Origin of the sequence: Streptomyces sp. NPDC006207 (genome assembly GCF_040613835.1) — a bacterium.
Lineage (GTDB): Bacteria > Actinomycetota > Actinomycetes > Streptomycetales > Streptomycetaceae > Actinacidiphila.
On sequence record NZ_JBEXSX010000047.1, the window covers coordinates 1 to 55,684 of the forward strand.

Below are 55,684 nucleotides of genomic sequence, written 5' to 3' on the forward strand. Positions count from 1 at the left end.
CGTGCGCAGGTGGACGTGTACAAGCTGGCGGACCAGGTGACGGCGGGCCTGGAGGGCATGGAGGTCCCGCTGCGGGTCGCGGTGATGGGCTGCGTCGTCAACGGTCCCGGCGAGGCGCGCGAGGCCGACCTGGGGGTGGCCTCGGGCAACGGCAAGGGGCAGATCTTCGTCAAGGGCGAGGTCATCAAGACCGTGCCGGAGTCGAAGATCGTGGAGACCCTCATCGAGGAGGCCATGAAGCTCGCCGAGCGCATGCAGGCCGACGGAGTGCCGTCAGGAGAGCCCCAGATCAGTGTGAGCTAAAGCGAAACAATCCCCGGCAGGGGAGCGAGGTGGGAAAGTGTCGCTGCTCGAGAACATCCGTGGTCCACGCGACCTGAAGGCCCTTCCGCCGGAGCGGCTGGGCGAACTCGCCGTGGAGATCCGTGAATTCCTGGTGCAGGCGGTGGCCAGGACCGGGGGGCACCTGGGACCCAATCTGGGCGTGGTCGAGCTGACGGTCGCCCTGCACCGGGTCTTCGACTCGCCGGCCGACCGCATCCTGTGGGACACGGGTCACCAGTCCTACGTCCACAAGATCCTGACCGGCCGTCAGGACTTCTCCAAACTGCGCGGCAAGGGGGGCCTGTCCGGCTACCCCTCGCGCGCCGAGTCCGAGCACGACCTCATCGAGAACAGCCACGCCTCCACGGTGCTCGGCTGGGCCGACGGCCTGGCCAAGGCCAACCAGGTGCTCGGCCGACAGGACCATGTCGTGGCCGTCATCGGGGACGGCGCGCTCACCGGCGGCATGGCCTGGGAGGCGCTGAACAACATCGCCGCCGCCAAGGACCGTCCGCTGATCATCGTCGTCAACGACAACGAGCGCTCCTACGCCCCCACCATCGGCGGCCTCGCCAACCACCTGGCCACCCTGCGCACCACCGACGGCTACGAGCGCTTCCTGGCCTGGGGCAAGCAGGTGCTCCAGCAGACGCCCGTGGTCGGCAAGCCGCTGTACGAGTCCCTGCACGGCGCCAAGAAGGGCTTCAAGGACGCCTTCGCCCCGCAGGGCATGTTCGAGGACCTGGGGCTGAAGTACCTCGGCCCGATCGACGGCCACGACGTGACCGCGGTCGAGTCGGCGCTGCGCCGGGCCCGGCGCTTCCACGGCCCCGTCCTCGTCCACTGCCTCACCGAGAAGGGCCGCGGCTACGCCTTCGCCGAGCGCGACGAGGCGGACCGCTTCCACGCCGTGGGCGCCATGGACCCGCTCACCTGCGAACCGCTCACCCCGTCGAGCGGCCCGAAGTGGACCTCGGTCTTCGGCAACGAGATGGTCCGGATCGGCGCCGAGCGCCCGGACGTCGTGGCGATCACGGCGGCCATGCTGCAGCCGGTCGGGCTGGAGAAGTTCGCCAAGGCGTTCCCCGACCGCGTCTACGACGTCGGGATCGCCGAGCAGCACGCGGCGGTCTCGGCGGCGGGCCTGGCGACCGGCGGGCTGCACCCGGTGGTCGCCGTGTACGCGACCTTCCTCAACCGCGCCTTCGACCAGGTCCTGATGGACGTCGCGCTGCACAAGTGCGGTGTGACCTTCGTGCTGGACCGGGCGGGCGTCACCGGCGACGACGGCGCTTCGCACAACGGAATGTGGGACATGTCGATCCTCCAGGTCGTCCCGGGCCTGCGGATCGCCGCGCCGCGCGACGCCGACCAACTGCGCGCCCAGCTCCGCGAGGCGATCGACGTCGACGACGCGCCCACCGTCGTCCGCTTCCCCAAGGAGACCGTCGGCGAGACCCTGCCGGCCATCGACCGGGTCGGCGGCATGGACGTGCTGCACCGCGGCGACCGGCCGGACGTGCTGATGGTGTCCGTCGGCGCCCTGGGCTCGGTCTCCCTGGCCGCGGCCGCCCTGCTGCGCGAACGCGGCGTCGGCGTCACGGTCGTCGACCCCCGCTGGGTCAAGCCGCTCGACGCGGAGCTGCCCGCGCTCGCCGCCCGGCACCGCATGGTGGCCGTCATCGAGGACAACGGCCGGGCCGGGGGCGTGGGTTCTGCGGTGGCGCAGGCCCTGCGGGACGCGGAGACCGACGTGCCGGTCCGGGACTTCGGCATCCCGCAGCAGTTCCTGGCGCACGCCAAGCGCGGCGAGGTGCTGGCCGACATCGGGCTCACCCCGGCCGAGATCGCCGGCCGGATCGGGGCCACCCTGACCCGTCTCGCGGTGAACGAGCAGCACCCGAACGAGAGGCACGTGAGCGATGACATCGCCCGAACCTGAGCCCAAGGGGTTCGATCTGGCGACGCTGCTGGCCGAGCGCGGAGCCGAGCGCTACGACCTGCACGCCAGGTACCTCAATCACCAGTTGCCGCGGATGCTGCACACCATCGGCTTCGACAAGGTCTACGAGCGGGCCGAGGGCGCGTACTTCTGGGACGACGAGGGCCGGGACTACCTCGACATGCTCGCCGGCTTCGGGGTGATGGGCCTGGGCCGCCACCACCCCGTGGTCCGCAAGGCGTTGCACGACGTCCTGGACGCCGGGCTGGCCGACCTCACCCGCTTCGACTGCCAGCCGCTGCCGGGCCTGCTCGCGGAGAAGCTGCTGTCGTACGCGCCGGGGCTCGACCGGGTGTTCTTCGGCAACAGCGGCACCGAGGCCGTCGAGACGGCCCTGAAGTTCGCCCGTTACGCCACCGGCAGGCCCCGCGTGCTCTACTGCGACCACGCGTTCCACGGGCTGACCACCGGCTCGCTGTCCGTCAACGGCGAGGTCGGCTTCCGCGAGGGCTTCGACCCGCTGCTCCCCGACACCGCCGTGCCCCTGGGCGACCTGGCGGCCCTGGAGCGGGAGCTGGCCAAGGGCGACGTGGCCGCGCTGATCGTCGAGCCGATCCAGGGCAAGGGCGTGCACGCCGCGCCGCCCGGTTACCTGCGGGCGGCGCAGGAGCTGCTGCACCGGCACAAGGCGCTGCTCATCGCCGACGAGGTGCAGACCGGCATCGGCCGCACCGGCGACTTCTTCGCCTACCGGCACGAGGAGGGCGTCGAGCCGGACCTGGTGTGCGTGGCCAAGGCGCTGTCGGGCGGCTACGTGCCGGTGGGCGCCACCCTCGGCAAGGACTGGATCTTCAAGAAGGTCTACTCCTCCATGGACCGGGTGCTGGCGCACTCCGCCAGCTTCGGCTCCAACGCCCAGGCCATGGCCGCCGGGCTGGCCACCCTCACGGTGATGGAGGACGAGAAGGTCGTCGCCAACGCGCGGGCCACCGGGGACCTGCTCCGCGACCGCCTCGCCGCCCTCGTCGACCGCTACGAGCTGCTGCACGAGGTCCGCGGCCGGGGCCTGATGATCGGCATCGAGTTCGGCCGGCCGAAGTCGCTGGGGCTGCGCAGCCGCTGGACGATGCTGCAGGCGGCCCGCAAGGGCCTGTTCGCGCAGATGGTGGTGGTGCCGCTGCTGCAGCGGCACCGTATCCTCACCCAGGTCTCGGGGGACCACCTGGAGGTGATCAAGCTGATCCCGCCGCTGGTCATCGGGGAGCGCGAGGTGGACCGTTTCGTGGACGCCTTCACCGCCGTGATGGACGACGCACACGGCGGCGGTGGCCTGATGTGGGAGTTCGGCAGGACACTGGTGAAGCAGGCCGTCGCCAACCGCTGACCCGGGCCCGCGTCCGGCCCACGGTGCCTTGCCCCTGAGGCAAACTTTTTGCCTCAGGGGCGAACCACGTCTATACCTGAGGCATGACCTCACCATCTGCGGACGAGGCGCCCCTGCCGGACGTCGCCCCCCAGTTGCGCGCGCTGCGCCGCAGGGGCGGGCTGACGCTGGAGGCGGCCGCGGCCCGCGCCGGGCTGTCGCCCGCGCACCTGTCCCGGCTGGAGACCGGGCAGCGGCAGCCTTCGCTCCCCATGCTGCTGACCCTCGCCCGCACCTACGGCACCACGGTGTCCGACCTGCTCGGCGAGACCTCCCCCGAGCGCGATCCGGTCGTCCGTGGCGGTTCCGTGCCGCCCGCGGAGGCCGGCGGCTGGACGTACTGGCCGGCCGGGAACCCCGGGCGGGCCATGCAGGCGCTGCGGCTGCACGTGCCGCCCGGCCCCCAGGAGGGGCTGGTCCGCGTCCACGCCGGCGAGGAGTGGCTGCACGTCCTGGGGGGCGAGCTGCGGCTCACCCTCGGGGACGCCGTGCACCGGCTGGTGCCCGGCGACAGCGCCCACTTCGACTCGCTCACCCCGCACCGCATCGCGGCGGCCTCGCCGAACGGTGTCGATCTGCTGTTCGTCCACACGCTGCTGCGGAGTTCCGTCGTAGAGCTGTGCCTGGGCGACGGCCGTTCCCCGCGCCCCCACGGCGCATGACGAGAGGACTGACCGTGTCCGGCAACTCCGGGGGCAAGGCCCCCATGGGCTTCAAGGTGCGCACCTTCATCTACCTGGTGGGGGTCCACGTCATCGCCGCATTCTTCTTCCTGATCTTCCACCTGGCCGGGGCCAAGTAGGGCGGCCCCGCCGCCTCGTGTCAGGCCGGCTGCGCGCCGTCCAGGAAGAGCGCGCGCAGCCGCTCGCGACGCCCGGGGGTGAGGCCGAGCCCCTCCTCCAGGTAGCGGTCCACCGAGCCCCAGTGCTCCTCGATGGTGTCGAAGGCGGTCTCCAGGTACTCCTTGCGCGCGTCGAAGAGCGGGCCGAGCAGCTCCATGACCTCGGGGGTGGTCGCCGGTTCCGCGTCGTCGCCGCGCTTGATGCGGTAGCGGCGGTGGGCCTCGTTGCTCTTGAGGTAGTCCTCCACGATCGCGTCGCGCTCGACCCCGAGGGCGAGCAGGATGACGGCGACCGAGGTCCCGGCCCGGTCCTTGCCCGCGGCGCAGTGCAGCAGCGCCGGCACCGACTCGTCCTCGGCGAGCAGTTCCAGCATGCGGGCGTGCTCGGCGGTGCGGTCCAGCACGATGCGGCGGTAGGCCTGCACCATGCGCGCGGCGGCGCGGCCCTCCCCGAGGATCTGGCGCAGCGCCGCGATGTCGCCGTCGCGGACCGTCGTCCAGAACTCGGCGCCCGAGGCCGGGTCGCTCAGCGGCATGTTGACGTTGCGCACGCCGGGCAGCTCGACGTCCGGGCCCTCCAGCTTCATGTCGGAGGCGTTGCGGAAGTCGAAGACCGTGTGCAGCCCGAGGGTGGAGAGGAAGGCGGCGTCGGCGGCGGTGGCGTGCGCCAGGTGGCCGCTGCGGAAGAGCCGTCCGTACCGCACCCGGCGGCCGTCCGTCGTCGGGAGGCCGCCCACGTCGCGGAAGTTGCGCACCCCGGTCAGCTCGGGTTCCGACGGGGCGGTCTGCGGCGTCTGCTCGGTCACCGGGGCTCCTTCGCTCAGGGGCCGGACGGTGCGGATCACCGGCGGCCGGACCACTCCCGACCTTACGACACCCGTGGCGGCCCGTACCGCGCGGTATGTGATCGCGGGAGGGGGCTGTGCGCGGCGGGCGCGGCACCGCCGTATTCCGCTTCCGGCGGATCCGGCCGGGTGGGATACATCACCCCCCGTCAACCCTTGGTTACGGTGGCGTAGGTCACTTGAGGAGGTGAAGTATGTGCTGACGTGCCAGACGATTCGAAGAGAAACAACAGTGCCGCCATCGGGTCGTACACCGCCCTGGGGGACAGCTTCACCGAAGGTGTGGGCGATCCGGGTCCCGACGGGACGTTCATCGGCTGGGCCGACCGGCTGGCGGTCCTCCTGTCCGACCGCCGCCCGGAGCACGACTTCCGGTACGCGAACCTCGCGGTGCGCGGCCGCCTACTCGACCAGATCGTCGAGGAGCAGGTGCCGCGGGCCGTGGAGCTCGCGCCCGACCTCGTGACCTTCTGCGCGGGCGGCAACGACATCCTCCGCCCCGGCAGCGACCCGGACGACGTCGCGGAGCGCTACGAGGCGGCGGTCGCCCGCCTCACCGCGTCCGTCGGCACCGTCGTGCTGTGCACCGGTTTCGACACCCGCGGCATCCCCGTCCTGCGCCATCTGCGCGGCAAGATCGCCACCTACACGGCCCATGTGCGCGCCATCGCCGACCGGTACGACTCCCCGGTGCTGGACCTGTGGTCGCTCCGTTCCGTCCAGGACCGCCGGGCCTGGGACTCCGACCGCCTCCACCTGTCGCCCGAGGGACACACCAGGGTCGCGCTGCGCGCCGCGCAGGTGCTGGGCCTCGAGGTGCCCGCCGACCCCGACCAGGCGTGGCCGCCGGAGCCGTTCCGCGCGCCCGCCGAGATCCGGCGGGACAACATCCAGTGGGCGCGCGAGTACCTCGTGCCCTGGATCGGCCGGCGGCTGCGCGGGGAGTCCTCCGGCGACAACGTGGAGCCCAAGCGCCCGGACCTGCTGCCGCTGTAGCCGGCGGGCCCGGGGCGCACCGCGCGCGGCGTCAGAAGGGCGAGGCCCCGGAGGCGAGTTCGGCCCACACGACACGGCCGCCACCGTCGTCGGTGGGCCGGACGCCCCATGCCTGCGAGAGCGCGCCCACCAGCAGCAGCCCGCGGCCGCCCTCCTCGTCGACGCCCGCCGCCCGCGGCCGGGGCGCAGTCGGCGCGTGCCCCTGATCGCTGACTTCCAGACGCAGCCGGGTGCCGTCGTAGCGCAGCCCGCAGGTGATGAACTCACTGCCGGTGTGCATGACGGCGTTGGTGAAGAGCTCGGAGACGATCATCTCGGCGTCGTCGCGGAGTCCCTCGTCCGCGTCCCACTCCCGCAACCGTGCCCGCACGCGGTGGCGTGCGTCGGCGACCGAGGACCCGTGAGCGGGCAAACGGAAGAGGTCCTGGCAGCGAAGGGCGTCGAGGTCGCCACGGCGCTCTAACCGCAGAGCGTCTGGTGAGGAGGCCACGTCGCTAACTATGCGGTCCCGTTCTCACTGTTGGCAAGATGCGATCTGTAATTTACAGAACGGCCGATGCGCACTGTCGGTTTTCGTTGACGGCATGACACACTGCTTGTGGCAGAGGGGAGTTGGGGAAGTGGTCGTGACGGACGCGCGGTCAGCCGGTGCCCCCACCGTCCTCCGTGTGGTGCTCGGAAAACGGCTCCAGGACCTGCGTGAGAAGGCCGGACTCTCCTTCGAGGACGCGGGCCGGGCGCTCGACGTCACCCACGCCACCGTCCGCCGCATGGAGAAGGCCGAGGTCGGCCTGAAGATCCCCTACGTCGAGAAGCTCCTGCGCACCTACGGGGTCGGCGACCCGGAAGAGGTCGAGGGGTTCCTGGCGCTCGCCCGCGAGGCCAACCAGCCGGGCTGGTGGCACCGCTACCGCGACGTCCTGCCCGACTGGTTCAGCGCCTTCGTGAGCCTGGAGGGCGAGGCCGGCGTCATCCGCGCCTACGAGCCGCACTACGTCCCCGGACTGCTGCAGACCGAGGACTACGCGCGCGAGGTGCTGCGGGCGGGGAACCCGGGCGCCGGCGACGCGGAGATCGAACGCGGGGTCGCGCTGCGCATGGAGCGCCAGGCCCTGCTCACCCGTGAGGACGCGCCGCTGGTCTGGATCGTCATCGACGAGACGGTGCTGCGAAGACCCATCGGCCGTCCGGCGGTCATGCGCGCCCAGATCGCCAAGCTGATCGACTCCTGCGCGCTGCCCAACGTACGGCTCCAGATCATGCCGTTCACGGCCGGACCGCACCCCGCCATGTACGGCCCGTTCCACATCTTCCGGTTCCAGACGCACGAGCTCCCGGACGTCGTCTACTCGGAAAGCCTGGTCGGGGGCGTCTACTTCGACGACCGCGACGACGTCTCGGCGTTCCTGGAGGCACTGGACCGGATGTGCGCACAGGCCGCGCCCACCCAGAGCACCGAGCGGATCCTCGTCGGCATCCAGAGGGAGACGTGACCATGGAGCGGACCCACGACGGCGACGAGATGACCGCACCGACCTCGACCCGCAAGGGTCACCGGAATCCGAACGGAGCAGGGCGTTGACCGACAAGGGCTTCCCCGCGGAGGAGATCGACACCAGCCGGCCGCACCCGGCCCGGATGTACGACTACTACCTCGGCGGCAAGGACAACTACGAGGCCGACCGCGAGGCGGCCGAGATGGTGATCCGCATGACCCCCGACGCGCGCCCCAGCGCCCGCGCCAACCGGGACTTCATGCAGCGCGCGGTCCGCTACGCGGCGGGGCAGGGCGTCCGGCAGTTCGTCGACATCGGCACCGGCATCCCCACCTCGCCCAACACCCACGAGGTCGCCCGCTCCGTCGTCCCCGAGGCCCGGGTCGCCTACGTCGACAACGACCCCATCGTGGCCGCCCACGCCGGCGCGCGGCTCACCAACACCGGCAACGCCGGCTTCTTCCTCGGCGACGTCCGTGAGCCCGAGACCATCCTGGAGCACGCCACCATCCGGGAGCTGATCGACTTCGACGAGCCCGTCGCCCTGATGCTCGTCGCGCTGCTGCACTTCGTCCGCGACGACGAGGACCCGGCCGGGATCGTGCGCACCCTGACCAAGAACCTCCCGTCCGGCAGCTTCCTGATCCTCAGCCACGGCACGACCGACTTCCACCGCGACGTCGACGCCGACGCCGGTGAGGCGTACAAGAACGCCACCTCCACCCTCAACCTGCGCAGCAAGCCGCAGATCGAGCCCTTCTTCGAGGGGTTCTCCCTGGTCGAGCCGGGCCTGGTGCAGGTGCCGCGGTGGCGCCCGGACTCCCCGTCCGCGCAGGAGGGCGAGCACGCCCGTGCCGCCTTCTGGGGAGGGGTCGGCCGCAAGGGCTGACGCGGGGGCGTCGGCCGCCCGCTAAGGGAGCGGGAGCGGCAGGAGCGGGAGCGGTGTCCGCCCCGGCGGCGGCGCGGCGGGGATCCGCTCCAGGACCCCGCCCGCGAACACGTCGTACAACGGCAGCGTCTCCAGGTGGACGTAGCCGATGTGGCAGTCGCAGACGGCCAGCGGGCACGCGCGCGGGCGCAGCGCCGCGCGGTAGGAGCCGTCGTAGAGGTTGCCCAGTTCCTCGGGGACGAAGTGGCAGCGGCGCACCGTGCCCTCGCCGTCCACCGAGATGACCGACTCGCCCGTGCGGCACGGCAGGCCCGCGCTGCGGTGCGGATGCCGGCTGTACGGGAAGAGCGGGTCCAGCGCGGTCCACCGCGCCGCCTCGGCGTCGGTGTAGGTGTGGCCCTCCGCGGCGTTGACCCACAGGTAGACGTGGTCCGGGAGGTCGGCCCGCAGCCGGCCGGCCAGTCCCAGGTGCTCCGGCAGCCCGACGACGCCCACGCTGTGGCGGACGCCGCGGTCCGCCAGCTCGCGGCACCTGGCCAGGAAACGGTCGTAGGGCGTCTGGCCGGGGTGGAAGGTGCACCACAGGGCCAGCGTGTCCAGGTCGGCCTCGTCCAGCCACTGCGTGCGGCAGCTCAGATTGGTCTGGATCGCCACCCGGCGCACGTGCGGAAGCCGGCTCAGCTCCGCCAGCGTCCGCCGGTACCAGGAGCGCACCAGTCCCTCGCCCCACGGGGTGAACAGCAGGGAGAGCCGGTCGTCGGTCTGCCCGGCCGCCCAGCCCGCGAAGCGCTCCAGCGCGACGCGGTCGGCGGTCAGCTGGGCGCGGCTGTCACGGCGCTTGGCGAAGGGGCAGTACGGGCAGTCGTAGTCGCACGAGGCCAGCGGGCCGCGGTAGAGGATCGTCAGGTCCATGGCGGGGGCGCTCACTTGGGCTCGTAGGCGGCCATGCGCCGGTGGACGGCGGCGGAGAACAGCTCGGGTCCGGCCGCGTCGGAGTGGGCGAGCCCCTCGGGCGACAGCCGCAGCACCTCCGGCCCCGCGGCGGCGTCGAGCCAGCCCCGGTCGGCGAAGCGCTGCAGCTCCCCGGCGAAATCCTCCCCGGGAGCCGTGCCGAACCGGGTCCGGTACTCCGCGACGGGCAGGCCCTCGGCCTGCAGCAGGGACTGCAGCAGATGACGGCGGCGGGCCTCCTCGGCGTCCATCGCCCAGCCGAAGTCGGCGTGGGCGAACTCCTGCGTGGTGCGCGCCGTGTACTCGTCGATGATGCCGCGGATGTGGTGCATGTCGACGGCGTAGTCGAAGGAGTAGTGCAGCGAGGAGGTGTACGAGCGGGCGCCGCAGCCCAGGCCCACCATGCCGTCGGTCTGGCAGGCGTAGTCCCCGCCGCCCGTGGTGGGCGCGCCCGCACGGCGGAACATGCGCATCGACACCTGCTCGTAGCCGTGCGCCAGCAGATGGTCGCGGCCGTGCCGGTACAGCCGCAGCCGCTGCTCGTCCCACGCCGCTTCGCCCCGCGCGGCGTCGGCCGCGTGGCGGCCGAGGCCGGTGAGCGGGCGGACGTACAGGGGGTACAGGTACAGCTCCTCGGGCCGCCAGGCGAGCGCCGCGTCGAGGGACTGCGTCCAGGAACCCTCGGTCTGGCCGTCGATGCCATAGATCAGGTCGATGTTGAGGACGGGGATGCCCGCTTCCCGGATCCTGCCCAGCGCCGCCTCGACGTCGGCCCGGCGCTGGGGACGGACGGCGGCGCGCGCCTCGGCGTCGACGAAGCTCTGCACCCCCAGGCTCAGCCGGGTCGTGCCGCGCTCCGCCAGCACCGACAGCCGGTCGGCGGTCGCGGTGGCCGGCGAGGCCTCCACGGAGAGCGGTATCGCCCGCAGGTCGGCCCCCAGGCCACGTTCGGCGAGATCGCAGAGCCGCTCCAGCTCGGCAGCCTCCAGGTACGTGGGGGTGCCGCCGCCGAAGGCGGCGTTGGCGAACCGCGCGCCCTCGCCCAGCGCCTCCCGCACCGCCGTGGCCTGGCGCTCCAGCGCGTCCAGGTAGGCGGTCGCCAGGCCGTCGGGCGCCCCGATCCTGGTGAAGAGGTTGCAGAAGCCGCAGCGGACCTCGCAGAACGGGATGTGGAAGTAGAGGGACAGCGCGTCCTTCGGCTCGTCCGCCCACAGGTCGCGCAGCCGGGCGTGCTCGCGGGGCAGCGCGCGGTAGGCCGTCTTGTGCGGGTACGCGTACACGTAGTGCCGGTACGGGCGCACGGCGGCCGTGGCCGGGGGCGTGGCGGAGAGCGTCACGTCGGTGAGGGTCATCGGGCGGCCCCGTCGAGGAGGAAGTGGGCGTAGGGCACCGTCCACACGACCTCGTGGCCGATGCGGTGGCCGGTGTGGCCGTCCTCGCCGTACGCCGTGCCGTGGTCGGAGCATACGACGGCCAGGCACGGACGGCGGCTGGAGGCGGCGGCGAAGAGCCTGCCGATGTGGCGGTCGACGTACTCCAGGGCGGCGGCGTGGGTGGCGCGCGAGTCGCCCGCCTCCCGGGTGGCACCCGGCAGGTGGAACCAGTTGGGCTGGTGCAGCGCCGACACGTTCACGAACAGGAAGAGCCGCTGCTGCGGCGGCAGGGCGGCGACGACCTCCTCGGCGCGGGCCACCTGGGCCTCGAAGGAGGTCGGGGAGGGCACCCCGAACTCCGGCTCCCAGTGGCTCTCCTGGAAGAGCCCGGGCAGCACCGAGCCCAGCGGCGCCTGCTTGTTGAAGAAACCGACGCCGCCGATGCACACCGTGCGGTAGCCGGCCCCGGCCAGGCCCGACACCAGGTCGGGGGTGTCGTACACGAAGGTGCCGTCCGCGGTGCTCTCACTGCCGGCGAAGCGCGCCGCGAACAGCCGCGGGTGGGGACCGGGCGTGGTGGGTGTGGGCAGGAAGCCCGCGAAGATCGCCTGGTGGGAGGCGTAGGTGAAGCTGCCGGGCGCGTGCCGGCGCTCCCACCGGCCACCGGGCAGATGGCGGGCCAGGTGGGGGATGCGGCCGGCCGCGGCGAGCTCCTCGGCCACGTCGTGGCGGAGGGTGTCCAGGGTGACCAGCAGGATGTCGTGGCTGCCCACGATCTGGTTCATGTCAAGCGGTGGCGTCATGGTGGTGCTCCTCGCGTCGCGCGCCGTGCATCGCGGCCGGTACGGCGGCGACCTGGGCGGCGTAGGTGTCCAGGCCCTCGGCGCCGCTGCCGGGGAGGCCGGTGAGCCGGGGCAGCAGATCCCCGAAGGCGTTGACCTCGCCGACGGCGAAGCGGCGCCAGCCGGTCGCGGGCAGGACGTCCACGCCCACGCAGAGCGTGCCGGGGAAACACGCGGCCGCCCGTTCGGCGGTCGTCAGCACGTCCCCGAAGTCGCCGCCCGCGGCGCGGATCGCCGCGCGGGCCGTGTCCAGGTCGCCGCGGGCGCCGCCGAGGTGCAGGTTCGTCATGGGGTGCGGGCTGGTGCGGACGACGGCGTGCGTGGCGCGGCCCGCGACCACCACCACCCGCAGGTCGGCCGCCCGCCCGTGCTGGGACGCCTTGGGCAGCCAGCGCTCGACGTGCAGCCCGTCCGGGGCCAGCGCGTCCACGAGGGCGGCGACCTCCTGCTCCGTGCGGTACTCGCGGACCCGCAGCGAGTTGAACAGGCGTCCGTCGGCGGTGGTCTCCACCGAGGTCGTGGCCTTGACCCGGCCGGGGCCCGCCATCGCCAGCGCCACCACCCCGGAGGCGGAGGAGCCGTGCGCGGGCTTGAGGAACGCCCGGGAGATCCGGGCGGACCGCAGGCGCTCCCTGAGCTCGGCCCAGCCGCGCACCGGCGGCCCGTCGGGAGCGGGCGGCACCGGGACGCCCGCGGAGGTCAGCCGGGCGTGGCAGCGCCGCTTGTCGAACAGCACGGCGACCTCCCCGGCGTCCGCCGACGGCACCGCGCCGGCCCGGCGGGCCGCCTCCGTCACCTCGTGCACGGCGGCGGTGAAGCGGCGGTACCACAACGCGGTGCCCTCGACCCTGGCCGGGTCGTCGGCGCCCCGCAGCAGGCGGTCGACCTCCGCGTCCTCGCCGGGCGAGTCGACGCGCACGAACTCACCGGGCGCGAAGGCGTACCGGCCGCGCAGCACGTCGCGCCACGCCAGCACACGGGGCGCGGGATGGCCCGCGGCACGCACCGCGTCGGCGAAGAGGGTCGTCCTGCGGTTGCCGGGGTTGCCGACGACGGCGATGCGGAGCGCACCGCCGGTACCGCTACTCGGAGACGGCGACATAGCGCCACTCCTCGTTCCGCCAGTGATGCGGCTCGCGGTGCTCCGACAGGTCGACCTCGGTGCCCGCGGAGCCCACGACGGCGCGCAGCCGCTCGGCCACGGCTTCGCTCAGGTAGTGGTGGTGCAGGTCGAGCCGCTTGAGGTGGGTGAGCGGCTGGCCGCCCAGCAGTGCCTCGGCGCCGGTGTCGGTGAGGGTGCCCATGGACAGGCTCAGCGTCTCCAGCTGCGCGACGACGGGAGCGGAGGCCACGGCCGCCGCGATCTCGTCCTGCAACTCGCTGTCCTGCAGGCCGAGGTGGCGCAGCGCGGGGAAGCGGCCGCCGGCCAGGACCGGCGCGAGGTCGGCGACCGTGGAGTCCCCTCCGTACTGCTCCACGCCGAGCCACAGCTCCAGCCGCTCCAGCGCGGGCAGCTCGCAGGCGCCGACCGCCCGCACCACCGTGCCGGGGAGCCCGCCGGACTCCAGGCGCAGCACGCGCAGCGCCTCGTGACGGACGGGACGCAGCGACAGCGGCTCCTCGCCCAGCCCCTGCGAGTCGCCGCCACGGACACCGAACTCCTCCAGCAGCGGGAAGCGTTCGAGGACGGGCGTGACGTCGGTCAGCTGCAGCCAGGAGACCTCGCACTCCTCGCCGGTCACGTCGGCGAGGAACAGGGCGCGCAGCGCGGGGAAACGCTCCGCGTCCGCGAGCACCAGTTCCAGCGCGGGACGCAGTTCGGAGTACTCGTCGTCCCACCAGGGGCCGAGGACCAGCGCGCGCACCCGCGTGGTGTCGACCGCCGCGGTGAAGTGGCCCCACAGCTCGGGGAAGGGGATCTCGCCGGCCTCGAAGCAGTCCAGCCGCCAGGCCACGGCGTCGGGGCCGGGCAGCTCGGCCGTGCCGGCCTCGGGCAGCGTGTGCACGCGCAGCCCGTGGAAGGTCTCCAGGTGACGTGTGACGGTCATGACGGCCTCACTCCGCGACGGCGGTGTAGCGGTGGACCTCGCCGTCCCACTCGTCCTCGTCGCCGGGTTCGGAGAGGTCGACCTCGACGCCCGAGGGCTCGAGGGCGGCCCGCACGCGCTCGGCGACCGGCTCGGTGACGAAGTTGTGGTGCAGGTCCAGCCAGTTGAGGTGGGTCAGCGGCTGGCCGGCGAGCAGGGCGGTCACACCGTCGTCGGTGAGCACGCCCAGGGACAGGTCGAGCGAGGAGAGCTGGGCCACGACGGGGGCAGCGGCGACGGCGGCGGCGATCTCGTCCTGGATCTCGCTGTTGCGCAGGCCGAGATGGCGCAGCGCGGGGAAGCGGCCGCCGGCCAGGACCGGCGCGAGGTCGGCGACCGTGGCGTCGCCGCCGTACTCCTCCACGCCCAGCCACAGCTCCAGGTGCTCCAGCGCCGGGAGTTCGCTCGCGGCGACACCGCGGACCACCTCACCGGGCAGGCCGCCCGCCTCGAAACGGAGCGTGCGCAGCCGCTGGTGGTGGGTCGCAGGGAAGCGCAGTCCGGTGCCGCCGCGGACGCCGAACTCCTCCAGCCGCGGATAGGCCTCGAGCACCGGCGTCACGTCGGACTGCTCGATCCAGGAGATCTCGGCCTCCTCCATCTCCAGGTCGCCGAGGAACACGGCCTCCAGCGCGGTCAGCCGTTCGCGCGCGTCCACGAGCAGCCGCACGAGGACACCGGAGTCGTTGTCGTACGGCTCGCCCCACTGGCCCAGGACGAGGGCCCGCACGCCCGCGGGCTCGACCGTCTCCAGGAAGCGGTCCCACAACTGCGCGAAGGTCTCCTTCGCGTCGTCCTCCCAGGGGTTGACGGCCAGCCGCCACGCCACCGCGCCCGCCGCCGGGAGCTCCTGCCGCGCGCCGGGCGCGGGGAAGTCGAAGGCCGGCAGGCCGTTCAGTTCCTGCAGATGTTCGACGTGGGACATCGGTGGTCTCCCGAGGTGGACGGACGCGGTGCCTTGACGTGGTGGTGCCTTGACGTGGAGGTGCTTCGAGGCGGTGGTGCCTCGCTCGCGAAGAGTTCTACCAAGCCGCTCCGACAGTGCCTGCCGCGGGCTGTGCACAAGCCGTCGGGGGCGTTGTCACACCCCGCGCGTAGCGTCGTGGACATCGGGTCGGCGGGTGCCGACGGCGGAGGGAGACACGCATGTACCGGCAGGGGGACGTCCTGATCGTGCCCGTCGCGGAAGCGGCCGTGCCGCCGGGCACGGACCGGATGCCGCGGCAGGCGAGGGACGCGCGGGGCAGGCTCGTGCTGGCCCTCGGCGAGGTGACCGGGCACGCCCACGCGGTGGTCGGGCCGGGGACGCTGGTGCGCGAGACCGGGCCGTTCGGGGCGGCGTACCTCCATCTCCCGGACGGCGGGCGGGTGGTCCACGAGGAGCACGCCGCGATACCGCTGCCGAAGGGGTGGTACCGGGTGGTGCGGCAGCGCGAGTACGTGCCCGGCGCGGTCCGCGTCGTGGCGGACTGACCAGGACGGGGGAGCGGAGCGATGACGACGGTGGCGAGCGCGGTGACGAGCGCGGTGACGGGTTCGGGCACGGGTACGGCGACGGAGCCGGCGGTGGACACGACGGCGCTGTGGCGCGAGGTCGTCGCGGCGACCGGACCCGCGGACCGGGCGGCGGCGGAGGAGGGGGTGCGCCTGGCCTACCGGCTGGCCGGGCTGCCCGAGCCGGAACGGATCGTGTGGGCGGCCTCGCCCCTGGAGGCGGTGGTCCTGGCCGTGCGCCTGACGGCGGACGGCACGGCGGGCGGCAGCGTCCGCGACGCCGTGCGGACACGGCCGTGGGCGGCCGCGCGGGAGCGGGTCGCCGACCGGCTCGGACCGGCCGGGTGGGCGGACCACTGGGCCGTCACGGGCGCGCAGTTGTGGGACACGACGGTGCTGCTGACCGAGCGGATACGGACCGCCGTGGTGGACGCCGGACCGAGGGTGCCCGGCGGCGGGCAGGCCGTGCGGCTCGCGTTGCTCGACGCCGTGCTCGGGCAGCACGACGCGGCGTGGCTGGCCGCCTTCGACGGGCAGGAGGGCACGCGGGAGCTGGCCGGGATCGCTGCGGTCGCCCGGAACGCCGGCTGGTGGTGGCCGTACGAGCGGACGGCGGTCGTCGCCGAACGCCCCCTGGAGCTGCACCGGGACGAGGCGGGCCGGCTGGACCGCGGCGACGGCCCCGCGCTGGCCTACGCGGACGGCTTCGCGCTGCACGCCTGGCGGGGCATGCCGGTCCCCGCCGAGTTCCTCGACGGGCTCGCCGGGCTGACCCCGCGCCGCATACGCGAGGAGGAGAACGCCGAGCTGCGCCGGGTGATGCTGGAGCACTACGGCTACGAGCGCTACCTGGAGGAGTCCGGGGCCGAGCCCGTGCAGCGGGACGCCGCCGGCGTGCTGTGGCGGATCGAGCTGGAGGGGGACGAGCCGCTGGTGATGGTCGAGGTCGTCAACTCCACGCCGGAGCCGGACGGCACCCACCGCACCTACTGGCTGCGGGTGCCGCCGCGGACCCGGACCGCCCGCGAGGGCGTCGCCTGGACCTTCGGACTGGAGGAGGCCGACTACGTGCCGGAGAGGGAGACCTGAGCGGACTCCAGCGTCGCGGCGTCGATGAGGGCGAGGTTGCCGCCAGCGGTGCAGGTGTGGGCACCAGCCGTCGCGCCGAGGCGGGCGCAGGACTCGAAGTCCAGTCCGCGCATGCGCCCGTGGAGGAAGCCGCAGAGGAAGGCGTCGCCCGCCCCGTTGGAGTCCACCACCGGGCCGGGCGGGGTGACGGCCGGGATGTGCCGGGGCGTGCTGCCCCCGTCGCGCGCGAGCAGGTAGGCGCCGCCCGCGCCCGCGGTGGCGATCACGGCCTGGGCGCGGCCGTCGCGCAGGATCGCGCGCATGATGTCCGCGATGCGCTCGCCCGCTCCTGCCGCGCTGAGGAAGACCAGGTCGGAGCGGCGGGCGAACTCCCGCTGGTGCTCGGCCAGTCCGTCCCAGTCGTGCAGGTCGGTCGAGACGGGCAGGCCGAGTTCCTCGATGTCGTCGTAGAGGAAGCGCGTGAAGTGCGAGATCGACAGGTGCACGTGCCGGGCCCGGCGCAGGTGCGGCAGGTAGAACTCGCGCGGCATCCGCAGGTGCTCCGGGTCGCGTCCGTCGTAGAAGGACATCCGGCGGCCCGTGGCGTCCACGAGGTTGACGGCCCGCCGGGTCCCGGCGGGGGAGATCAGCGGCTCGAAGTCGACGTCGCCCTTGGCCAGGCGCTCCCTGAGCAGGGTGCCGATCCAGTCGTCGCCGACGAAGTCGAGGAACTTCACGGTCATGCCGAGCGCGCGGCAGCCCAGCGCCACGTTGCCGCCGGTCTGGCCGGGCCACTCCCGGACCGGCTCCACCCCGAGGGAGTCCACGAGCGGTACGGGCAGGCTGTCCACCCGCACGACGGTGTCCACCCCGGAACCGCCCACGACGAGCACGTCGTACGGCGACTCTTCCGTGGTCATGTGCACCTCCAGTCACCACCCCGGCGCCATGTTACGGCCGTCCGGTGTCCCCCGGTGTCCGGTCACTGATGTGCTCGGCCGCCCAGGCGCCCCATTCCTGCTGCATCCTGCTGAAGCGCAGCCCCCACTCCAGGGTCAGCCGCCCGTAGAAGGCGAGGTCGCCGCGGGCGTCACGGCGCTGAGCCGGTGACCAGTTCCGTCCACGCCGCGCGGACGGTGTCGAGCCCGAAGGACGCGCGTAGCCAGTCGCGGGCCTGCTCGCCCGCCTCCTGCCAGCCGTCGGCCGCGAGCGCCGCGATCGCGTCCGCCATGGCCGAGGGGGAGTCGTGGATCCAGCGGCGTTCGTAGATCGCGTCGGCGCCCGGCCAGGGCAGCAGGGCGGGCACCGCGCCGGAGGCCATGCCCTCGGCGGGCGCGAGGTGGAAGCTCTCGTCGTCGCTGGTGGAGAGCACGAAGCCGACGCGCCGCAGCCAGCTCGCCACGTCGGGGCCGAAGTCGTCGAAGACCACGGCGTCCTCCAGCGGACCGGACTGCACACGGCGCAGCACGGCGTCGTAGTGCGCCCGCTCCTCGGGCTTGTTCCAGATCCACCAGTAGTCCCAGGGCATCTTGGACTTCACCGACAGCCGCCACCGCGGGTCCCTGGCCCGCAGCGCCTCGAGCACGTCCAGGCCCAGGTCGAGCCGCTTGCGCGAGGGCGCGATGCCGATCATGCCGAGGCGGTAGCGGGCGTCGGGGACCTTGGGGCGGTCCAGCTGCCGGTCGTCGACCCAGTTGGGGACGGTGACGAGCTTCTCCTGCGGCCAGCCGGTGCGTTCCCGCGTGAGCCGGTTGTAGTGCGGGCTGACGCACACGACGCGGTCGACGGCGTCGATGTCGACCTGCGCGGGGTAACCGGCGTACAGCTCGAAGCGGTGGAGGCGTACCAGCAGGCGGGAGCCGCGGCGCTTGTGGCGGCTGTACCAGACGGCCGCCGGTCCGCACCACTCCACGACCACGACGTCGGCCCAGGCGGCGAGTTCGCGGCCGGCGGCCGCGTCGTGCCGGGCCAGTGCCTCCCAGGCGTCGACCCGCACCTCGACCCCGGGCAGGGCCTGGAGGTGGTCCAGCAGACGGGTGAAGAACTTCAGGTCGTGCCCGGCGACGACGACCCGCAGCGGTCGGCCGCGTCCGGCGAGCGCGACCGGCGCCGCCGGCAGCGCCCGTTCGACCAGGCCGCGCAGCCGTTCGGCGGCCCGGTCCAGTGAGAAGTGCGCGGCGGCCTCGCGGCAGCGCCGGGCGGCCGTGCGGTAGGCCTCGGGGGAACGGGCGGCGATGGCGACCGCCTCCGCCGCGTCGTCGAGGGTGCCGCGACCGGGGACGAACAGCGGGTAGTCGGCGCCGAGCAGCGCCTCGTGCGCGGGCGTGCGGTTGAGCACGACGGGCAGCCCGAGCGTCCCGAACTCCAGCACCTTCGTGGACAGTTCCAGGCTCGCGTCCAGTTCCGGATGACGCCAGCCCAGCCCCAGGTCGCATCCCGCGGCGATCCGCATGGCCTCCTGGCGGGGGGTGCCGCCGTGGTGCACCACGCCGGTGGCGCTCCGCAGCGCACGCTCCATGGCCGCGTGGAAGCCGGGGTGCCGCGGGTCGTCGTGGACCTTGTCGCCGACGGTGTGCAGCTCGGCCCGGATCCCGCGGGTGGCCAGCGCGGCCGGCAGTTCCGTCATCTCCAGGGTGTTCCAGCGCGGTGCGAACTTGCCCGTGTACACCAGGCGGACGGGGTCGCGCGCCGCGTCGTGCCCCGGCACCGCGAAGTCCGGGACGGGCACGCTCGGCGGGTACAGCACGCACTTGCCGCACGCGGCCGGCACCCAGGCCTCGATGAAGCAGCGCAACTCCTCGGTCTGGCACAGCAGGTAGCGGGAGGCGTCGGCGATCCGGGTCAGCTGGTCGACCGCCTCGTCCGACATCTGCGCCGCCGACTGCGGGATGTCGGTGAGGTAGGCCCAGATCCGGCCGTCGAAGGCGCCGTCGGCGACGACCTGCGCCACCAGCCGGCGACCGCGCAGCACCAGCAGGTCGCACGGCTCCCGTTCGTCCTGCTCGCGCAGCACCCGCGAGGCCTGGACGGGGGACAAGGCGTGCCCGGTCGGTACGACGGACACCCCCGGCAGCTGCGCCAGCGGATCGACCAGCCGTCCGGTGCGCACCGGAGCCTTCAGCACCAGCCGGGTCCCGCAGCCGGCCCGCGCCAGAGCCTGCACCGTCGACTGGGCCCACACCGCGGAACCGTCGATGAGGTTGAGGTCCACGTCCCCGTAGACCATCGCCCTGACCGTGCGCGTGCCCGTCATCGGACCTCCTCCGGGCGGATCGTGAACAGCCGTGCCGCCCCGGGGGACGGCCAGAGCGTCCTGCGCAGCAGGGCCGGGCGGAAGCCGTTGACGTGCGGAACGAAGCCCGGGGCGTCCGCGCTGAAGCCCACCGCGTCGGCCCCGGAGCACTCCTGGGCGCACATCAGGTCCAGCAGGTGGACCGCCGGCCGTTCCTCGGCGAGGTCCGACCAGTCCGCGACCCAGGGTGCGCCCGGCCCGTCCGCCGTGGCCCGTACGGTGACCCCGCCCGCGGTGAGTTCCGCGTAGGCCGCCCCGGGAACGGGCACCAGCACCTCGGCGGGGCGGAGCCGCTGCGCCAGCACCTGCGCGACCAGGCGTGACACCTCGGAGCCGTCACGCGGGTCGGCCACCACGGCCACCCGCCGGGCGTCCAGCGGGTCCGCCGCCCCGGCGATCCGGGCGAGCTCCGACAGCCGGACCCGGGTGGCCCGGGAGGTGAAGATCTCCCGCAGGTCGCCGCGGTCCACCGACGCCGGGTCCAGCCGGGCCGGCTGCACCCCGGTGTCCCCGTCGAGCACGGCGTCCCAGGGGAACGGGGCCAGCCCCGGCGCGGCGGAGGCGGGGGCGTCCCGCCACAGCACGGCGGTACGGCCGAGCGCGTGGACGGTGGCGAGGAGTTCGGCCAGCCGCCGGTCCAGGTCGGGGGCGGTGCCCGTGCCGGTGTGCGCCCACGGCCCGGCAAGGCAGGCGCTGAGCTGTACGACGAGCACGTCCGGGTCGGTGCGTTCGGCGACCTGCCGTGCGTCGTGCGGCAGCACGCGGTTGACGACGGCGTCGTGGGCGAAGTCGGCGGCGGTCGTGGCGTCCAGGACGCCGGCGATCACCAGCCGGTCGCGGGGGCCGGCCGTGAACGCCCGGTGGGCCAGGTGCAGGTGTCCGTCGGCCGCCGGACCGCCCCCGTCCGGTGCCGGGGAGGCCGCGGCCGGCGCGCCCGGCCGGGCTGCCGCGGGGCGACCGCCCTTGCCGCGGCCGCGCCACATCCCGTACAGCTCGCGCGGCAGCCGCGTCGAGCCGCGCAAGGGGGAGCGCGCGGCCGAGACCAGCGCCTGGCCGACCCGCAGCGAGGTCGAGCCCTGCAGCATGGCGACCCGGGTCTCCAGCACCCCGATCCGCTCCCTGGCGCGTCGCAGCTCGGCCGCGAGCCGGTCGCGTTCGTGCGTCACGGCCGCCGTCCGCTCGCCGTCCGTGCCGTCCTGCAGTGCCTCCAGCGCGCGACGGTCCTCCTCGTGCCGCCGCTCCAGCTCCAGCACCCGCGCCCGCCCGGCACGCGAGACGAACTCCGCCAGCACGTACTCGCCGGCCACCCGCAGCGCGGTGGTCTCCCGGCCGGGCACGGGCCGCCCGGCCGGGTCCAGGAGCGGGAGCAGCGCCTCGGTGCAGGTGAACACCGCGCCGCCGTGCAGGTGCAGGTAGTCAAGGCCGGCCGCCCGCAGCACCTGGCAGCGGTGCGCCACCAGGGCGTCGAGCAGCCGGTGGTACGGCAGTTCGGCACCGGCGTGGCCGAACACGATCAGGCCCTTGCCGCCCGGGCGCATGCGCCGCAGCGCCGCGAGGCACGCGTCCTCGTCGCCGTGCCGGGCGGGGTCGGGGCCGAAACTGAGCAGGGCCAGCCGTCCCTCGCCGACCGGGTCCTGGTCACCGGGCGGGGAGGGGCACAGCCGGACGCCGCCCGGCAGGTGCAGGTACGGTTCGAGCGGGATGCCGCCGCCGGTCGCGTCGACGACCTCGGTCACCCCGTCCAGGTGCGGGTGGAGCAGATCGAGAAGGCGCATCAGGAGGTCCTCGTGAAGACGTGGAAACCGACCCTGTTCTCCCGGAAACCGTACGGCGTGAAGCCGCCGTACCGCAGTCCGAGCGGTTCGACGGCGGCGCGGTACTCGGCGGCAGGGCGGTGCAGGATGTAGTCGCCGCGCGCCACGCGCCCGGGCGCGTCCTCGTCGGTGACGACCAGCCGGCCGGTCAGCCGGACGAGGGAGGCGAGGTTGACCAGCGCGGCCCGCCAGGCGGTGTCGTCGAGCACGTGGAAGAGCACGTCCACGGCGAGCACCACGTCGTACAGCCACGGGCTGCGCCAGGCCGACAGCTCCGCCACCGCGTAGCGGGGGCCGCCGCCGAGCGCGCGGCCGTGGTCCACCGCCGAGGGACTGGCGTCGACCGCGTCGACGAGGTGGCCGCAGCGGGCCAGGGCCCGGGCGAAGTGGCCCTTGCCGCAGCCCGCGTCGAGTACGAGCAGCGGGTCGTTGGCCCGTTCGAAGTCGCCGGTGATGCGCAGTACCTCCGCGAAGCGCAGCGCGTAGAAGATCTCGTTGCCCGGCCGGTCGAGGCCGATGTGGCCGCCGGAGGCGAGGTCGTCGTGCTCGCGGTGGCGGCTGTCCCAGTACGCGAGGGGGTCGTCCAGGCGCGGCTCAGACATGGTGGTCCAGCCACTCGGTGATGACGCGGGCGATGCGGGGCCCCGAACGCCCGTCCCACAACGGGGGGCCTTCGGGGGCTCGGGCTTCGCCGTCCAGCGCCTTGAGCAGGGCCGGGACCAGCCCGTCGGGGGCCACGAGGCGGTTGGTGCCGTGGGTGACCGTCACGGGCCGCTCGGTGTTGGGCCGCAGCGTCAGGCAGGGCACGCCCAGGACGGTGGTCTCCTCCTGCACCCCGCCCGAGTCGGTGACCACCGCGGCGGCGCCCCGCAGCAGCCCCATGAACTCCAGGTAGCCGAGCGGCTCCAGGATCCGGATGCCGGGCGTGTCGCCGAGCCCCGCCGCCTCCAGCGCGGCCCGCCCGCGCGGGTGCAGCGGGACCGCCAGCTCCAGGTGCTCCGCCGCCCCGCGCAACGCCGCCACGGCGGCGGCCGCGGCGGCCGGGTCGTCGACGTTGGCGGGACGGTGCAGCGTCACGACGCCGTAGCGGCCGCGCAGCCCGTGGGCGGCGCGGGCGGCCTCCGGGTCGAAGCGCGGCAGGTGGGCCATCAGGGTGTCGATCATCGGGTTGCCGACGAAGTGCACCCGGGCGGTGTCCACGCCCTCGTCCCCCAGATGGCCCACCGCCTCCGGGCTGGTGACGAAGAGCAGGTCGGCGAGCTGGTCGGTCAGCCGCCGGTTGACCTCCTCCGGCATCGTCATGTCGAAGCTGCGCAGGCCCGCCTCGACGTGCGCCACGGGCAGCCCCAGCTTGGCGGCGACCAGGGCGGCGGCGAGCGTGGAGTTGACGTCCCCGTAGACCGTGACCAGGGCGGGCGCCCGGGCCGACAGCTCGTCCTCCAGGGCGGTCAGCAGGGCGGCGGTCTGCCGGGCGTGGCTGCCGGAGCCGACGCCGAGGTCCACGTCCGGCTCGGGCAGGCCGAGCTCCCGGAAGAAGACGTGCGACAGGCGTTCGTCGTAGTGCTGTCCGGTGTGCACCACCGACTGCGGCTGCCCGGCCTCGCGCAGCGCGGCGACGACCGGGGCGGCCTTGACGAAGTTGGGCCGGGCACCGACCACGTGGACTACCGAGCCGAGCACGGTGCCTCCCGTTCACTTGCCGTGCTTAGGGTGGGATTGTGCGTCGTCGTACTCTTCGTGCCTTGATTCTCGCCGCCTCCGTGGCGGTCCGTCATCTGCGGGACGACCCGGTGCGTGCGGCGTCCCTGGCCCTGCGGGTCGCCCCGGGGCCGGCCCGGCGACCCGCCCGGTGGGCGCTGGCCCGGCTGCCCGAGCGCGATCCGCACCGCGTGCGCGGCGGCGCCACCGCCTACGGGCCGCGGGGTGTGCCCGCCCCGGCCGGTGCGCCGGGGACGGCGGTGCCGGGGCGGGTGCTGCACCTGGTCACCAACTCCCTGCCGTACCGCAACGCCGGCTACACCGTCAGGACGCACGCCATCGCGCGCGCCCAGCGGGAGGCGGGCCTGGACCCGCAGGTCGTCACACGGCTGGGCTTCCCCGTGGCGCAGGGCGTCTGGGACGGACGGCCGGCGCAGGTCGTGGACGGGGTGCCGTACCACCGCCTGCTGCCGGTGCGGATGCCGGGGACGCCCGCGGCCGCCCTCGCCCGCAACGCCGAGCTCGCCGCCCGGCTCGTCGAACGGCTCCGCCCCGCGGTCCTGCACGCGGCCACCGATCACCCGAACGGCCGAGTGGCGCTCGCACTGCGCGAATCGTTCGGCCTGCCGGTCGTCTACGAGGTGCGCGGCTTCCTGGAGGAGACCTGGCTGACGCAGGGACCCGGGCGTGACCGTGACAGCGCGTCGTACCGGGAGCGGCGCGCCCTGGAGACGCACTGCATGAAGGCCGCCGACCTGGTGCTCACCCTCGGCGAGGCGATGAAGGCGGAGATCGTCTCCCGGGGGGTCCCCGAGGAACGGGTGCGGGTCGTGCCCAACGCCGTGGACGACGTCTTCCTCCAGCCGCTGCCCGACCCCGGTGACCTGCGCACCCGTCTCGGCATCGGCCCGGACGAGCTGGTCGTCGGCACGGTCTCCACGCTCACCCCCCACGAGGGCATCGGCACCCTGCTGCGCGCCGGGGCCGTGCTGCGCCGCCGGGGTGTGCCGCTGCGCCTGCTGATCGTGGGAGACGGCCCGCAGCGGCCCGCGCTGGAGCGGCAGGCGGCGGGGCTCGGCCTCGGCGGGAGCGCCCTGTTCACGGGCCGTGTGCCGTACGCCGAGGTGCGGGCCCACCATGCCGTGCTGGACGTCTTCGCGGTGCCCCGGACGGGAGAGCGGGTGTGCCATCTCGTGACCCCTCTCAAGCCGGTGGAGGCGATGGCGAGCGGTCTTCCCCTTGCAGCAAGTGATGTCACGGCGATGGGGGAGCTGGTCGAAGACCAGGTGAACGGACGGCTAATTCCGTCAGGAGACGTAAATGCCTGGGCAGATACGCTCGAAATATTGCTCTATAGTCCAAATCAACGGCGGATGATGGGCGACGCCGCCCGCGCACGAGTGGCCCGCGACCGTACGTGGGCCCACATCGCGGGGCGGACGCGCGACGCCTACCGCGGTCTGGGGGCCGTATAGCGCTCTGGATGGTGCGGCATGACGGTGGATCTCGCAGTCGTAGGCCTCGGGTACGTCGGGCTGCCCCTCGCCAGGGAAGCCGCGGCGGTGGGACTGAGCGTCGTGGGACACGACCTGGACCCCGCGGTCGTGGACGCCCTCAACTCCGGCCGCTCGCACGTGGACGACGTCCGCGACGACGACCTGCGGCGCATGCTGGCCTCCGGGTTCACCGCGACCACCGGCCAGGAGTGCCTGGGGGAGGCCCAGGCCATCGTCATCTGCGTCCCCACCCCGCTGTCCGAGGACGGCGGACCAGACCTGACCGCGGTCACCGGGGCCGCCGAGGCGGTCGCCGCGCGGCTGCGCCCCGGCGTCCTGGTCGTGCTGGAGTCGACGACCTACCCCGGCACGACCGACGAGGTCGTCCGGCCCCTCCTCGAGGCGGGCTCGGGGCTGCGCGCCGGGGCGGACTTCGCCCTCGCCTTCTCGCCCGAGCGGATCGACCCGGGCAACCGGACCCACGGCTTCCGCGACACCCCGAAGATCGTCGGCGGGCACACCCCCGGGTGCGCGGCGCGCGCCGTCGCGTTCTACGGCAAGCTCGTCGACACCGTCGTGCGGGCCAAGGGCACCCGCGAGGCCGAGATGGCCAAGCTGCTGGAGAACACCTACCGCCACGTCAACATCGCGCTCGTCAACGAGCTGGCCATACTCTGCCGCGAACTGGGCGTCGACATCTGGAACGTCATCGACTGCGCCGCCACCAAGCCCTTCGGCTTCCAGGCCTTCCGGCCCGGCGCGGGCGTGGGCGGCCACTGCATCCCGATCGACCCCAACTACCTTTCGTACAAGGTCCGTACGCTCGGCTACGAGTTCCGCTTCGTCGAACTCGCCCGGGAGATCAACCACCGGATGCCGGAGTACGTGGTGCGCCGGGCGCAGGACCTGCTCAACACGGCCGGGAAGGCGCTGCACGGCTCACGGGTGCTGCTGCTCGGCGTCACCTACAAGCCCGACATCGCCGACCGGCGCGAGAGCCCCGCCGTCCCCGTGGCGCGGCTGCTGCGCCGGCTCGGCACGGGGATCTCCTTCCACGACCCGTTCGTGGAGGCCTGGGAGGTCGACGGCGAGCCCGTCCCCCGGGCCGGCGACCTGGCCGCCGCTCTGCGCGATCACGACCTGACGGTCCTCCTGCAGGACCACAGCGCCTACGACCTGCAGGTGGTGGCGGACCGGGCCCGCCTGCTGTTCGACACGCGCGGACGGATCTTCCGGCCGGACGTCGAGGTGCTGTGATGCACGTACTGGTCGTCACCGTCGTGCACCACCCCGAGGACGCGCGCATCCTGCACCGTCAGATAGCCGCCCTCATAACCCACGGTCACACCGTCACCTACGCCGCGCCCTTCACCGCGCGGGCGACCCCGCCCCGCCCCGGGGTCGAGGGCGTCGACCTGCCCCGGGCCACCGGACGGGACCGGCGTGCGGCCGTCCGTGCGGCCCGGCGCCTGCTGGTGCGGCGCGGGCCCACCGTCGACGCCGTCCTGCTCCACGACCCCGAACTGCTGCTCGCCCTGCCGCGGGCGCTGCGGCACTGGCACCGCACCGGCGCCCGGCGGCCGGCCGTGGTGTGGGACGTGCACGAGGACACCGCGGCCGCCCTCACCATGAAGGGCTGGGTTCCGCGGCCACTGCGCCCGCCGCTGCGCCTCGTGGTCCGCGCGGCCGAACTCGCCGCCGAGCGGCATCTGCACCTGCTGCTCGCCGAGGACGCCTACCAGCGGCGCTTCCGCCGCGCGCACCCCGTGGTGCCCAACCTGGTCACCGTCCCCACGGACCCCCCGCCGGCGCCGGGCGACGACCGCGTGGTCTACCTCGGGCAGCTGTCCCGGGCCCGCGGCGCCGAGGAACTGGTCGCCATGGCACGGCTGCTGGCCCCGGACGTCCATGTCGAGCTCATCGGCGCCGCCGACGGGGACGTCCGCGGACTGCTCGCGGCGGCCGACCGCGACGGCGCGCTGCGCTGGCACGGTTTCCTGCCCAACGACGCGGCCCTGGGCCGGCTGCGCGGCGCCCTCGCCGGGGTGTCGCTGCTGCGCGACGAGGCGAACTACCGCCACTCGCGGCCCACCAAGGTCGTCGAGTACATGGCCTACGGCATCCCCGTCGTGAGCACCCCCAACCCTCTCGCCGCCGAGCTGGTCCGCGGGCACGACTGCGGCCTCCTCGTCCCCTTCGAGGACCCCGCGGCCGCCGCGGACGCGGTCCGACGGCTGCGCGACGACCCGGAACTGCGCCGCGCGATGGGCGCCCGCGGCCACGCCGCCGCCCGCGGCGCGCTGCACTGGCCCGACTGCGCGGCGCAGTTCGTCACGAGCCTGGAGGGCTGGGCGGTGGCGGCGGCCACCGCCGCCACGGCGCGCGCCTCGGCGGCGCGTCCGTCGTAGCGGGAGCCCCGGCCGGCCCGGGGGCCCGGTCGCGGACCGGTGCCGCGGTTTCGGCGGCAGGGTCGGGGGCCGCGGTTGCGACTCACCGCAGGGCTGTCGGAGGCCAACGTCGTCCGGACCTTGCTGCGGCGCGGGTGCGTGCGCCCGGTCGCGGGAGTGGGCGCGTGGTGGCGCCCTTCTGCCCTAGCCCTTCAGGGACCGGCCGACCGCGGCGCGGGTCGGCCTTGGCGACCGCGTCCCGCGGCGGCGGATCCGTCGTAGCGGGAGCCTCGGCCGGCGCGCGCCTCGGCCGCGTCCGTCGTAGCCGCGGGGGATCAGCTGACGTGGGGTCCGTCCCGGCGTACTCCGTCCAGTTCCAGGACGAAGTCGGCGCCGAGGGCCGAGGAGGGGGTCTGGGTGCCGTGCGGGAGCCGCGGCAGCCGGGTCACGATCCGCAGCACCGAATCGACGGTCAGCGCGTAGCCGTTGGGGGCCGACAGCGCCGCCTGGGCCTCACCGCCGTGCGCGTCGCGGGCGCGGGCCCACACCTGGGAACGGGTGCGCGCCCGCGCGCGCTCGCCGGGGCCCGTCAGGAGACGGTCGACCCCCGCGCGGGCCAGTCGCCGTACCGGGCCGACCCCGAGCACGCGTACCACCAGCGGGGCGCCCGGCAGCCAGGTGTACGTCGAGATGTTGGGGATGCCGGTCGAGTGGTAGGCCGTGCTGACGTCGCCCCAGGCGATGCCGGCGACCTGGCGCCGGCCGCTGCGGAAGGACGCCGTCAGCCGGGGGTGCCCGAGCGGGACGTCGCGGATCACCCCGTCGACGCGGGCACGGCCGCCGGCGCCCTTGTCGAGCGCCTCGAGCGCGGAGCGTGCCGTGCCGGGGCTCGCGGCCCCGCCGGCCACGAAGGCGATGTCCAGATGGGTGGCGGTGGGCAGCGCGGCGGCGACGGTGGCGGCGAGGCAGTCGGTGGGGACGACGTCGAACCCCGCCCCGGGCAGCAGGACCACGTCCGCCGCGCGGGCCCGGGCGCTCATCGCGTGCAGCGCCTCGAGCACGTCGATCTCGCCGGTGATGTCGAGGTAGTGCGTGCCGGTGTCCAGGCACGCCTCGGCCATCGGCAGCGCCGTCGCGGAGAAGGGCCCCGCGCAGTGGGCCACGGCGTCCACGTCCGCGAGCGCCGCGCGCAACGCCGCCGCGTCGCCGAGGCCGACCACCCGGTGGTCCAGGCCCAGTTCGGCCGCGAGCGGGGCCAGCGCGGCGGCCGACCGGCCCGCGAGCACGGGGCGTTCCCCGCGGGCCACGGCCTCCCGTGCGACGAGGCGGCCGGTGTAGCCGGTGGCTCCGTACAGCAACCAGGTCATGCGTGAGTGCTCCCTCGTCGGTTCCGGCCCCCGCGGCGGGGCCCCCGGCACCGAACCTACCGGTCGGTCATCGCACTTCGCCCCCGGTGCGTCGCGGGCTTGCGGCGCGCCGAGGGGAACCGCGGCGGCCGTTGAACCACTCCCGGCCGCCGTCCGTTACCCCGGGTAAAGGGAGTGCGCCCGGTCCGTGCGCGCCCCGTCGCGCACCTGTCCTGTGAGGAGCCACCCCATGACCCCCAGCACCGCACGCGCGCCCGGAGGGACCGCCGCCGAGGTGCCCTCCGCGACCCGCGTCGACGCACGCACCTGGGACCTGACGGTCGCCTCGGCAGCGCTCGGCCGCCCGGCGGCGGTGCGGATCGTCCTGCCCACGGACTTCGCGCGTGCGCCCGGGCGCACCTGGCCGGTGCTGTACCTGTTGCACGGGCCGCACGAGGACCACACCGCCTGGAGCCGGCAGGCGGGCGTCGAGCGGCTCACCGAGGGCGGCGGCCTCATCCTCGCCATGCCGGACTGCGGCCCCGCGGGCCTGTCCAGCCACTGGCTCGACGGCTCCGACTACGAGACCTTCCAGCTGGGCGAAGTCGACGCGCTGCTGCGCCGCGACTACCGGGCCTCCGGCGTACGGGCCGTGGCGGGCGTCTCGACCGGCGGCCACGGCGCCATGGCCCACGCCGCCCGCCACCCGGGGGCGTTCCGCGCCGCCGCCTCCTTCAGCGGTGTCCTGGACACCACCTTCGCCGGGGTGCCCACCGCCCTCGACGCCCTCCTGCTCCGCGAGAGCCTCTGCCCCGGCTCCCTGTGGGGCGACCCCGTGGACCGGTGGGACACCTGGCGGTCCTTCAACCCCACGGCGCGCGCGGGAGGGCTGCGCGGCACCGCGCTGTACGTGTCCTGCGGAAGCGGTGCCGCCGCCCCGGCCGCGGGCGGTGGCACCGAGCTGCTGCCGGAGGTGCTGGAGAGCACCCTGTGGCCCGCCACGCACGTCTTCGCCACCGCGCTGGAACTCCGTGACATCCCGGTGACGACGCACTACTACGAGGGCGGCCGACACGAATGGGCATACTGGCGACAGGAGTTCGCGATGGCGTGGCCGCTGCTCGCCCACGCGCTCGGGCTGCCGGGACCTGCCGTCGCGTGACGATGAGACGATGAGCGGGTCAGAGCGTGAGTGGAAGGCCCCTAACGAGGGGGGCGCGCTCACTCGTTCCAGTGGCACTGCCCGCTCCGGACGTACCACCGGCGCACGAGCGGCGTTGCAAGGGGACATGGACAGCAGCACATCCTCGACCCGTGGATGCCTTCTCCAGGGCCACCCGGACCACCACCGGACCTTCGCCGAACTCACCGGCGCCTATTGGATGGACCCGCCCATCTACACAGAACTCCTCGCCGACTGGCGGGCCCACGGGCGCGCCGTCCCCGGCTATGCGGGGCCGGACGTACCGCGCGCGGCCTCCTTCAGCGGCGGCAGTCTGCCGCAACTGCTGCCTGGAACAGGGCCAGTTCCACCACGGTAGGGGTGTGGAGGGTGCCCGTTCCGTCGGGGGGTACCAGCCACCGCAGGGCCCCCGCGGCCCGGTACGGGGGCGGGACGGCGATCCAGGCGCCCCTGCCGGCGTAGCGGATTCCGGTGCCCACCCATCTGCTGACGGGGTCCGGCGGGAGGAAGAAGCCGACCCGGCGGGAGGCCGTGTCGGCGAGGGTGGGCCCGGGTTCCGTGCGGGGGAGGCGCAGCAGGGCGTCGAGGGCCAGCAGGCCGAGGTCCTCGGGCACGCTGAGCACGTCCCAGAAACGCCCGGCGGGCAGCAGGACGGTCCCGCTCTCGCCGTGCTCCCATTCCCGCTTGCACGCCCGCGGATCCGCCGCGGCGGCGGCCAGCCACTCCATTGCCTGTTTCGGTGCCGCATTTCTCATACGCTCAACCTTGGTAGATATTTCTAACCGGCGGAAGGGGTGGCGGGGGATGGCGTTTTGGAGCGCGAAACGCCTGTTTTCCGTACGCCTGTGCGGCGTTGTGGAGCGGGCCCGCCGTGCCCTGCACGGCGGGCCGCGGGACGGTGCCGCACTGGAACGGCTGGTGAGGACGGCGGAGCGGCTGGACTACGGCGGCGGGCCGCCCGCGGCGCCGGACCGGGAGGCCCGGCGCCGGGGCTGAGGGAATCCCGCGCGCCGGCGGAACACGGGTTCCGCCGGGAATTCCGGGACCGTTGCCGGGGAATGCGCTCGGCCGCACGGTCGAAAAGCGCAAAGGTGTTCGCGTGCGTACGGGGAATGCCCGGGCCGGAATCCGGTCAGCCCGTCGGCGGCGCCCCCTCGTACGCCGCCGTCAGCAGCGCGCGCAGCTCTTCCGCGTCCGCCGGGCGCGGGTTGGCGTACGAGGCCGCGCCCACCAGCTCCACGACGCGGCCGATGCCGTCGGCCGGCAGACCGACCTCGGCCAGCGAGCGCGGCGCGCCGAGCCGCCCGCCCAGCTCCCACAGTGCGCGCGCCGCGTCCCCGGTGCCCAGCGCCCGGCGCAGCGCGGCCGTCGCGGCCGGGGCGGCCGGGGCGTTGAAGGCGAGGACGTACGGCAGCAGCACCGTGTGCGTCGCGGAGTGCGGCAGGTCGAAGGCGCCGCCGAGCACATGGGCCAGCTTGTGGTGGAGGCCCATCGTGGTGGCCCCGAGGCACGCCCCGCACAGCCATGCCCCGTACAGGGCGTGTCCGCGCGCGTCGAGGCCGCCCGGGTCGGCGACGACACGGGGCAGCGCGTCCGCCAGGGCGCGCACCCCCTCCTCGGCCATCAGCGACACGATCGGGGTGGCGTCGGGGGCGTACAGCGCCTCGACGGCGTGGGCGAGGGCGTTGACGCCGCTGGTGCCGGACAGCGCCGGCGGCATCGACAGGGTGAGCTCCGGGTCGTAGACGACGCTGCGCGGCAGGACACGGCGGTCGCGGCCGGTGCGCTTGACGCCGTCCTCCGTCAGGCCCCAGACCGGGGTCATCTCGGAGCCCGAGTACGTCGTCGGAACGGCCAGCAGCGGCAGCCCGGTGCGCAGCGCCACCGCCTTGCCCAGGCCGACCGCGGAACCGCCGCCGACCGCGACCAGCCCGTCGGCGTCCAGTTCCTGCGCCACCGCGACGGCCTCGTCGGCCACCTTCACCGGCACGTGCATCACCGCGCCCGGGTGGACGCCCACGCAGACCGCCCCGAGCGACGCGGCGACGGAGCGCGCGGTGTCCTCACCGTGCCGGCCGGACAGCACCAGCACGCGGCGCAGGCCGAGCCGGCCGGTCTCCTCCGCCACGGCCGTGGTGGCGGCCCCGGCGCGGAAGACGACCCGCATCGGCAGCGCCTCGTGGACGAACTCCAGGCTCATGACCGCTGCAGCACGATGTCGAAGGTCGCCAGCCGGAAGGGGTTGGGAACCCCGTACCCGGCCGCCCGCTCCGGGTCGTCCACCTCGGCGAACTCCTGGACCAGGCTCTTCTTCACCGCGAAGACCGCGTCCGAGTCCAGGTACGGGCTGTCCTGGACGAACACGTGCGTGGTGACCGGCTGGTGGCCGGCGGCGGCCGCGATGAAGTGGATGTGCGCGGGCCGGTACGCATGGCGCTCCGTGGCGTCCAGCAGGTCGCCCACCGGGCCGTCGGTCGGGATCGGGTAGTGCGCGGGCACGACGGTGCGGAACCGGAAGCGGCCCTCCCCGTCGGCCTCGAACAGCCCGCGCCCGTTGCCCTGGGGCTGCTCGCCCGGCTGCTGGACGTCGTAGAAGCCGTGCTCGTCGGCCTGCCAGACGTCCACCGTGGCGCCCGGCAGCGGTGTGCCGTCCACGGAGACCACGCGCCCGGTGACCACGCAGGGCTCACCCGAGCCGATCATGTCGATCGCGTCGCCGAACTCCCGCGCGGGGGAGCCGACCATGTGGAACGGGCCCAGCACGGTGGAGTCGGTGGCCCCCTCCCCGGCCGACTTCCGCTGGTTGATCGTCTCGACCAGCATCGACACCCCGAGCACGTCGGACAGGAGGATGAACTCCTGCCGTGTGTCGGTGCACGCCTGGCCGGTGCGGGTGAGGAAGCCGATCGCCCCTTCCCACTCCTCCATCGTCGGCTCGACGTCCCGGACGAAGTCGTGGAGGTGCCGGGTCAGACTGCCCAGGATCTCCCGCAGCCGAGGGTCGGGCGTCCGCGCGAAGCTCTCCACGACGGCCGGCGTCGCGCTCTGTTCGGTGAAGTCCATGCTCTCTCCTCGTCAGTCCCGTCCCAGGATGCGCCGCAGCGCGGAGCCGAGCACGGCCCGCGCCTCGGCGTCGTCGGCGGCCCCGTCGGCGCGCCGGAAGGCCACGTACAGGTCCGGCCGGACGAGCAGCGCGCCCGTGTCGCCGATGCCGCGCACGCGCGCCCAGTCGCCGTACGGGTCCTCGTACTCCCGGCCGGGGCCGATCACCGCGGTCGCGATGTCCAGCCCCAGCTCGGCGCCCGCAGCGCGGGCCGCCGAGACCCAGGCCTCGCCGCCGATGCCGGTCAGCAGCGCGAACCGGCCCCCGCCGCCGAGGTCGAGGGTGGACAGCGTGCGGGTGCCCGCCGTCAGCCATGCGTGCGGCAGCTTGGCGCCGGGGCGGCTGCTCGGCTGGTGGTACAGCTCGGGATCGCGGTCGAAGCCCGGGTCGGCGGTGCCGTCCGGGACGACCGCGGCCGAGGCGTAGCGCTGGTTGAGCTCCACGCCGTGCGCGTTGAACTCGTACCGCTTGAAGTCGATCGCCTCGCGCAGCCGTGCGCGCCGCTTCTCGCCGGCCGGGGTCGCGTCCTTGCGGGACTCCATGTTGGCGATCAGTTGCCCGGGGCTCTGCGGGGTGAGCAGGTCCAGCGCGTCGAAGACCGGGGCGGTCTCGCCGATCGACTTGTTGGCGCGGGTGACGATCTGCTTGCCGACGGGCGCCCGCTCGGCGGTGTAGGTGTCCAGCAGCGAGGGCGCGGCGGTGCCGTCCAGGACCAGCTTCAGCTTCCAGGCCAGGTTGTACGCGTCCTGGATGGAGGTGTTGGAGCCGAGGCCGTTGGACGGCGGGTGCCGGTGGGTGGCGTCGCCGGCGCAGAAGACCCGGCCGTGGGAGTACGTCTCGGCGTACATCTCGTTGACCGTCCACGCCGAGGAGGAGCGGATGGTCACCGGGACGTCGTCGTCGCCGATCAGCTGCCGGACCACCGACAGGGCGTACTCCTCGGTGAGGTCCGGGGGCGCGCCCTCGACGTCGTAGCCCCACACGATCAGCCACTCGTTCCACGGCCGCACGCAGCGCACCAGACCCGCGCCGATGCCGCCCACGGTCGCGCCGGGGGTGAGCACCCAGTACAGGGTGCTGGGGCGGTGGGCGACGTACCGGGACAGGTCGGCCTCGAAGACGATGTTGACGCTACCCGCCACGCCCATCTTGCCGCCCATGGGCAGCCCCGCGTCCTCGGCGACCTTGCTGCGTCCGCCGTCGGCGCCGATGAGGTACTTGGCGCGGATGGCGTACTCGTCGCCGCGCAGCCGGTCCTCCACCACGGCCGTCACGCCGTCGGCGTACTGCTCGAAGGACTTGTAGACGGTGCCGTAGCGCAGCCGGGTGCCGCGCGCCACGGCCGCCTCGACCAGCACCGGCTCCATCCAGTTCTGCGGCATGTCGCACATGCGGCTCGGGCTGGCCAGGTCGTGCGCGGCCTGCACCAGCGGGTCGTTGCCCCAGGAGCGCAGCCGCCCCAGCTCCTCGCCCGCGAGGCTGGTGCAGAAGACGGTGTTCCCCATCAGGTGCTGGGGAGTGGCCTTGGCGACGACCTCCTGCTCGACGCCGAGGTCGCGCAGCACCTCCATGGTGCGCTGGTTGGTGATGTGGGCCCGAGGGGTGTCGGCCAGCCTGTCGTAGCGTGTGACGACGATGTTCGGCACCCCGTACGTGCTCAGCGCGAGCGCGGCGCTCGCGCCGGCCGGCCCACTGCCCACGATCAGCACGTCGGTCTCGACGGTCTCCATCAACGCGGCTCCTTGACGGATAATTGAAATGGCAACGAACCGATCGTGGATCAGAGGGAGACCGCCGGCGTGTCTCAATCCGATACATCCCCCGAAGAGCTGCTGCTCGGCGCCTACCTGCGCGAGCGGCCGAACGGCCGGGCGGTCGTCGCGGCCGACGGCAGGACGCGGATCGTGAGCGCCGAGGCCGCGCGGCGGCTGTCCGACGAGTCGCTGGCGCTGCTGGAGCGCCGGGCCGGCGGCATGGTCCGCGACGGCCGGACCGAGGGGTACGAGCTGCCCCTGCCGGACGGCGGCTGGCGGGCCCGGCTCAGCCCCGTCCTGGACTCCGGCGAGGTCATCGGTGCCGTCGCCGTCCTGTCCGCGGCGGCGGAGGGCTCCGGCGGGCCGCCGGCGGTCCCCGAGCCGAGGCTGCCCGGGCTCGTGGGCGCGTCGCTGTCCTGGCGCGCGGCGGTGGCCCGCGCGGTGCGGCTCGGGGGCGAGCAGGGGCCGCTGCTGGTGACGGGAGAGCCCGGCACCGGCAAGACGACGCTGGCCCGGGCCGTCCGGGCCGGCGACGTGGAGCTGGACGCGGCGCTGGTGAGCGGTGCGGCGGCCCGTGACTGGGTGCGGCGGCTGGCCGTGCGCCCCGTGCCGGGCCGGGTGCTCGTGCGCCACGTCGAGGCGCTGGACGGCGGTGCCGCGGCCGCGCTGGTGGCGCTCCTCGAACAGCGCCCCGTCCTGCGGCTGACCGCCACCCACACCCCCGGGGACCGTACGGACCCGTGCCTGGACCGCCTGCTGGGCCGGCTGGCGGCGCGCTCGCTGTCCGTACCGCCGCTGCGCGAGCGCCCCGAGGACCTCCCGGTGCTGCTCGCCGCCCTCAGCCCGCGACCGGCTCCCGGCCACCCGCCGCTGACCTGGACCGTCGAGGCCCGGCGCACCCTGGAGCGGCACACCTGGCCGGGCAACGTCGCCGAGCTGGCGACGGTCGTCAGGACCCTCGCGGACGAGCGCCGGCTGAGCGGTCCGGTGCGCCCGGAGGAGTTGCCGGACGCCGTGCGCGGCGGGGCCGGCGGCCGCCGTCTGGGCAGCCTGGAGCGGGCCGAACGGGACGCGATCCTGGAGGCGCTGCGCACCCACGGCGGCAACAAGGCGCGGGCGGCGAAGGCGCTGGGCATCGCGCGGGCCACGGTCTACCGCAAGCTGCGGAGCTACGGCATCCAAGGAATATAGTTCGAGATTCAACATGTTAGGTTGGGCGACAGAGACGCACCCCGCAGAAGGAGATCCCCGATGGCCACCCAGCTGGATGTCCGCCGCGCCGGCCAGCGGTTCCACACCCGCGCCGGCTGGCTCGACTCGCACCACTGCTTCTCCTTCAGCCACCACTACGACCCGAAGAACACCCACTTCGGTCTGCTGCTGGTCTCCAACGACGACGTCGTCGCCCCCGGCACCGGCTTCGACACCCACCCTCACCGGGACATGGAGATCGTCACCTGGGTGCTCGACGGCGGCCTGGTCCACCAGGACTCCGAGGGCCACAACGGCGTCATCTACCCGGGCCTCGCCCAACGGATGAGCGCGGGCACCGGCATCCTGCACAGCGAGAAGAACGACAGCTGGAAGCTGACCGGTGCGCCGGAGCACAAGGACCCCGTGCACTTCGTGCAGATGTGGGTCTTCCCCGACGAGCAGGGCATCAAGCCGGGGTACGAGCAGCTCGACATCAACGACGAACTCGCCCGCGGCGGCTGGGTCACCGTCGCCTCCGGAATGGACCGCGACCGCGACGAGCGGGCCATCTCCATCGCCCAGAAGCACGCCGCGCTGCAGGCCGCGCGCATGACGCCGCAGCAGACCCTGGCCCTGCCCACCGCCCCCCTGGTGCACCTGTACGTCGCCAGGGGCGAGGTCGCCGTCGAAGGCGCGGGCCTGCTCGCCAAGGGCGACGCCGTGCGCGTCACCGGGGCCGAGGGCCAGCGGCTCACCGCCGGCGCCGAGGGTGCCGAGGTGCTGGTCTGGGAGATGGACGCCGCCGTCAGCTTCGGGTGATCACGTGGTAGACCTTGGGGCCATGACCCGCACCCTCGCGAGCGCGCCGATCATGGTCCTCAACGGTCCCAACCTCAACCTCCTCGGTCGGCGGCAGCCCGAGATCTACGGCTTCGAGAGCCTCGCCGACGTCGAGGCCCTGTGCGCCGCGACGGCGGCGCGGCTCGGCGGGACCGCCGACTGCCGGCAGAGCAACCACGAGGGACAGCTGATCGACTGGATCCACGAGGCCCGCGAGCACCACGCGGGCATCGTGATCAACCCCGGCGCCTACTCGCACACCTCGGTGGCGATCCTGGACGCCCTGGGCGCCTGCGACGGCCTCCCCGTGATCGAGGTCCACATCTCCAACATCCACCGACGCGAGGCCTTCCGGCACCACAGCTACGTCTCGGCGCGGGCCGACGCCGTGATCGCGGGCTGCGGCGTCCAGGGCTACGCCTTCGCCGTCGAGCGGATCGCCGCGCTCCTGGACGCCGGCGCCCGCTGAACCGCCGCCGGGCCGCGGCCCGACCGCCCCCGGACCGCCGTGCTCAGGCCTCGCCCGGCTGCCAGTCCGGCCACTCGCCGGGGTGGTCGGCCCAGTGCACCTGGTCGGGGTCCGACACGTCGATGTCCGGGAAGGTCCCGCGCACCCGCAGCTCGAACTCCTCCCGCTCCAACTGCTCCCAGCCCACACCCCGGATGTGCACCCTGCGGTAACGGTGGTCGGCCCCGAGCGGGGCCACGTCGACCTTGTGGGTTGTCTCCATGCCTCCAGGGTGCACCCGGGCCGGTGCCCCCGCAGGTCCGGTGACCACCACCTCCGCGGGGCGCAGCAGGTGCCCGCCGACCCGGTAGCCGGACCGTACGACGGTGCCGCAGACGAGTCGGCCCGCGCCGTAGGCGCCCGATGAGCCGACCGCCTCGTGACGCGCCGGGTCGAAGGGATCCCCGGGCTCGCCGAACGACCGCAGGCCGAGTTCCGCCAGCCGCGCCTCCAGCACGTCCACCACGGCGCGGAAGCCGCCGGTCACCTCGCCCAGCTCCCGCGCCCGGTCGACGGCGTCCAGCACCGGCAGCAGTCCGTGCAGCACGTTCGCGACGGCGATCTCCCGCACCGCCAGCCGGTCCCGGTGCACGCGCTTGCGGTAGTTGTCGTACTCGGCCTTGAGCCGTTGCAGGTCCGCCGTGCGTTCGACGAGCCGCGCCCGCAGCCCGCCGCCCGGAGGCGGACCGGCCCGGTTCACGCCGTGCCTCCCTCCCGCTTGTCGTCGTCGACGATCTCGGCGTCCACCACGTCCTCGTCGCCCTCCGGCGGCGCCGCGTGCGGGGCCCCGCCCTCGCCCGCCGCGGACCGTTCCGCCTGGGCCTGGGCGTACATCGCCGTGCCGATCTTCTGCGCCGAGGCGGTCAGCCGCTCGGTCGCCCGGCGGATGCCGGCGGAGTCCTCGCCCTTCAGCTGCTCCTTCAGGTCCGCCACCGCCGACTCGACCTCCGACTTCAGGTCGCCCGGGACCTTGTCGGGGTTGTCACGCAGCAGTTTCTCGGTGGAGTAGACCAGGCTCTCCGCGTTGTTGCGCGTCTCGGCCTCCTCGCGGCGCTTGTGGTCCTCCTCCGCGTACTGCTCGGCCTCGCGCATCATGCGGTCGATGTCGCTCTTCGGCAGCCCGGAGCCGCCGGTCACGGTCATCTTCTGTTCCTTGCCGGTGCCGAGGTCCTTCGCCGTCACGTGCATGATGCCGTTGGCGTCGATGTCGAAGGAGACCTCGATCTGCGGGATGCCGCGCGGCGCCGGCGGCAGACCGGTCAGCTCGAACACCCCGAGCTTCTTGTTGTACGCCGCGATCTCGCGTTCGCCCTGGTAGACCTGGATCTGCACCGACGGCTGGTTGTCCTCGGCCGTCGTGAAGATCTCCGAGCGCCTCGTGGGGATGGTCGTGTTGCGCTCGATCAGCTTGGTCATGATGCCGCCCTTGGTCTCGATGCCGAGGGACAGCGGGGTGACGTCCAGCAGCAGGACGTCCTTGACCTCGCCCTTGAGCACCCCGGCCTGGAGGCTGGCGCCGATCGCCACGACCTCGTCCGGGTTGACGCCCTTGTGCGGCTCCTTGCCGGTCAGCGACTTCACCAGCTCCGTCACCGCCGGCATCCGGGTCGAACCGCCCACCAGGATCACGTGGTCGACGTCGGCGACGTTGATCCGCGCGTCCTTCACCGCCTGGTGGAAGGGACCCTTGCAGCGCTCCAGCAGGTCCGCGGTCAGCTGCTGGAACTGGGCGCGGGTGAGCTTCTCGTCCAGGTGCAGCGGGCCCTCGGCGGAGGCCGTGATGTAGGGCAGGTTGATCGTCGTCTCGGTGGACGAGGACAGCTCGATCTTCGCCCGCTCGGCCGCCTCGCGCAGCCGCTGCAGCGCCATCTTGTCCTTGGCCAGGTCCAGCCCGTACGCGTTCTTGAAGCGCTCCACGAGGTGGTCGACGACCCGCTGGTCCCAGTCGTCGCCGCCCAGCTCCGTGTCGCCGTTGGTGGCCTTGACCTCCACCACGCCCTCGCCGATGTCCAGCAGGGAGACGTCGAAGGTGCCGCCGCCCAGGTCGAAGACGAGGATCGTCTGGTCGTTCTCCTTGTCCAGGCCGTACGCCAGGGCCGCGGCCGTGGGCTCGTTGATGATCCGCAGCACGTTCAGGCCGGCGATCTCCCCGGCCTCCTTGGTCGCGGTGCGCTGGACGTCGTCGAAGTACGCGGGCACGGTGATCACCGCGTCCGTGACGTCCTCGCCCAGGTACGCCTCCGCGTCCCGCTTCAGCTTCTGCAGCACCCGGGCCGAGATCTCCTGGGCCGTGAAGCGCTTGCCGTCGATGGTGCCGGAATCGGGGAACCGCCAGCCGGGGTCGCCCATGTGCCGCTTGGCCGAGCGGGCGGTCCGCTCCACGTTGGTCACGGCCTGGCGCTTGGCGATCTCGCCGACGAGGACCTCGCCGCCCTTGCTGAAGGCCACCACCGAGGGTGTGGTCCGTGCCCCTTCCGTGTTGGTGATGACGGTGGGCTCGCCGCCCTCCAGGGCGCAGACCACCGAATTGGTGGTGCCGAGGTCAATACCGACCGGACGTGTCATGTCAGCTCGCCTCCTCCCCTCCAGGGTGCGACGCGCGCGGGCCGACCACCAGACGGCCGCCGCAACCCGCGCCGGGGAGCGCAGGGCAATGTCCCGGAATAATCGCGGGGCCCGGACAGTGGGCGCTGCTAGCGTCGGCGGGATGTCCTCACTGCATGCGGGAGTGATCCTCTTCCACGACCAACGCCTCGCCGTACACAGCGACTTGAGCCTGCCGCAGGCCCCCGTCCCGCCTCGCGGCGACCCCGCGGAAACCGCCCGCGCGGCGGCGCGCGACGGCCTCGGCATCGACGTCAGGACCGATGTCCGGCCCTGCCTGGAGGTCCGCGCGACCGGCGGCACCCATCTGTACTACCGGGCCGCCGTGCCGCTGCCGTCCGGCCCCGCGCCCACCCGGCTGCTCAGCAGGTCCGAGGCCCTGCACCTGCCGCTCGCGCCCTGGACGGCGTGGGAGGCCATCCTGCGGTCCTGGGACGGCCCGCCCTGGTGGCGGGGCCGCCTCGTACTGGAGGAGCCGCTCGGCCGGCCGCCCAAACGGACCCGGGCCGGCGCGGTGATCATCCGCGACGGGCGCATGCTGCTGATCCGCTACCGCCACCGGCGCGGCGACTACTACGAGATCCCCGGCGGCGGGGTCGAGCCGGGGGAGACCCCCGAGACGGCCGTCCTGCGCGAACTCGCGGAGGAGACCGGGCTGAGCGGCACCGTCGGGCAGGAGATCGCCCGGGTGAACCGGGTGCACCGCGGCTCGCACCCCGGGCACTACTTCCTCGTCGAGGCGCACGGCGAGATCGGCCCCCGCTCCTCCCTCGACCTGGGGGAGGCCGCCGCCCCCGTCTGGGTCCCCGTCGACGACCTGCGGCACCTGCCGCTGTGGCCCAAACGGCTGGGCTGGCGCATCGCGCACTGGCACCGCGAGGGCTGGCCGAAGCCCGCCGCGGAGTTCTGCGACTCACTGCTCGACCTGCGGGTGCCCTGCGACTGGTGACCCGCTGGGAACGGCCGGGCGCCCGGGCACCTCGCGGTGGCAGGATCACGGGTATGGCACGCATCACCCTCGTCCGGGGCGACATCACGCAGCAGTCCGTCGACGCCGTCGTCAACGCCGCCAACTCCTCGCTGCTCGGGGGCGGCGGCGTCGACGGCGCCATCCACCGCCGCGGCGGCCCGGAGATCCTCGAGGAGTGCCGTGCGCTGCGCGCCTCGCGGTACGGGCGCGGTCTGCCGACCGGACAGGCCGTCGCCACCACGGCCGGCCGGCTACCGGCCCGCTGGGTGATCCACACCGTCGGCCCCGTGCACAGCGCCGGCGAGGACCGCTCCGAGCTGCTGGCCTCCTGCCACCGCGAGGCGCTGCGGATCGCCGACGAGGTGGGCGCGAAGACGGTCGCCTTCCCCGCGATCTCCACCGGTGTCTACCGCTGGCCCGTCGAGGACGCCGCGCGCATCGCCGTCGCCACCGTCCAGGACACGGACACCGAGGTCGAGGAGGTCCGCTTCGTCCTCTTCGACGACGCGGCCTACGCCGCGTTCGCGGCGCGACTTCCCGGAGAAGGGCTCGGTGAACGGTGACCTCGGCATCCGGGAGCGGAGCGCGGAGCGGTGCCCGGCCCGTGGTGCGGGTTAACCGGCGCGGAACTCTTGGTCATCGATTCCTTTGGGAAAGCTCCGGGACCGCAAGCCCTGCCTAGCATGAGGTGATCACGCACCGTACGACCCCGGGGGCGGCCCGCAATACCGTCGTCCGGCCCCGGGCCGCGGCTCTCGCGTCCGGGCGTACTCGCCCGGATCCTGGGCGCGGACTGGTCACAGGCCCGCATGGGTCCGGCCCGACCGGGGCCGCGGGCACACGAGATCCTGGAGAACACGTGCAGTTCGAGCTGACCGGACGGACCGGCTTCGGCAGCGGCGGCGACCTCGGCACCACCGCCCGGGCGACCCCCGACGGCACCCGGGGGGACCTGCCGGAGCCCGACCGTGAGCCGGGCCACGCCGAGGGGGCCCTCGCAGCGTCCGCCCCGGACGGCGAGCGGACCGCGCTGCCCCGGCTGAGCCGCGCCCAGCGGGAGACGGTGGACGCCGTTCTCGACGAACTGGTGGAGAGGCTCGCCCTGGTGGCCCACCGGTGATCCCGGCCCGCCGCGGTCACCCCGACCGCGCCGGGCCACGCTCAGGGCCGCAGGGCCAGCACCGTCTCGACGGTGTCCGCCTCGGCGGCCGTCTTGTCCTCGCGGTAGCGCAGGACGCGGGCGAAGCGCAGCGTGACGCCCGCGGGGTAGCGGGTGGAGCGCTGCAGGCCGTCGAAGGCGATCTCCACGACGAGTTCCGGGCGGACCCGGACCACCCACCCGTCGTCGCTCACGGCCAGTTCCCGCAGGCGCCCGGTCTGCCAGGCGAGCATGGCGTCGGTCAGGCCCTTGAAGGTCTTGCCCAGCATCGCGAAGGTGCCGTCGGGGCGGCGGGCGCCCAGGTGGAGGTTGGACAGCTTGCCGGTGCGGCGGCCGTGGCCCCACTCGGCCGCGAGGACCACCAGGTCGAGGGTGTGCACCGGCTTGACCTTGAGCCAGGCCGCCCCGCGCCGCCCGGCGCTGTACGGGGCGTCGAGCGCCTTGGCGACGATCCCCTCGTGGCCCCGTTCCAGCACCTGCTCCGCGAAGTCGCGGGCCGCCTGCCGGGTGGCCGGGTCGGCCGGGTCGGCGGCCACCAGCCGGCGCACCCTGCGCGGTGCGGGGGCGACCCGGGCCAGTTCCTCGTGGCGCTCGGCGGTGGACAGCTCCAGCAGGTCGCGGCCGTCGACCGACAGCAGGTCGAAGAAGACCGGGGCCACCGGCAGCGACTCCTGGGCGGCCGCGACGTCCAGCCGCGAGCCCACCCGAGAGGAGGTCTCCTGGAAGGCGCGGGGGCGGCCGTCCTCGCCGAAGGAGATCACCTCGCCGTCGAGCACGGCCTCCTCCACGGCCAACTCCCGCGCGGCGGCGACGACTTCCGGCAGCCGGCCGGTGATCTCGTCCAGCGTGCGGGTGTACACGCGCACGTCCTCGCCCATGCGGTGCACCTGGACGCGGATGCCGTCCAGCTTCTCCTCCAGCGCGCACGGGCCCAGCCGGTCCAGGGCCTCGTCCACGTCCTTCGCGGTCTGCGCGAGCATCGGCTGCACCGGCCGCCCCACCTCCAGCCGGAACGCCGCGAGCGCCTCCGGCCCCCCGGCCAGCAGCGCCCGCGCGACGGCGCCCAGGGAACCGCCCAGCATCACCGCGCGCCTCACGTCCTGCGGGGGCGCCTCCGCCGCCACGGCGAGTGCCTCGACCGCGAGCGCGTCGAGCGCCCCCTGCCGCAGCTCCCCGCCGATCAGCCCCAGCAGGAACGCCTGCTCCTCCTCCGTGGCCGCACCCATGAGCTCCGCCACCAGTCGTTTGCGTTCGGCCGCCGCCCCCTTGCCGGTGACCGCGGCGATCCGATCGAGCGTCCCGTGGACCTCGTGCACCGTCAGCCGGGGCACCGGTGCGGGCTCCTGCCGCTCCCGCAGGGTGCTCCAGCCCACCCCGGTGCGCCGCTGGGGCAGTCGCCCCGCCAGGTACGTGATCACCACGGGCGCCTCGTCGGGCTCCGCGGTACGCAGCAGCCGGGCCAGCGCCGCCACCTTCTCCGACCGGGCGGACGTGGCCGCCACCTCCCGGGACGTCCGGGCGAGCTCCGCGAGCAGCATGGCTCCATCCTGGACCGCCCGCGCCGGGCGCGCAGCCGTCGGGCGGGTCAGACGGGGGGCCGTCCGCCCGTCATGCGGCGGTGCTCGACGAGCCGGGTGACGTCGGTGCCGGTGACGATGCCGATGGGGCGGCCGCCGTCGACGACGACGACCCGGACGCCGCCGGCGCCGGGCTGGAGGCGGTCGAGCGCGTCGTTGACGAGTTCCTCCGGCGTGCCGGTGGTGGTCCTGGACAGCGGGACGGCGACGTCGCGGACCCGCACGTCGGCGCGGCGGTCCGCGGGGACCGACGTGAGCCGGCGCAGCTGCACCACCCCGCTGAGGCGGCCGTCGAAGTCGACCAGGGGCAGGGTGGAATGGCGGGCGGCCACCGCGACCTCGTCGATGAAGCGGTCCACCGGCAGCCAGTCGGGGCCGGTCACGACGGGGGCCGACATGGCGTCCGCGAGCCGTACGCCGCGCAACGCGGCGCTGATGACCGCGCGCTGGCGCTCGGCGCCTGCGGTGAGGGCCATGAAGAGCCCGACCAGGGCGAGCCACAGGCCGCCGGCCATGCCGCGGGCGAAGGCGAGCCACCCGGCCACCACGAAGAGGAAGCCGAGTACCTGCCCACCGCGCCCGGCCACCCGGTCGGCGCGGTCACGGTCCCCCGTCCGCCACCACAGCAGCGCCTGCAGCACCCGGCCGCCGTCCAGGGGCGCGGCGGGCAGCAGGTTGAAGACGCCGAGCAGCAGGTTCGCCCAGCCCAGCCAGATCAGCAGCGCCCCCGGCACCGAGCGGTGGGCCGCCGCGTCGACGCCGATGCCCGCGCCGAGCGCGGCGCCGCCGATGACCAGGCTCGCCAGCGGGCCGCTGACCGCCACCAGGAAGGCCGCGCCCGCGGAGCCGGGCCGCCCCATGCGCGTCATGCCGCCCATGGCCCACAAAGTGACGTCCTCGACCGACAGGTGCTCGCGCCGGGCCGTCGCCGCGTGGGCGACCTCGTGCGCGAGCAGGCTCGCCATCAGCAGGACCGCGCCCACGGCCGCCGCGACGGTGTAGGCGGTCGCCGACAGGCCCGGGACCCAGGCGGGCAGCGTTTCGCGGCCGAGCCCGTAGGCGAGCAGCACGACGAGGACGGGGACGCTCCAGTGCATCCGGAGCGGAACCCCGAAGACGCGTCCCACAACGACCGAACCGTTCATGACTCCTCTCTCCAGTGTCACTCCGCCCGGGCCGCGCCGACGCGGTGCTCCTGGGGGCTCACCCCCCGCACCCGCTTGAAGGCGGCGCTCAGCGCGAAGGGGCTGCCGTAGCCGACCCGGCGGGCGACCGCCCCGAGCGTGGCGTCCGGTTCGAGCAGCAGATCGGCGGCGAGCGCCAGCCGCCAGCCGGTCAGGTACGCCATGGGCGGCTCGCCCACCAGTTCGCCGAAGCGCCGGGCCAGTGCGGCCCGCGACACGCCCGCCTCGGCGGCCAGCCCCGCCACCGTCCACGGGTGGGCCGGGTTGTTCTGCAGCAGCCGCAGCGCCCGGCCCACCACGGGGTCGGCGAAGGCCCGGTACCACGCGGGGGCCGCCTCGCCGCGCCGGGCGAACCACGCCCGCAGCACGGAGATCAGCAGCAGGTCGAGCAACCGGTCCAGCACCGCCTCCTGCCCCGGATCGTCCTTGACGATCTCCTCGGCCAGCAGCGGCGGCAGCGGGCTCTCCCACTCGCGCGCCGGCAGCACCAGGAGCGGGGGCAGCGCGTCCAGCAACCGGCGGCCGACCGCGCCGTCCACCTCGTAGGTGCCGACCAGCATGACGTCGGAGCCGTCGGCCCGGTTGCCCCAGGTCCGCACCCCCAGCGCCATCGCGTCGGCCAGGTCGTGGCCGTCCGCTGTGCGGCACACCGCACCGGGGAGGATCCAGGCGTGCGGCGGGGTCGAGGGGAGGTCGGCGACCGCGTACGGCACGGGGCCGCGCGCCACGGCCACGTCCCCGGGCCGCAGCCGCACCGGCGCGCCCTCCTCGGGCACGACCCAGGCGCCGCCGCGCGCAACCGTCATCACGCACAGCGGCGCCCGGTCCTCGATCCGCACCGACCACGGCGGTTCCATGACCATGCGCAGCAGGAAGGCACCCCGCGCACGGGGTCCGTCGAGCAGGCCCGAGAGTGCGTCCATGTCCCCCAGCGTAGACATCCGCGTATGGGAACGGGCCGTTCACCCATGGTCCGTCTCAGCCGGCGCGGCTTGACTGAGGCCATGACACCGACATCCGCACGGCACCGGACCGGGACCGCACTCGTCCTCGGCGGTACCGGCAAGACCGGCCGCCGCGTCGCGACGGCCCTCGCGGCGCACGGCTTCGCGGTGCGCACCGCCTCCCGCGGCGGCGTGCCGCGCTTCGACCGGGCGGACCGCGAGACCTGGGAGCCCGCGCTCGACGGCGCGGACGCGGCCTACCTCGCCTACCACCCCGACATGGCGACCCCGCGGCCGCGGCCACCCTGGGCGACTTCGCCGCCCTCGCCGCCGCGCGCGGGGTGCGCAAGGCCGTCCTGCTCTCCGCCCGCGGCGAGGACCTGGCGCTGCCGGCCGAGCGCGCGGTACGGGACGGCGGCGCCGACTGCAAGGTGCTCCGGGCCAGTCGGTTCTGCCAGAACTTCACCGAGGGCGTGCTCCGCGACGGCGTCCTCGACGGCGGGATCGTCTTCCCGGCCGGCACGGTCGGCGAACCCTTCGTCGACACCCGGGACATCGCGGACGTCGCCGTGGCCGCCCTGACCGGGGACGGCCACGCGGGCCGCACGTACGAGCTGACCGGACCGCGCCTGCTGACGTTCGGCGAGGCGGCGGCCGAAATCGGCGCGGCGACGGGCCGGGACGTCCGCTACACCGCGGTCCCGCCCCGGGAGCACGGGGCGCTGCTCGAGCGGTCCGGCCTGCCGGGCGAGGTCGCCGGCTTCCTCACCGGGCTCTTCGGCGACCTGTTCGACGGCCGCAACGCCCATGTCACCGACGACGTACGGCGGGTGCCGGGGCGGGCGCGGGCCGCGCGACTTCGGCGGCTTCGCGCGCGAGGCGGCCGCGGCGGGGGAATGGCGGGAAGCCGACCCTCGTCACGCCGGGTGACTGTCCGGATCTCATGCGTCACTTCCGCGCCAGGGGTGACGGCGGTCGGCCATTCCTGTGGGGAACCTGTGGGGATCCTGTACGTGAACGGTGACGCATGGTGTCGTGTACGCGGCACCGGAACGGGGTGCACGACCCGGTGTCGCGACCCCTCAACGACCTGAAGGGAATCCCCCCATGACGTTACGTGCGTTGGCCATGAGCGGCGTGGCGGCCGCCTCGCTGCTCGGCCCGCAGGCCTGGGAGCCGGGCGGCGCCACCCTGCCGCCGCCGGACCGGATCGTCATCGACGTCGCCACCGTCAACGGTTCCGGCTGTCCGGCCGGCACCGCCGCCGTGGCCGTCTCGCCGGACAACGAGGCCTTCACCGTCACGTACAGTGCCTACGTCGCCCAGGTGGGCGTCGGCTCCAAGCCGACCGACTTCCGCAAGAACTGCCAGCTCAACCTGAACGTGCACGTGCCGCAGGGCTTCACCTACGCGATCGCCGCGGCCGACTACCGCGGCTTCGCGCACCTGGAGCGCGGCGCCTCCGGCGTGGAGAAGGCCAGCTACTACTTCCAGGGCTCGCCCGAGACCAACGCCATCAGCCACACCTTCCGCGGCGCGCTGGACGACAACTGGCAGACCACGGACAGCGTCGACGTCGCCGCGCTGGTCTGGGCGCCCTGCGGCGAACTGCGTAACTTCAACATCAACACCGAACTGCGGGTCAGTGCCGGCAGTTCGGACCCGTCGCGGACCACGAGCTTCATGACGATGGACTCCACGGACGGAAGCATCAGGACCACGTACCACCTGGCGTGGAAGGAGTGCCCCGGCGCGTAGCCCGCGGCGCCCCGCGGGTCGGGCCCCGGGCGGGAAAGGGGCCCGGCCCGCGTCACCCGGCAGCCCCGCTCACGGGGCGGTGATCGCGTCGGCGACCCGTTCGGGCTCGTCGACCTGCACGTAGTGCCCGGCGCGCATCAGCAGGCGCAGTTCGCTGTGGGGGAAGATCACGGAGAACTGCCGGGCGACGCGGGTGTTGAGCCACCGGTCCCGGGTGCCGAAGACCACCCGGACCGGTGGCTGGAACTCCCGCATCTCCGGGATGCGCCGCCGGCGGCTCAGCACCGCGTGCAGCAGCTCGTCGTTGAGCCCCCAGAACGCCGGGCGTGCGGCGGGGTACTGCGCGTAGAGCCGCTCGACGTACGTCCCGCGCAGCTCCGGGTCGCGGATGAAGGCACCCACCTGCCAGGCGTAGAGCCTGCGGTCCAGGCCGGGCCGGCGCCTGGCGACGGCGCGGGCCGCCGAGCGCAGCAACGGGGTGGAGTACAGGGCGATCGCCGGAGGGCGGCGCAGCGCGGGGGTCCAGTGGTAGTAGGTGTTGAGCAGCACCAGCCGGGCCACGCGGTCGGGGTGCTCCAGCGCCCAGTCGATCGCCGGCGGTCCCGAGGCGTCGTGCGCCACCAGCACCAGGCGCCGGGCGGTGCGGCCCGCCGCGAGGGCGTCGGCCACCGCGGCGAGGTCGTCCACCTGCTGGGCGACGGTGTAGGCGTGGCCGGACGGCTTGTCGGAGCGTCCCCACCCGAGGAAGTCGAACCGCACCACCGGCAGCCTGCCCTCCAGGTGGGGCAGGAGGCGGTCGTACAGCCGGCTGCTGTCGGGGAAGCCGTGCATGAGGACCGCGGGCGCGCCGGGGCCCGGGGTGATCTCGGCGTGCAGCCGGTAGGGGCCGTGCGACACGGCCAGCGCCTCGGCGGCCGGGGCCATGGCGACCTCCCTCGGCCTGTGGGCCCCCATGTGGTTCAGCCTAACGCGGTACGTCACAGGGGTTGTGGGAGCGCTCCCATGGCCGTCATCATGCCCGCATGACCCCACGCGCCGTGATCCGCCCGTACCGCCCGGAGGACCGGGCCGCCGTCTACGACATCTGCGTGCGCACCGGCCACGAGGGCGGCGACGCGCAGCACCTCTACACCGACCACGACCTGCTGCCGGACAACTTCGCCGGGCCCTACGCCCACCTCGAGCCCGAACTCGCCTTCGTCGTCGACGACGGCGCGCGCGCCGTCGGCTACATCGTCGGCACCGCGGACACCGCCGCTTTCGTGCGGCGCTTCCGCGCCGAGTGGCTGCCCCGGCTCGAACACCGCCACCCCAAGCCGTCCGGGCCGCCCTTCACCCCGGACGAGGAGATGGCGGACCTGCTCCACCGCCCGGAGCGCATGATCGTGCCGGAACTCGCCGGGTACCCCGCGCACCTGCACATCGACCTGCTGCCCGAGTACCAGCGGCGCGGTTACGGGCGGGAACTGATGGGGCGTCTCCTGGCCGCGCTGGCCGCCCGGGGCGTCGGCGCCGTCCACCTCGGCATGGTGACCGCCAACACCGCGGCCCGCGCCTTCTACGACCGGATGGGCTTCCGTGAGCTCCCGGTCCCGGACCCCGGCCCCCTGACGTACCTGGGACGCGGGACGTCTGCGCCGGCGACGGCCGGGGGCTGAGAGGATCGCGGTGTGCCGCCGGTGGGAGAGGAGCGTCGCATGGAGGTGCCCGGCCCCGAGGCCGACTGGGAGCCCGCGCCGCAGTACCAGGGCGGCAAGCGCAACCCCGCCCTCCAGATCGGGCTGTGGGACTGGGTCGCCTGTGACTTCCGATGTCTCGCGAGGCTGGATCCGCCCCTGGAGGCGTTCGCCGCGCGGCTGAGGCTGTCCGTCGAACGCAGTTGGCAGGACCTCGGCGACGTGGGGGTCGCCGTCTTCCGCATCGGCAGGACGGAGTACGCGCTGCACGAGTTCGACGGGGGCTCGTACGGCACATACGCCTGGGTCCACCATTCCGTGGACGACCACGAGGAGGCACTGGACGTCCTGTTGCGTGCCCTCGGCGTGGGGCGTGCCGTGATCCGTCCGGGCACGCTCTCCACGGACCCGGAGGGGCCCTGACGGCCCCGGCTGAGGCCGACGCGCTCTGGAAAGCGTTTGCGGCGCGGCGGTAGAGTCGCCCGCCGGCCGGGCGACGCCGGGAGGCCCGGCGTCCGGCGCAGAAGCCGTTCCCCGACCCCGGAAAGGCCGTATGCGAACCGTGACCCGGAAAGCGCCGGCGCACCCCTTCCAACTGCCCCCCGAGGACCGGGAGCTGAGCCCGTACACGGGGTGGACCCGCGCCCACTGGGAGGCGGTCGCCGACGGGCTGCTCGCCGCCGTCGCCCCGCACGCCACCCCCGGCGGGGCGCTCTACCACCTCCCCGGTGACCGCAACAGCGCCTCTGGCGCCCGCTCGGACGGCCTGGAGGGGTACGCGCGGACGTTCCTGCTCGCCGCGATCCGCGTGGCGGTACGCCGACGGCCTGGCCGCCGGCACCGCGCGGCCCGGCGGGGACGGGCCGGAGGACTGGCCCGTCGTGGCCGACCGCACACAGCCGCTGGTCGAGGCCGCGTCCATCGCCATCGGGCTCCGGCTGACCCGCCGCTGGCTGTGGGACCGGCTCGACGGGCCCGTGCGCGAACGCGCCACCGCCTGGCTCGCCCGGGCGGCCGCCGCGCAGGCGTGGCCCAACAACTGGGAGATGTTCCCGGCCACCGTCGGCGGTTTCCTCGGCGACCGGGACGCCGTGGCGCGCGGACTGCGGCGGATTGAGCGCTGGTACGTCGGCGACGGCTGGTACACCGACGGCGACCTGCCCGCCTTTGACCACTACAACGGGTGGGCGCTGCACCTCTACCCCGTGCTGGAGGCCTGGTTCTCAGGCGACGCCGACCTGCTGGACCGCTACGGCGAGCGGCTGCGGATCCATCTCGCCGATCAGTCCCGCCTGTTCGGCGCCGACGGCTCGCCCCTCCACCAGGGCCGCTCGCTGACCTACCGCGTCGCCGCGGCCGCGCCGCTGTGGCTCGGCGCCCTCACCGGACACACCCCGCTCGCCCCCGGCACCACACGGCGGCTGGCCTCCGGCGCCCTGCGCCACTTCCTGGACCGCGGCGCGGCGGGCCCCGACGGACTGCTGTCCCTGGGCTGGCACGGTCCCTACGCGGGTGTCCTGCAGGACTACTCCGGGCCCGGCTCCCCGTACTGGGCGAGCAAGGGCTTCCTCGGCCTGCTGCTGCCGCCCGGACACGCGGTGTGGACGGCGCCCGAGGAGCCCGCCCCCGTCGAACGCGGCGACGCCCTGACCACGCTGCCCGCGCCCAACTGGCTGATCCAGTCGACGACCGCCGACGGCCTCGTACGTCTGCACAACCACGGCAGCGAGGACACCCGTTACGCCGCCCACTACACGCGGTTCGCCTACTCCACGGCCACCGCTCCGCTGACCGGGGACACGCCCCCCGACAACCACTTCGGCCTCCTGGACGGCGACGGCGGTGTCACCGCGCGCACCGGGCTCACCCCGCTCGGCGCGGGCGAGGGATGGGCCGCCTCGCGCTCCCGCGCCGGTGACCGGGTCCGCGTCGTGAGCCTCGTGATGGCCAGGGGTGCCGCCGAGATCCGCGCCCACCTGGTCAGCGGGGCGCCGCCCGGCTCGAAGGTACGACAGACCGGCTGGCCCGCGGGCGAGGGCCTGACCTCGGAACTGCTGCCCCAGCACGGCCTGCGGGCCGCCCCCGGCCTGCCGCCCGCCCCGACCGCGTGCACCGGACGCGCGGTCACCCCCGTCCTCACCGGCGAGACCACCGAAGGCGGCGGCAGCCGCGGCGACCTCTTCCTCTGCGCGGCCCGGCTCACCGGCGCCGCCGACGCGGAGCCGCTGTCCGCCCTCGTCCGGTCGGAGGTCGCCGTGTCGCCGTCAGGGGTCCACGAGGTGACCGTCACCTGGGCCGACGGAGCCACGCACCGGGCGCGGCTGACCACGGCGGACGCGGTCGTGGAATCCTCGCCCCCGGACGCTCGTTGAGGCTGCCATGAGCGACAAAGACCTCCTCCGCCTGCTCGCCGACACCAAGGGGGGCGTGCTCGTCACCATCAAGCGTGACGGCCGCCCCCAGATGTCCAACGTCATCCACCACTACGACCCGGACACGGGGGTGCTGCGGGTCTCCCTCACCGACGACCGCGCCAAGACCCGCAACCTGCGCCGTGACCCCCGCGCGAGCTACCACGTCACCACGGACGACCGCTGGGCCTGGACGGTCGCGGAGGGCACCGCAGAACTCACCCCCGTCGCGGCGGACCGGGACGACGCGACGGTCGAGGAGCTCGTCGACCTCTACCGAGCCCTGCAGGGCGAGCACCCGGACTGGGACGACTACCGCCGCGCCATGGTCGCCGACAAGCGCCTCGTGCTGAAGCTCCACGTCGAGCGCGCGTACGGCCAGCCGCGCGGCGCGTAGCCGCCCCTCCGGTGCGCCCCCGCCGCCCGCTCCCCGTGGGGGCGGGCGGCATGCGGCCCGCGACGGTGGCAGCATCGACACTGCGCGAGACTGCGCGACATTGCGGGGACGGTCTCCCGCACCGGGGAACCGCCTGGTCACAGTCGTCCCGCCGGTCGTGGGCGGGAGCCGGTGGGCCGCCGGCGGCCGATCCCACAAAGGGGCGCGGAACCGGAATGACCGGTGTAGGAGTTGTCGCTGTACATACTGGTTCTGCCGGGGCCCGGACGGCTCACGGCACGTTCGTGACCGCCGACCAACGGGAGGTGCCGTGTCCGGCTCCAGTCCGAAGCGTTCCCTGCTCTCCAGCCTCATCCCCGCCTTCGGAGACAACCCCTACGGGGAGAGGATGGAGCGCATCCGGCGGTCGCCGAACTTCGCCGACGGGGTGTTCACCAACCCCCTGGGCGCACGTACGGCGCCCTCCGGATCGATGCTGCGGTTCGCCCGGACGTACTTCCGCAAGGAGGAGCGGGTTCGCAGGGCCCCCGCCGGGGACATCCCGCTGCACGCCACGACCCTCGCCGACCTGGCCGCACCGCCCGCCTCGGGCCTGCGCCTCACCTGGATGGGCCACTCCACCGTGCTCGCCGAGATCGACGGGCGCCGCGTCCTGTTCGACCCCGTCTGGGGCGAGCGGTGCTCCCCCTTCTCCTTCGTCGGCCCCAAGCGCCTCCACCGGCCGCCGGTACCGCTGGAGGAGCTGGGCGAGGCCGACGCGATCGTCATCTCGCACGACCACTACGACCACCTCGACATGCCCACGATCAAGGCGCTCGCCGGGACCGGCACCCGCTTCGTCGTGCCGCTGGGCGTCGGCGCCCACCTGGAACGCTGGGGCGTCCCCGCGGACCGCATGACCGAGCTGGACTGGCACGAGTCGACGCAGGTCGCCGGGCTCACCCTCACGGCGACCCCGGCGCGGCACTTCTGCGGCCGGGCGATCCGCAACACCCAGCACACCCTGTGGGCGTCCTGGGTCGTCGCCGGGCCCGAGCACCGCGTCTTCCACAGCGGCGACACGGGATACTTCCCCGGTTTCACGGAGATCGGCGAGGCCTACGGGCCGTTCGACGCCACCATGGTGCAGATCGGCGCGTACAGCGACTTCTGGCCTGACATCCACATGACCCCCGAGGAGGGCGTCCGCGCCCACCAGGACCTGCGCGGCCGGCTCATGCTCCCCATCCACTGGGGCACGTTCAACCTGGCCCCGCACCCGTGGGAGGAGCCCGCCGAGGGCACTGTTGCCGCGGCGCGCGCCGTGGGGGCCCGGGTCGCCGTGCCGCGCCCCGGGGAGCCCTTCGAGCCCGCGGCCGGGGTACCGCTCGACCCCTGGTGGCGGGCGATCGCGCACGGGGCCGCCGCCCGCACCTGGCCCGCGCTCACCGACGACCCGCGGCCGGCCGCCCCGCAGCCGGACAGCGCCCCGGCGTGAGCGGGTCGTGAGCCGGTCGTGAGCGAGGAGGGGGCGGGGCGCCTGCCGTACCCGTCCCCTCCCGCACGGGCGGTCAGCCGTCAGCCGTCGCCCGCCGCCCGCGTGAGCCAGGCCGTTGCCGCCAGGCTCGCCGCCGACAGCAGGAGCAGCAGCAGGGGGACAGCGCCGATGCCGGAGGCCTCGATGCCCTTGCCAAGCGCCGGCGGAGCGGCCACACCGCCGATCATCGACGCGGCGATGACCCACGCCCCCGCGCGCCGCGCCCCGGGCACGGCCCGGGCCAGCCACGGCAGCCCCGTCGGGAAGACCGGGGCGATGAACAGGCCGACGCCCGCGTAGGCGTACGGCGCGAGCGTGGGCACGGCCGCCAGGGCCAGACAGCCCGTCATCCCGGCGCAGCACACCAGCAGGATCTGCGGCGCCGGGTAGCGCAGGGCCAGCGGGACGACGAGGAACCGGCCCGCGGTCATCATCAGCCAGTACACCGCCGTCGCGGACGCGGCGTACGCCACCGGGTGGCCGAGCGACTGCAGATGGGTCGGCTCCCAGCCGCCGACCCCCGCCTCCACCCCCACATGGAGGACGTACAGCACCACGAAGCCCAGCAGCACCGGCGTGACCAGCCGCCCCCGCGCCCCAGGCCGGGCGGCGGGCGCGGGCCCGGGAGGCTGTGTCCGCACCCCGCGCGTGCACAGCGCGAGGGCGCCCGCGAGGACGGCGCATCCGGCGAACACGGACGCATAGCGGTCCGGACCCAGCGCGCCGAGCAGGGCGGGCCCGGCGACCGCGCCGATCCCGAAGTGGGCGTTGAGGACGTTGAGCATCGCCGCGCCGCGGTCCCCGAAACCCACCGCGAACAGCTGGTTGAGGCCGTAGTCGATGCCGCCGAAGCCGAGCCCCGTCAGCAGCGCCGCGCCCAGCGCGAACGGCCAGTCCGGCGCGAGCGCGAAGGCCCCGCTGCCCGCCGCCATCAGCGTGTACGCCACCGTCAGCAGCCTGCGGTCGCCGATCCGGCCGCGCACCGCGTCGAAGACGAGCACCCCCGCGACGCCGCCGACGAAGTGCGCGCTCAGCCCCAGTCCGGCCATGGACGGGGACAGCCCGTGCTCCTGCCGCAGGGCGGGCAGCGCGGGACCGTACAGCGCCTGGAGGGCGCCGATGAGCACGAACCCGGCGCAGGACGCCACCACCGCGGGCCGGCTGAAGGGCCGCGCCGCGGGCGTGGTCTCCCGCAGGACGGCGGTCACCGGCCGTCCGCGAGGGTGGTGAAGGTGAAGCCGAACGAGGCCTCGGCGGCCGCCAGCCGGTAGCGGGGCAGCACTCCGGGCCCGCAGGACTGGCTGCCGATGCCGTGCAGGGCGTGGTCGAGGTTGACCCACAGGATGTTCCCCGGCACCAGGTCGCAGGTGTGCGCGGCGGCGTCCAGTTCCTCGCCCGTCCAGCGACGGGCGGTGAACCAGAAGGGCGGGCCGCCCTCGATCGCCACTCCCGTCCCGTCCTCCCGGCGCAGCCGCACCCGGCGCACGTCGGCGCGCGCCCCGTTCTCCTGCGGACGGACGTACGGGGTCTGCAGCGCGTCGACCGTCGCCGTGTGGAGCCCGATCCGGGACGCGGCCCGCGTGTCGGGGTAGGCCTCGCCGGGGCCGCCTCCGTACCACTCGGCCCGGGTCAGCGTGCCGCACAGCCCGAGGCGGACGCCGAGCCGGGGCAGCGGCAGTGTCCACCGCCCCTCGGGGGCCACGTCCACCGTCAGGTGCAACCGGTCGCCGTCGGCGGTCCACCGGTAGACCGTGCGCAGCCCGAAGGAGGCGGCGGCGGGGGCGACCCGCGTGGTGACGGTGAGCGCGTCGTCCTCGGCCTCGACGCCGTCCACCCGGTGCCGCATCCGGTGCAGTCCGGCCTCTCGCCACAGCAGGCCGAAGCGCGGGTCGGACTGCCAGGGGGCGCCGAGGTCGTTGTCCGTCGGGGCCCGCCACACGTCCAGCCGGGGGCCGGCGAGGGCGAAGCCGTCGAGCAGCCGCAGTTCGCCGCCGGCCGCGTCGAAGGTGCCCGGGCCCAGCAGCACCACACCGCCCTCGGCGTGCCGGGGGCGGTGCGGGCGCCCGGGTTCGGGGGCCGTCCGCCGGCCGCCCGGGCGTTCCGCGGCGGGCCACTGGCCCCACGCCACCTCGTGACCGGCCGCCGCCCACGGGGTGTCCCGCGCCAGGACCGCCCGCACCAGCCAGAACGCCTCCCCGGACGTTTCCGCCGCCGCAGGCTCCGGCAGCTTCAGCTCCGTCGTGCCGCCTGCGGCCAGCGGCGGCACCTCCAGGTCACCCTCGGCGACGGCCACCCCGTCGGC

General features: G+C 74.3%; 52 protein-coding genes and 2 pseudogenes (1 of these 54 cut by a window edge). 28 read left to right on the top strand and 26 right to left on the bottom strand.

The genetic code is table 11. The features are described 5' to 3' along the window. From ABZ312_RS30740 to ABZ312_RS30760, 5 genes and pseudogenes are all read left to right on the top strand, one after another. Positions 1-303: pseudogene (locus ABZ312_RS30740) on the top strand (flavodoxin-dependent (E)-4-hydroxy-3-methylbut-2-enyl-diphosphate synthase); the annotation flags it as partial. A gap of 37 nt (positions 304-340) precedes the next feature. Beyond that, entirely contained in the window at positions 341-2,266 is a 1,926-nt protein-coding gene (gene dxs, locus ABZ312_RS30745) for a 1-deoxy-D-xylulose-5-phosphate synthase (protein WP_500323862.1), read from the top strand. Then, a complete protein-coding gene (locus ABZ312_RS30750; protein ID WP_500323863.1) occupies positions 2,247-3,650 on the top strand; it encodes an aspartate aminotransferase family protein in 1,404 nt (467 codons plus the stop codon). The genes dxs and ABZ312_RS30750 overlap by 20 nt, the downstream gene beginning before the upstream one ends. Before the next feature lie 83 nt (positions 3,651-3,733). Then, positions 3,734-4,351 carry a helix-turn-helix domain-containing protein gene (locus ABZ312_RS30755; RefSeq protein WP_500323864.1) on the top strand — a complete coding sequence of 206 codons (618 nt, stop codon included), beginning with the start codon at positions 3,734-3,736 and terminating at the stop codon, positions 4,349-4,351. 14 nt (positions 4,352-4,365) lie between these two features. Further along, positions 4,366-4,491, top strand: coding sequence for a DUF6126 family protein (locus ABZ312_RS30760; protein ID WP_500323865.1), 126 nt, complete (start codon positions 4,366-4,368; stop codon positions 4,489-4,491). Positions 4,492-4,511: 20 nt separating this feature from the next. On the opposite strand, the gene ABZ312_RS30765 is transcribed toward ABZ312_RS30760, so the two are convergent. After that, positions 4,512-5,336: a tyrosine-protein phosphatase gene (locus ABZ312_RS30765; RefSeq protein WP_500323866.1), complete on the bottom strand. Its 825-nt coding sequence runs from the start codon at positions 5,334-5,336 to the stop codon at positions 4,512-4,514. A 243-nt stretch (positions 5,337-5,579) separates the two neighbouring features. On the opposite strand from ABZ312_RS30765, the gene ABZ312_RS30770 reads away from it, so the two are divergent. Beyond that, positions 5,580-6,371, top strand: a complete 792-nt coding sequence (locus ABZ312_RS30770) for an SGNH/GDSL hydrolase family protein (protein WP_500323867.1) — start codon at positions 5,580-5,582, stop codon at positions 6,369-6,371. Between the two features lie 31 nt (positions 6,372-6,402). Here ABZ312_RS30770 and ABZ312_RS30775 read toward each other — a convergent pair whose 3' ends face one another. Continuing rightward, positions 6,403-6,783: an ATP-binding protein gene (locus tag ABZ312_RS30775; protein WP_500323868.1), complete on the bottom strand. Its 381-nt coding sequence runs from the start codon at positions 6,781-6,783 to the stop codon at positions 6,403-6,405. 214 nt (positions 6,784-6,997) lie between these two features. Here ABZ312_RS30775 and ABZ312_RS30780 point away from each other — a divergent pair, with 214 nt between their 5' ends. Both ABZ312_RS30780 and ABZ312_RS30785 read left to right on the top strand, forming a co-directional pair. Continuing rightward, a complete protein-coding gene (locus tag ABZ312_RS30780) occupies positions 6,998-7,864 on the top strand; it encodes a Sco1979 family transcriptional regulator (RefSeq protein WP_500357320.1) in 867 nt (288 codons plus the stop codon). A gap of 85 nt (positions 7,865-7,949) precedes the next feature. Beyond that, a complete protein-coding gene (locus ABZ312_RS30785) occupies positions 7,950-8,756 on the top strand; it encodes an SAM-dependent methyltransferase (RefSeq protein WP_500323870.1) in 807 nt (268 codons plus the stop codon). Positions 8,757-8,777: 21 nt separating this feature from the next. Here the strand turns inward: ABZ312_RS30785 and ABZ312_RS30790 are convergent, their stop codons facing one another. Genes ABZ312_RS30790 through ABZ312_RS30815 form a run of 6 tightly spaced genes read right to left on the bottom strand, consistent with a single transcriptional unit; the run spans position 8,778 to position 14,934 of the window. Beyond that, positions 8,778-9,668, bottom strand: a complete 891-nt coding sequence (locus ABZ312_RS30790; RefSeq protein ID WP_500439223.1) for an STM4011 family radical SAM protein — start codon at positions 9,666-9,668, stop codon at positions 8,778-8,780. A gap of 11 nt (positions 9,669-9,679) precedes the next feature. Beyond that, on the bottom strand, positions 9,680-11,059 hold the full coding sequence (locus ABZ312_RS30795) for an STM4012 family radical SAM protein (protein ID WP_500357318.1): 1,380 nt from the start codon (positions 11,057-11,059) through the stop codon (positions 9,680-9,682). Then, a complete protein-coding gene (locus ABZ312_RS30800; RefSeq protein WP_500323960.1) occupies positions 11,056-11,865 on the bottom strand; it encodes an STM4013/SEN3800 family hydrolase in 810 nt (269 codons plus the stop codon). Before ABZ312_RS30800 ends, ABZ312_RS30795 begins: the two co-directional genes overlap by 4 nt. 1 nt (position 11,866) lies before the next feature. Beyond that, a complete protein-coding gene (locus ABZ312_RS30805) occupies positions 11,867-13,024 on the bottom strand; it encodes an STM4014 family protein (protein WP_500323872.1) in 1,158 nt (385 codons plus the stop codon). Further along, complete coding sequence (locus tag ABZ312_RS30810; RefSeq protein WP_500323873.1) at positions 13,005-13,970, bottom strand: STM4015 family protein; 966 nt, start codon at positions 13,968-13,970, stop codon at positions 13,005-13,007. Before ABZ312_RS30810 ends, ABZ312_RS30805 begins: the two co-directional genes overlap by 20 nt. Positions 13,971-13,977: 7 nt before the next feature. Beyond that, the gene (locus ABZ312_RS30815; protein ID WP_500323874.1) at positions 13,978-14,934 is read right to left on the bottom strand and encodes an STM4015 family protein; all 957 of its coding nucleotides are present in this window, start codon (positions 14,932-14,934) and stop codon (positions 13,978-13,980) included. A 221-nt stretch (positions 14,935-15,155) separates the two neighbouring features. On the opposite strand from ABZ312_RS30815, the gene ABZ312_RS30820 reads away from it, so the two are divergent. After that, positions 15,156-15,482 carry a DUF8820 family protein gene (locus ABZ312_RS30820; RefSeq protein WP_500439205.1) on the top strand — a complete coding sequence of 109 codons (327 nt, stop codon included), beginning with the start codon at positions 15,156-15,158 and terminating at the stop codon, positions 15,480-15,482. A gap of 21 nt (positions 15,483-15,503) precedes the next feature. Further along, complete coding sequence (locus ABZ312_RS30825; RefSeq protein WP_500323876.1) at positions 15,504-16,592, top strand: DUF6745 domain-containing protein; 1,089 nt, start codon at positions 15,504-15,506, stop codon at positions 16,590-16,592. Here ABZ312_RS30825 and ABZ312_RS30830 read toward each other — a convergent pair. From ABZ312_RS30830 to wecB, 5 genes are all read right to left on the bottom strand, one after another. Beyond that, a complete protein-coding gene (locus ABZ312_RS30830) occupies positions 16,568-17,491 on the bottom strand; it encodes a carbohydrate kinase family protein (protein ID WP_500323877.1) in 924 nt (307 codons plus the stop codon). The two genes, ABZ312_RS30825 and ABZ312_RS30830, sit on opposite strands and share 25 nt — an antisense overlap. 170 nt (positions 17,492-17,661) lie before the next feature. Next, positions 17,662-19,824: a glycosyltransferase family protein gene (locus ABZ312_RS30835; protein WP_500439206.1), complete on the bottom strand. Its 2,163-nt coding sequence runs from the start codon at positions 19,822-19,824 to the stop codon at positions 17,662-17,664. Continuing rightward, a complete protein-coding gene (locus tag ABZ312_RS30840; protein ID WP_500439207.1) occupies positions 19,821-21,638 on the bottom strand; it encodes a hypothetical protein in 1,818 nt (605 codons plus the stop codon). Before ABZ312_RS30840 ends, ABZ312_RS30835 begins: the two co-directional genes overlap by 4 nt. After that, positions 21,638-22,279: a class I SAM-dependent methyltransferase gene (locus ABZ312_RS30845; RefSeq protein ID WP_500323880.1), complete on the bottom strand. Its 642-nt coding sequence runs from the start codon at positions 22,277-22,279 to the stop codon at positions 21,638-21,640. The genes ABZ312_RS30840 and ABZ312_RS30845 overlap by 1 nt, the downstream gene beginning before the upstream one ends. Next, on the bottom strand, positions 22,272-23,357 hold the full coding sequence (gene wecB / locus ABZ312_RS30850; protein WP_500323881.1) for a non-hydrolyzing UDP-N-acetylglucosamine 2-epimerase: 1,086 nt from the start codon (positions 23,355-23,357) through the stop codon (positions 22,272-22,274). Before wecB ends, ABZ312_RS30845 begins: the two co-directional genes overlap by 8 nt. A 62-nt stretch (positions 23,358-23,419) precedes the next feature. On the opposite strand from wecB, the gene ABZ312_RS30855 reads away from it, so the two are divergent. From ABZ312_RS30855 to ABZ312_RS30865, 3 genes are read left to right on the top strand one after another with little or no spacing between them, the layout of a single operon-like run. Continuing rightward, entirely contained in the window at positions 23,420-24,850 is a 1,431-nt protein-coding gene (locus ABZ312_RS30855; RefSeq protein WP_500323882.1) for a glycosyltransferase, read from the top strand. 18 nt (positions 24,851-24,868) lie between these two features. Then, entirely contained in the window at positions 24,869-26,128 is a 1,260-nt protein-coding gene (locus ABZ312_RS30860) for a nucleotide sugar dehydrogenase (protein WP_500323883.1), read from the top strand. Beyond that, positions 26,128-27,279, top strand: coding sequence for a glycosyltransferase (locus ABZ312_RS30865; protein ID WP_500439208.1), 1,152 nt, complete (start codon positions 26,128-26,130; stop codon positions 27,277-27,279). Before ABZ312_RS30860 ends, ABZ312_RS30865 begins: the two co-directional genes overlap by 1 nt. A gap of 314 nt (positions 27,280-27,593) precedes the next feature. On the opposite strand, the gene ABZ312_RS30870 is transcribed toward ABZ312_RS30865, so the two are convergent. Beyond that, positions 27,594-28,625 carry a saccharopine dehydrogenase family protein gene (locus ABZ312_RS30870; RefSeq protein WP_500439209.1) on the bottom strand — a complete coding sequence of 344 codons (1,032 nt, stop codon included), beginning with the start codon at positions 28,623-28,625 and terminating at the stop codon, positions 27,594-27,596. Between the two features lie 229 nt (positions 28,626-28,854). Here ABZ312_RS30870 and ABZ312_RS30875 point away from each other — a divergent pair, with 229 nt between their 5' ends. Beyond that, complete coding sequence (locus ABZ312_RS30875; protein WP_500323886.1) at positions 28,855-29,766, top strand: alpha/beta hydrolase; 912 nt, start codon at positions 28,855-28,857, stop codon at positions 29,764-29,766. Positions 29,767-30,086: 320 nt separating this feature from the next. On the opposite strand, the gene ABZ312_RS30880 is transcribed toward ABZ312_RS30875, so the two are convergent. Further along, on the bottom strand, positions 30,087-30,542 hold the full coding sequence (locus ABZ312_RS30880; protein ID WP_499515234.1) for a hypothetical protein: 456 nt from the start codon (positions 30,540-30,542) through the stop codon (positions 30,087-30,089). A 49-nt stretch (positions 30,543-30,591) separates the two neighbouring features. Here ABZ312_RS30880 and ABZ312_RS30885 point away from each other — a divergent pair, with 49 nt between their 5' ends. Further along, positions 30,592-30,783 (top strand): hypothetical protein, encoded by a 192-nt coding sequence (locus ABZ312_RS30885; RefSeq protein ID WP_500323887.1) that lies wholly within the window; start codon positions 30,592-30,594, stop codon positions 30,781-30,783. 136 nt (positions 30,784-30,919) lie between these two features. Here the strand turns inward: ABZ312_RS30885 and ABZ312_RS30890 are convergent, their stop codons facing one another. Genes ABZ312_RS30890 through ABZ312_RS30900 form a run of 3 tightly spaced genes read right to left on the bottom strand, consistent with a single transcriptional unit; the run spans position 30,920 to position 34,620 of the window. Beyond that, a complete protein-coding gene (locus tag ABZ312_RS30890) occupies positions 30,920-31,987 on the bottom strand; it encodes a maleylacetate reductase (RefSeq protein WP_500323888.1) in 1,068 nt (355 codons plus the stop codon). Beyond that, complete coding sequence (locus ABZ312_RS30895; RefSeq protein WP_500323889.1) at positions 31,984-32,850, bottom strand: dioxygenase family protein; 867 nt, start codon at positions 32,848-32,850, stop codon at positions 31,984-31,986. Before ABZ312_RS30895 ends, ABZ312_RS30890 begins: the two co-directional genes overlap by 4 nt. A 12-nt stretch (positions 32,851-32,862) precedes the next feature. Continuing rightward, complete coding sequence (locus tag ABZ312_RS30900) at positions 32,863-34,620, bottom strand: FAD-dependent oxidoreductase (protein ID WP_500439210.1); 1,758 nt, start codon at positions 34,618-34,620, stop codon at positions 32,863-32,865. 69 nt (positions 34,621-34,689) lie between these two features. Here ABZ312_RS30900 and ABZ312_RS30905 point away from each other — a divergent pair, with 69 nt between their 5' ends. Genes ABZ312_RS30905 through aroQ form a run of 3 tightly spaced genes read left to right on the top strand, consistent with a single transcriptional unit; the run spans position 34,690 to position 37,147 of the window. Next, positions 34,690-35,835 (top strand): helix-turn-helix domain-containing protein, encoded by a 1,146-nt coding sequence (locus tag ABZ312_RS30905; RefSeq protein ID WP_500323891.1) that lies wholly within the window; start codon positions 34,690-34,692, stop codon positions 35,833-35,835. Between the two features lie 60 nt (positions 35,836-35,895). Further along, a complete protein-coding gene (locus tag ABZ312_RS30910; RefSeq protein ID WP_500323892.1) occupies positions 35,896-36,657 on the top strand; it encodes a pirin family protein in 762 nt (253 codons plus the stop codon). 22 nt (positions 36,658-36,679) lie between these two features. Next, positions 36,680-37,147, top strand: a complete 468-nt coding sequence (aroQ, locus tag ABZ312_RS30915) for a type II 3-dehydroquinate dehydratase (protein ID WP_500323893.1) — start codon at positions 36,680-36,682, stop codon at positions 37,145-37,147. Between the two features lie 43 nt (positions 37,148-37,190). Here the strand turns inward: aroQ and grpE are convergent, their stop codons facing one another. After that, positions 37,191-37,886: a nucleotide exchange factor GrpE gene (grpE, locus tag ABZ312_RS30920; protein WP_500439211.1), complete on the bottom strand. Its 696-nt coding sequence runs from the start codon at positions 37,884-37,886 to the stop codon at positions 37,191-37,193. Beyond that, complete coding sequence (dnaK, locus tag ABZ312_RS30925; protein WP_500323895.1) at positions 37,883-39,751, bottom strand: molecular chaperone DnaK; 1,869 nt, start codon at positions 39,749-39,751, stop codon at positions 37,883-37,885. Before dnaK ends, grpE begins: the two co-directional genes overlap by 4 nt. 142 nt (positions 39,752-39,893) lie before the next feature. Here dnaK and ABZ312_RS30930 point away from each other — a divergent pair, with 142 nt between their 5' ends. From ABZ312_RS30930 to ABZ312_RS30940, 3 genes are all read left to right on the top strand, one after another. Next, on the top strand, positions 39,894-40,739 hold the full coding sequence (locus tag ABZ312_RS30930; RefSeq protein ID WP_500439212.1) for an NUDIX domain-containing protein: 846 nt from the start codon (positions 39,894-39,896) through the stop codon (positions 40,737-40,739). A 53-nt stretch (positions 40,740-40,792) separates the two neighbouring features. Further along, positions 40,793-41,323, top strand: a complete 531-nt coding sequence (locus ABZ312_RS30935; RefSeq protein ID WP_500323897.1) for an O-acetyl-ADP-ribose deacetylase — start codon at positions 40,793-40,795, stop codon at positions 41,321-41,323. Between the two features lie 296 nt (positions 41,324-41,619). Then, the gene (locus ABZ312_RS30940; protein ID WP_500323898.1) at positions 41,620-41,880 is read left to right on the top strand and encodes a hypothetical protein; all 261 of its coding nucleotides are present in this window, start codon (positions 41,620-41,622) and stop codon (positions 41,878-41,880) included. A 41-nt stretch (positions 41,881-41,921) separates the two neighbouring features. On the opposite strand, the gene ABZ312_RS30945 is transcribed toward ABZ312_RS30940, so the two are convergent. Genes ABZ312_RS30945 through ABZ312_RS30955 form a run of 3 tightly spaced genes read right to left on the bottom strand, consistent with a single transcriptional unit; the run spans position 41,922 to position 45,603 of the window. Continuing rightward, positions 41,922-43,457: an ATP-dependent DNA ligase gene (locus tag ABZ312_RS30945; protein ID WP_500323899.1), complete on the bottom strand. Its 1,536-nt coding sequence runs from the start codon at positions 43,455-43,457 to the stop codon at positions 41,922-41,924. Between the two features lie 47 nt (positions 43,458-43,504). After that, entirely contained in the window at positions 43,505-44,641 is a 1,137-nt protein-coding gene (locus ABZ312_RS30950; protein WP_500323900.1) for a site-2 protease family protein, read from the bottom strand. A 17-nt stretch (positions 44,642-44,658) separates the two neighbouring features. Further along, positions 44,659-45,603 (bottom strand): AraC family transcriptional regulator, encoded by a 945-nt coding sequence (locus ABZ312_RS30955; protein ID WP_500323901.1) that lies wholly within the window; start codon positions 45,601-45,603, stop codon positions 44,659-44,661. 362 nt (positions 45,604-45,965) lie between these two features. On the opposite strand from ABZ312_RS30955, the gene ABZ312_RS30960 reads away from it, so the two are divergent. Next, the gene (locus tag ABZ312_RS30960) at positions 45,966-46,718 is read left to right on the top strand and encodes a Rossmann-fold NAD(P)-binding domain-containing protein (protein WP_500439213.1); all 753 of its coding nucleotides are present in this window, start codon (positions 45,966-45,968) and stop codon (positions 46,716-46,718) included. A gap of 13 nt (positions 46,719-46,731) precedes the next feature. Continuing rightward, positions 46,732-47,382 carry a DUF4360 domain-containing protein gene (locus ABZ312_RS30965; RefSeq protein WP_500323903.1) on the top strand — a complete coding sequence of 217 codons (651 nt, stop codon included), beginning with the start codon at positions 46,732-46,734 and terminating at the stop codon, positions 47,380-47,382. 69 nt (positions 47,383-47,451) lie between these two features. Here the strand turns inward: ABZ312_RS30965 and ABZ312_RS30970 are convergent, their stop codons facing one another. Further along, positions 47,452-48,336, bottom strand: a complete 885-nt coding sequence (locus ABZ312_RS30970) for an alpha/beta fold hydrolase (protein WP_500323904.1) — start codon at positions 48,334-48,336, stop codon at positions 47,452-47,454. 68 nt (positions 48,337-48,404) lie between these two features. Between ABZ312_RS30970 and ABZ312_RS30975 the strand changes: the two genes are divergently transcribed. The 5 genes and pseudogenes from ABZ312_RS30975 (at position 48,405) to ABZ312_RS30995 (ending at position 53,343) form a co-directional block, all read left to right on the top strand. After that, positions 48,405-49,040 (top strand): GNAT family N-acetyltransferase, encoded by a 636-nt coding sequence (locus tag ABZ312_RS30975; RefSeq protein ID WP_500439214.1) that lies wholly within the window; start codon positions 48,405-48,407, stop codon positions 49,038-49,040. A 39-nt stretch (positions 49,041-49,079) separates the two neighbouring features. Then, positions 49,080-49,481 carry a hypothetical protein gene (locus ABZ312_RS30980; protein ID WP_500323906.1) on the top strand — a complete coding sequence of 134 codons (402 nt, stop codon included), beginning with the start codon at positions 49,080-49,082 and terminating at the stop codon, positions 49,479-49,481. Between the two features lie 130 nt (positions 49,482-49,611). After that, positions 49,612-51,430, top strand: a pseudogene (locus ABZ312_RS30985) (DUF2264 domain-containing protein). 7 nt (positions 51,431-51,437) lie between these two features. Continuing rightward, entirely contained in the window at positions 51,438-51,866 is a 429-nt protein-coding gene (locus ABZ312_RS30990) for a PPOX class F420-dependent oxidoreductase (protein ID WP_500323908.1), read from the top strand. Between the two features lie 310 nt (positions 51,867-52,176). Then, the gene (locus ABZ312_RS30995) at positions 52,177-53,343 is read left to right on the top strand and encodes an MBL fold metallo-hydrolase (protein ID WP_500323909.1); all 1,167 of its coding nucleotides are present in this window, start codon (positions 52,177-52,179) and stop codon (positions 53,341-53,343) included. A gap of 80 nt (positions 53,344-53,423) precedes the next feature. Here ABZ312_RS30995 and ABZ312_RS31000 read toward each other — a convergent pair whose 3' ends face one another. Both ABZ312_RS31000 and ABZ312_RS31005 read right to left on the bottom strand, forming a co-directional pair. After that, positions 53,424-54,590 (bottom strand): MFS transporter, encoded by a 1,167-nt coding sequence (locus ABZ312_RS31000; protein WP_500439215.1) that lies wholly within the window; start codon positions 54,588-54,590, stop codon positions 53,424-53,426. Continuing rightward, positions 54,587-55,684: the 3' end of a glycoside hydrolase family 2 TIM barrel-domain containing protein gene (locus ABZ312_RS31005; protein ID WP_500439216.1), read on the bottom strand. The gene runs 1,863 nt beyond the window's last position; 1,098 of the gene's 2,961 nt are visible here — the last part of the coding sequence; its start codon lies beyond the right edge, outside the window; it ends in the stop codon at positions 54,587-54,589. The genes ABZ312_RS31000 and ABZ312_RS31005 overlap by 4 nt, the downstream gene beginning before the upstream one ends.

Coding starts and splice junctions, on each gene's coding strand:
- ABZ312_RS30750 (WP_500323863.1), top strand. CDS start 2,247: ATGACATCGCCCGAACCTGAGCCCAAGGGGTTCGATCTGGCGACGCTG.
- ABZ312_RS30755 (WP_500323864.1), top strand. CDS start 3,734: ATGACCTCACCATCTGCGGACGAGGCGCCCCTGCCGGACGTCGCCCCC.
- ABZ312_RS30790 (WP_500439223.1), bottom strand. CDS start 9,668: ATGGACCTGACGATCCTCTACCGCGGCCCGCTGGCCTCGTGCGACTAC.
- ABZ312_RS30795 (WP_500357318.1), bottom strand. CDS start 11,059: ATGACCCTCACCGACGTGACGCTCTCCGCCACGCCCCCGGCCACGGCC.
- ABZ312_RS30800 (WP_500323960.1), bottom strand. CDS start 11,865: ATGAACCAGATCGTGGGCAGCCACGACATCCTGCTGGTCACCCTGGAC.
- ABZ312_RS30805 (WP_500323872.1), bottom strand. CDS start 13,024: ATGTCGCCGTCTCCGAGTAGCGGTACCGGCGGTGCGCTCCGCATCGCC.
- ABZ312_RS30810 (WP_500323873.1), bottom strand. CDS start 13,970: ATGACCGTCACACGTCACCTGGAGACCTTCCACGGGCTGCGCGTGCAC.
- ABZ312_RS30815 (WP_500323874.1), bottom strand. CDS start 14,934: ATGTCCCACGTCGAACATCTGCAGGAACTGAACGGCCTGCCGGCCTTC.
- ABZ312_RS30820 (WP_500439205.1), top strand. CDS start 15,156: ATGTACCGGCAGGGGGACGTCCTGATCGTGCCCGTCGCGGAAGCGGCC.
- ABZ312_RS30825 (WP_500323876.1), top strand. CDS start 15,504: ATGACGACGGTGGCGAGCGCGGTGACGAGCGCGGTGACGGGTTCGGGC.
- ABZ312_RS30830 (WP_500323877.1), bottom strand. CDS start 17,491: ATGACCACGGAAGAGTCGCCGTACGACGTGCTCGTCGTGGGCGGTTCC.
- ABZ312_RS30835 (WP_500439206.1), bottom strand. CDS start 19,824: ATGACGGGCACGCGCACGGTCAGGGCGATGGTCTACGGGGACGTGGAC.
- ABZ312_RS30840 (WP_500439207.1), bottom strand. CDS start 21,638: ATGCGCCTTCTCGATCTGCTCCACCCGCACCTGGACGGGGTGACCGAG.
- ABZ312_RS30845 (WP_500323880.1), bottom strand. CDS start 22,279: ATGTCTGAGCCGCGCCTGGACGACCCCCTCGCGTACTGGGACAGCCGC.
- ABZ312_RS30860 (WP_500323883.1), top strand. CDS start 24,869: ATGACGGTGGATCTCGCAGTCGTAGGCCTCGGGTACGTCGGGCTGCCC.
- ABZ312_RS30865 (WP_500439208.1), top strand. CDS start 26,128: ATGCACGTACTGGTCGTCACCGTCGTGCACCACCCCGAGGACGCGCGC.
- ABZ312_RS30870 (WP_500439209.1), bottom strand. CDS start 28,625: ATGACCTGGTTGCTGTACGGAGCCACCGGCTACACCGGCCGCCTCGTC.
- ABZ312_RS30875 (WP_500323886.1), top strand. CDS start 28,855: ATGACCCCCAGCACCGCACGCGCGCCCGGAGGGACCGCCGCCGAGGTG.
- ABZ312_RS30880 (WP_499515234.1), bottom strand. CDS start 30,542: ATGAGAAATGCGGCACCGAAACAGGCAATGGAGTGGCTGGCCGCCGCC.
- ABZ312_RS30885 (WP_500323887.1), top strand. CDS start 30,592: ATGGCGTTTTGGAGCGCGAAACGCCTGTTTTCCGTACGCCTGTGCGGC.
- ABZ312_RS30890 (WP_500323888.1), bottom strand. CDS start 31,987: ATGAGCCTGGAGTTCGTCCACGAGGCGCTGCCGATGCGGGTCGTCTTC.
- ABZ312_RS30895 (WP_500323889.1), bottom strand. CDS start 32,850: ATGGACTTCACCGAACAGAGCGCGACGCCGGCCGTCGTGGAGAGCTTC.
- ABZ312_RS30900 (WP_500439210.1), bottom strand. CDS start 34,620: ATGGAGACCGTCGAGACCGACGTGCTGATCGTGGGCAGTGGGCCGGCC.
- ABZ312_RS30910 (WP_500323892.1), top strand. CDS start 35,896: ATGGCCACCCAGCTGGATGTCCGCCGCGCCGGCCAGCGGTTCCACACC.
- aroQ (WP_500323893.1), top strand. CDS start 36,680: ATGACCCGCACCCTCGCGAGCGCGCCGATCATGGTCCTCAACGGTCCC.
- dnaK (WP_500323895.1), bottom strand. CDS start 39,751: ATGACACGTCCGGTCGGTATTGACCTCGGCACCACCAATTCGGTGGTC.
- ABZ312_RS30930 (WP_500439212.1), top strand. CDS start 39,894: ATGTCCTCACTGCATGCGGGAGTGATCCTCTTCCACGACCAACGCCTC.
- ABZ312_RS30935 (WP_500323897.1), top strand. CDS start 40,793: ATGGCACGCATCACCCTCGTCCGGGGCGACATCACGCAGCAGTCCGTC.
- ABZ312_RS30945 (WP_500323899.1), bottom strand. CDS start 43,457: ATGCTGCTCGCGGAGCTCGCCCGGACGTCCCGGGAGGTGGCGGCCACG.
- ABZ312_RS30950 (WP_500323900.1), bottom strand. CDS start 44,641: ATGAACGGTTCGGTCGTTGTGGGACGCGTCTTCGGGGTTCCGCTCCGG.
- ABZ312_RS30955 (WP_500323901.1), bottom strand. CDS start 45,603: ATGGACGCACTCTCGGGCCTGCTCGACGGACCCCGTGCGCGGGGTGCC.
- ABZ312_RS30965 (WP_500323903.1), top strand. CDS start 46,732: ATGACGTTACGTGCGTTGGCCATGAGCGGCGTGGCGGCCGCCTCGCTG.
- ABZ312_RS30970 (WP_500323904.1), bottom strand. CDS start 48,336: ATGGGGGCCCACAGGCCGAGGGAGGTCGCCATGGCCCCGGCCGCCGAG.
- ABZ312_RS30975 (WP_500439214.1), top strand. CDS start 48,405: ATGACCCCACGCGCCGTGATCCGCCCGTACCGCCCGGAGGACCGGGCC.
- ABZ312_RS30980 (WP_500323906.1), top strand. CDS start 49,080: ATGGAGGTGCCCGGCCCCGAGGCCGACTGGGAGCCCGCGCCGCAGTAC.
- ABZ312_RS30990 (WP_500323908.1), top strand. CDS start 51,438: ATGAGCGACAAAGACCTCCTCCGCCTGCTCGCCGACACCAAGGGGGGC.